Below are 55,734 nucleotides of genomic sequence, written 5' to 3' on the forward strand. Positions count from 1 at the left end.
TCCCATACGAGACATCGAGGTCGCAGGGAAAATGACACAAACGACGACAAGCGCAGCGCGCTGGCGGCGGCGGGTCGGGCTGGCCCTGCTTGCCGGTGGCTTGCTGCTGGCGGGCTGGGTGCAGGCCGCCACACCCAGCGTGCGCGACGACGCGCCGGCCCGTTATACCGTGACCCGGGGCGATACCCTGTGGGACATCGCCGGGCGTTTCCTGGACCACCCCTGGCAGTGGCCGAGCGTTTGGCGCGGCAACCCGCAGATCGACGACCCTCACTGGATCTATCCCGGCGACGTCGTCTACCTCTACCGCGAGGATGGCGAGCCACGGCTGGGCGTCGAGCGCGGCCAGGGCGGTGTCGTCCACCTCTCGCCGAAGGTCCGCGAGGTGCCGCGCCGCCAGGCGGTGCCGCCGCTGCCGTTGGGCAAGGTGCAGCGCTTCCTCGAGGCCAATCGGGTCGTCGACCCCCGGGTGCTGGAAGGGGCGCCCTACGTGATCGCCGGCGACGATCGGCGCATCATCAGCGGTGCCGGCGATCGCCTCTACGTCCGTGGCGACCTGCCCTCCGGCGAGCGTTTCGGTATCTATCGTCCCGGCGAGCGATATGTCGATCCCGACACCGGCGAGTTCCTGGGACTCGAGCTGGAGACCCTGGGCGAGGCGCGCCTGCTGAACCGCCAAGGCGATGTCGCCCGCTTCCGGGTCACGAGCTCGCGTCAGGAGATTCGTGCCGGCGACACGCTGCTGCCCATGGAATCGCTGCCGGTGACGACGGCATTCCAGCCGCACGCGCCGGGGCACCCCGTCGAGGGCCAAATCCTCTCGGTACCGGGTGGCGTGCAGTTCATCGGCCGCCTGGATGTGGTGGCACTCGATCTGGGACGTCGCGAGGGGCTGTCGCAGGGGGCGGTGCTGGCGGTCACCCAGCAGGGCGAGACAGTCACCGATCCGCAGACCGACGAGAGCGTGCAGCTCCCTGGCGAAGATGCCGGCTGGCTGATGGTCTTTCGCGTCTACGACCGGGTCAGCTATGCGTTGGTGATGCACGCCACCCGCAGCCTGGCGGTGGGCGATCGCGTGCATGCGCCGTCCTCCGACGACCTGCTGGCAGGGTCGCCAGCGCCGTGAGTCTCGGGCTTCGCGAATGGCTGGTCGTGGCCCATCTGCCGCAACTGGGCCCGCGGCGGCTCGCCGAGGTGCGGGCCCAACGGCCGGCCTGGCCACATGGCTGGCTGGCGGTGCTGCCGGCGGCGGCCCGCGATGCCCTGCGCCTGTGGCTGGAACGGCCGGCGGCCAGCCCGATCCAGGCGCGCCTCGAGCAGGCCCTGGCCTGGGAGGCGCGTGATGACGCGCATCATCTGCTGTATCCCGAGCATCCGGCCTGGCCGGCGTTGCTCGACGAGCTGCCCGATCCGCCGCCGCTGCTGTGGGCGCATGGCGACCTTGCCGCGCTGGACCCGCCGGGGCTGGCGATCGTCGGCACCCGGCGGCCGACCCGCGACGGCCTGGACAATGCCGCACGCTTCGCCGGCGAGCTGGCCGCCAGCGGCTTCTGCGTGATCAGCGGCATGGCGATGGGCATCGACGGCCGTGCCCACCAGGCCGCTCTCGACGCCGCCGGCCCCAGCATCGGCGTGCTGGGCTGCGGCATCGACGTCGTCTATCCGTCACGCCATGGCGAGCTCTATCGGGCGATGCGCGAAGGCGGCGGCTTGCTGCTCAGCGAGCACGCCCCGGGCACCCGCGCCAATCCGGTGTTCTTCCCGCGTCGCAACCGTCTGATCACCGGGCTGTCGCGCGGCGTGCTGGTGGTCGAAGCCGCCGAGAAGAGCGGCTCGCTGATCAGCGCGCGGTTGGCCACCGAACAGAATCGCGAGGTGTTCGTGCTGCCCGGCTCCCTCAACAACCCCCAGGCCAGGGGGTGCCTGAAACTGATCCGTCAGGGCGCGACAATGGTCCTCGAGCGCGACGACATCCTCGACGAGCTGGGCCCCTGGGCAAGGCCGGTCGCGTCGGCCGACGCGCCCCCCGGGGCCTCGGCCCTGGCGGCGGCATCCGCTCGGGGTCCCGCCGACCCGATCCTCGATCTGCTCAGCGACGCGCCGACGCCCCTGGATCTGGTCATCGAACTGTCGGGACGCGACTTCGCGCACTGCCAGCAGCGACTGCTCGAACTGGAACTCGAGGGGCTGGTGGCCCAGGCGCCCGGCGGTTGGGTGCGTCTGGCGGGCCGCTAGGCTTCCCCCAGGAATGGCGACGTCGCCTTGTCGCCCAACCGTCGGCCCTCTGTGGCCACCCGCCGGCCATGCTAGAATCTGTGCCTGTTTTTTCAGTGTCTCGGAGATCCCGGATGATCGCGCAAGACGTCCTCGACCATGCCGTGGCCAGCCTGCGTTCGGGCGGGGTGGTCGCCTATCCCACCGAGGCGGTCTGGGGGCTGGGTTGCGACCCGGACGACCCCGAGGCGCTGCGTACGCTGCTCGCGCTCAAGGCGCGCGATCCCGCCAAGGGACTGATCCTGATCGCCGGGGATCTCGCGCAGCTCGAACCCTGGCTCGCCGGCCTCGATGCCGCTCGGCGCGGGCCGCTCGAGGCGTCCTGGCCGGGCCCCAATACCTGGCTGGTGCCCGACAACGGCCGTTCTCACCCCTTGCTGCGCGGCGATCATGATCGTGTCGCGCTGCGCCTCAGCGCCCATCCGCCGGTGATCGAGCTGTGCGCGGCCTTCGGCGGCCCGCTGGTCTCGACCTCGGCCAACCGCGCCGGCGAGCCGCCGGCCCGCGATGCCGAGACGCTGCGGCGGTGCTTCGGCGATGCGGTGACTCTCGTCGAGGGCCCGCTGGGCGGCGAGACGCGCCCCAGTCGGATCCGCGACCTGCTCAGTGGCGCCACGTTGCGCGAATGACGGCATCCGCGCGACGCTCATCCCTTTCACCAACAGGAGTCAGCCGTGCCCCATGCCTATCTCGATGACGTGAAACGTTACCTGCTCGACCTGCAGGATCGGCTCTGCGAGACGCTCGCCGAGGAGGACGGCGGGGCGACGTTCCGCGAGGATGCCTGGGACCGACCCGAGGGCGGCGGCGGCCGGTCGCGGGTGATCGAGAACGGTGCGCTGTTCGAGAAGGGCGGCGTGAACTTTTCCCACGTGCATGGCGCCACCCTGCCGCCGTCGGCGACCGCCGCGCGGCCCGAGCTGGCGGGGCGCAGCTTTCACGCCGTGGGGGTGTCCTGGGTGCTGCACCCGCGCAACCCGCACGTGCCCACCAGCCACGGCAACGTGCGCTTCTTCATCGCCGAAAAGGCGGGCGAGGCCCCGGTATGGTGGTTCGGCGGTGGCTACGATCTGACGCCCTTCTACCCGGTCCACGAGGACGTGATCCACTGGCACCGGGTCGCCCGGGACGCCTGCGCGCCGTTCGGCGACGACGTCTATGCGCACTACAAGCGCTGGTGCGACGAGTACTTCTATCTCAAGCATCGCGACGAGACCCGTGGCGTCGGCGGGCTGTTCTTCGACGACCTCAACGCCTGGGACTTCGCCACCTGCTTCGACTTCCAGCGCGCGGTGGGCGACAGTTTCCTCGATGCCTATCTACCGATCGCCCGCCGTCGCCGCGATGAGGCCTACGGCGAGCGCGAGCGTGCCTTCCAGCTCTACCGGCGCGGACGCTACGTGGAGTTCAACCTGGTCTGGGATCGCGGCACGCTGTTCGGCCTGCAGAGCGGCGGGCGCACCGAGTCGATCCTGATGTCGATGCCGCCGGTGGTGGAGTGGCACTACGGCTGGACGCCCGAACCCGGCAGCGCCGAGGAGATCCTCTACCGGGATTACCTGCGTCCGCGAGAGTGGCTCGAGGAAGCACGAGGAGACGCCGATGAGTGATCGCTACTGCGTGTTCGGCCATCCGGTCGGCCATTCCCGGTCGCCGCAGATCCATGCCGCCTTCGCCGAGCAGACCGGCGAAGACATCGTCTACGAAGCGATCGAGGCGCCCCGGGACGACTTCGCGGGGGCCTGGCGGGCGTTCGCCGAGGCCGGCGGGCGTGGTGCCAATGTCACGGTGCCCTTCAAGGAGGATGCCTTCCGGCTGGCCGACGTGCTGAGCCAGCGGGCGCGGCGTGCCGAGGCGGTCAACACCCTGGTGCTCGGCAAGGATGGCCGACTCTACGGCGACACCAGCGACGGCGTGGGGCTGCTGCGCGATCTCGAGGCCCATGCCGCGCCGCTCGAGGGCGCACGGGTGCTGGTGCTGGGCGCGGGGGGCGCGGTACGCGGCATTCTCGAGCCGCTGCTGGCGGCCGGGCCGGCGTCGCTGACCCTCGCCAATCGCACCGCCGGTAAGGCCGCGGCGCTGGCGGCGGACTTCGGCGACCTCGGCGAGACCCACGGCGGCGGTTTCGAGACCCTGGCAGGGCCCTTCGACCTGGTGATCAACGGCACCAGCGCCAGCCTGGCGGGGGATCTGCCGCCGCTGCCCGACGACCTGTTCGCCGCCGGTGCCCTGGCCTACGACATGATGTACGGCGCCGAGCCCACGGTGTTCCTCGAGTGGTCCGCCGCGCGCGGCGCCCGGACCGTCGATGGCCTGGGCATGCTGGTCGAGCAGGCGGCGGAATCGTTCTTCGTGTGGCGCCACCGGCGCCCGGAGACGGCGCCGGTGCGGGAGTGGCTGCGCCGCTCGCTGTGAGCGTCGGTGGCGTCGCGCCTCAGCCCGGCCGCTGGCAGTTGGGCGTGCGCCCCGCCGCGCGGGCCTGCTGGTAGAGTTCCAGCGCCTGGTTCATCTGCGCATCGAGCCCGTCGATGCGCTGGCCGTGACTGGGGTGGGTGGACATCCACGCCGGCGGCTGGCCCTGGCTGGCGGCCGACATGTTCTGCCACAGCTCGATGCTCTCGCGCGGGTCGAAGCCGGCGCGGGCCATCAGATCCAGCCCCAGGGTGTCGGCCTCGCTCTCCTGCTTGCGCGAGAAGGGCATCAGCACGCCGTACTTGGCGCCCATGCCGAGCAGCCCCATCACCTGCTGCCCGCCCTGGCTGTCCAGGCCGGCGGCCGATTGCAGTACCGACAGGCCGGTCTGGGTCGCCGCCTGGGTGGAGACACGCTCGTTGGCATGGTGGGCCAGCACGTGGGAGACCTCGTGGCCCAGCACCGTGGCCAACTGGTCCTGATTCTTGGCCACCGCCAGGATGCCGGTGTTGACGCCGATGTGCCCGCCGGGCAAGGCAAAGGCGTTGGCCGAGTCGTCCTTGAAGACCTTCACCTCCCAGTTCTCGCCGTTGTCGACCTGAGCGGTGATCGCGTTGGCCACGCACTGCACATAGTCGGCCGTCTGACCGCCCACGGTGGGCAGCTCCTGCTGGTACTGGGTGAAGCTCTGGTCGCCCATCCGATCGATCTCCTCGTTGGAGAACAGGGTCAGTTGCGAGCGCCCGGTGGGCGTCTGGCTGCAGGCGCCCAGGGTGAGCGCCAGCGCGACGATGGCGCCCAGCGATTTCCGTGTCATCGAATCTTTCTCCCTGAAGCTGACGAAGGGGCCCCGACTGGACAAGCCGGGCGCGTTCCGTAATGGTGTTCGGCTCCAAGATACCCCGTCGCCGGGCGGGGTCAACCAGACGAGAGGAGAACGTCGGCATGGACGAGCAATTGGCGCAGCGCCTGCACCGACTGCTGGATCGCGTCGAGGCCTGGCTGCCGCCGGAGCCCCCGGCGGTCGACTGGTCGCGGGACGTCGCCGCGCTGTGGCAGCGCCACCCCCTGGGGGGCCAGTTGATTCCGGTCAGCGCACGCGACAGCGTGCGGCTCGACGAGCTGGTCGGCGTCGCCCGCCAGCGCGAGGCGCTGCTGGCCAATACCCGCGCGTTTCTCGCCGGGCGCCCGGCCAACCACGCGCTGCTGTGGGGGGCGCGCGGCAGCGGCAAGTCGTCGATGGTCCGCGCGCTGCTCAACACCCTGGGGCCGGAGGGGCTGCGCCTGATCCAGGTGGATCGCCACGACCTGGCCGGCCTGCCGGCGCTGGTCCAGCAACTGCGTGACGTCGAGCATCGCTTCATCGTCTACTGCGACGATCTTTCCTTCGAGGGGCACGATGACGCCTACAAGGCGCTCAAGAGCGTGCTCGACGGCACCCTGACCGGACCGCCTGAGAATGTCCTGCTCTACGCCACCTCGAACCGCCGTCATCTGCTCCCCGAGTCGCTCGCCGACAACGAGGCGACACAACTGGTCGGCGACGAGCTGCATCATGGCGATGCCGTCGAGGAGAAGATCTCGTTGTCGGATCGCTTCGGTCTGTGGCTGGCCTTTCACCCCTTCAACCAGGATTCGTACCTCGAGGCCTGCCGCCACTGGGTGGCCCATCTCGGCGGCGACGCCGCCTGGCACGACGAGGCGCGGGCCGAGGCCATCCGCTACGCTACCTTGCGCGGGGTGCGCAGCGGCCGGGCCGCCTGGCAGTTCGCCTGCCATTGGGTGGGCAGCCGGACGCCCGCCGGCTGAGACAAGTAATGCCCCTGGCCTGAAAGCCGTGCCATCATGAGGCCGAGACCACTCGCCGTAGAAGGATGACTCGATGCCGAGATTCGGCGATCGTCTGCCCACGCTGCTGGTCTGGCTGGGCTCGCTGCTGCTGGCAGGGGGCTTCGGCGCGATGGCCTGGCTGGCCATGGGCAGCGATACCCAAGGGCTGAGTCACGATTTCGCCCATGTCGCCACCGAGCAGGCGACCACCGTTCGCGCCACCGAGACCGGCCTGATGCGCGAGGCCAGGACGCTGGCGGCGGCGCTGGCCGCCGATCCCTTGCTGGGTCGCGAGGCCGATGCGGCCGGTGCCTCGCACGAGGACGCCCGGCGCGATCTGCGACGGCGCCTGGAACACTACCTGGACGGCCTGGTCGATCAGGGCGTGGCGCGCATCGCCATCTATTCCGATCACGCGACGCAACCACTGGCCAGTGTGGTCAATACTGCCCTGGCGACGCGCTTGCCGGGCGCCGGAGGGAACGACGAACGCGGAACGCACCTGGTGGTCGGCGACGCCGGGGTCTTCGTGCGGGCGCTGGCACCGCTCGGCGAGGCCAGCCGCGTGGTGATCGACACCGTTCTGAGTCGTGAACTCAGGGCGCTCGACGCCCGGATCGGTGGTGGTGTGGCGCTATTGGCGCGGCCGCCGGGATCGGCGACGTCCTGGAAACTGATCCGACGCACCCGCCCGGAGATCACCGCCTGGCTGAACGACGCCGAATTGCCGTCTTCCGGCGACGAGGAGCGCCATACGGTCGTCGACATCCATGGCCGGCATTTTCTGCTCACCGTGATACCGCTGAGTTTCCGGATCGCTGGCGCGATGGCGCCGGTATCCTCGGGACGTGCCGCGGTTGCGGTCTGGCAGGACGTCACCGACGAACTGGCCGCCTATCATGCCGACCGCTTAGGAACGTTGCTGCGCTGGGGCGGCGCCTGGGTGCTGGCGCAGCTGTGTCTGCTGGGGCTGCTGCTGGGTACCCGCCGCGCGACTCGCCGGCAGGTGGTCGCGAGCCAGCGGCGGCTGCAGAAGATCGCCTCGCAGACCCCGGGCATGATCTATCAGTTCCGGCGCAGCCCGTCGGGACACTACAGCTTCCCCTATGCCAGCGAGGCGATCCGTACGCTCTACGAGATCAGCCCCGAGCAGGCCCGGCAGAACGTCGACTCGGTCTTCGCCATGATCGACCCGCGTGACCTGCCCGAGGTCCAGCGCACCATCGAGGTCTCGGCGGCGAACCTGACGCCCTGGCAGGGGGAATATCGCGTCCATTATCGCGACGGTCGCATGGCCTGGATGGCGGGGCAGTCGATTCCCGAGCGCGACGACGAAGGTGGGGTGCTCTGGCACGGGTTCATCCATGACATCAGCGAACGCAAGCGTATCGAGGAGATGAAGAACGGTTTCGTCTCGACGGTCAGTCACGAGCTGCGCACGCCGCTGACGTCCATCAGTGGCTCGTTGAAGCTGTTGAACGGCGGGGCCCTGGGCGCGTTGCCCGAGAGTGCCCGGCCGATGCTGAAGATCGCGGAGCACAACGCCGAGCGTCTGACCCACCTGATCAACGATCTGCTGGACATGGACAAGTTGGTGGCCGGCCAGATGGCCTTCGACATGCAGATACGGTCGCTGATGCCGCTGATCGACGAAGCCATCGAGAGCAACCAGGGCTTTGCCTCGCAGCACGAGGTCGTGGTGGTGCTGGCGGCACGGGTGCCGGAGGTGCACGTGCGCGTCGATGCCATGCGCTTTCAGCAGGTGATGGCCAACCTGCTCTCCAATGCCATCAAGTTCTCGCCGCCGCAGGGGCGGGTCGAGATACACGTGGGCCTGGTCGGCGCGAAGGTGCGCATCGCGGTGAGCGATCGGGGGCCGGGGATTCCAGCCGACTTCCAGCCGAAGATCTTCGAGAAGTTCGCCCAGGCGGACGCCACGACCACACGCCAGAAGGGGGGCACGGGGTTGGGCCTGGCCATCACCCGGGATCTGGTGATGGGCATGAAAGGCGAGATCGGCTTCGAGACCGAGCCGGGGGAAGGCACGACCTTTCACGTCGATCTGCCGATCCCCGAGGATAGCGCCGCCGCCGGGTCGCTCGAGGCCGACGAGGCACCCTCACCGGGGGAATCGCGCGGCAACATCCTGATCGTCGAGGACGAGGCCGACGTGGCGTCGCTGATGCGCTCGATGCTGCACTACCGGGGCTATCGCGCCCAGGTCGCGCGGGACGCGGCGAGTGCCCGCAGTCTGCTGACCCGAGAGGCCTTCGATGCGGTGACCCTGGATCTGCGGCTCCCCGACGAGCATGGCCTGGCCCTGCTGCGCTGGTTGCGCGATACGCCGGCGACCGAAGGGTTGCCGGTGATCGTGGTCTCGGCGACGTCCGACGACGGCCTGCTGCCGCTGGACGGCTCCCTGGCCGTGCAGGACTGGCTCGTCAAGCCGATCGACGATGCCCGCCTGGCCCGTGCGCTGCGCAAGGCGCTCGGCGTCGGTCGTTCGCTGCCCCGGGTGCTGTATGTCGAGGACGATCCGGATCTGGGCGACGTGATCGCCGCCTTGACCCGGGAGCGGTTCGACATGGAGATTGCCGGGAGTCTGGCGGCGGCACGGCAGTGCCTGGCCCGCGATGAGTACGCCCTGGTGATGCTCGATCTGCAACTGAGCGATGGCTCGGGGTGGGAACTGCTGCCGACGATCGCCGGCCTTCACCCGCGACCGGCGGTAGTGGTGGTCTCCGGCAGGGACCTGAGCGAGGCGGAGCTGGCCCGGGTCGACGGTGCCATCGCCAAGTCCATGATCACCCAGCAGGCGTCCCTGAAGACCCTGCTGGCAACCTCCCGCGCGGGCGGCTAGCGCCGGCTGCGACGCGCCTCGCGGGTGCGTGCCAGCTGGCGGGCGCGGGCCTTTTCGCGGTCGTTGGCCCCGGCGTTGGGGTCGTAGGGGTTGCTGCCCGAGCGGAACTCGAAGCGGATCGGGGTGCCGCGCACCTTGAGCACCTTGCGGAAGGTGTTGGTCAGGTAGCGCTTGTAGGCTTCGGGGAGCGCCTGCGTCTGGTTGCCGTGAACGACGATGATCGGCGGATTGCTGCCGCCCTGGTGGGCCATGCGCAGCTTGATGCGCCGGCCGTTGACCAGCGGTGGCTGATGCTCGCTGATCGCGTCCTGGAGGATGGTGGTCAGGCGGTTGGTCGACCAGTGGGCGGTGGCGGCCTTGAAGGCGCGCTCGATCGACGGGTAGAGATCGCCCACGGCGGTGCCGTGCAGCGCCGAGATGAAGTGCAGGTCGGCGTAGTCGGCGAAGCCCAGGCGGCGCTTGATCTCGCTGCGCATCTTGTCGCGCTGCTCGCTCTCCAGGCCGTCCCACTTGTTGACCGCCAGCACCAGCGCCCGCCCCGAAGAGAGCACATAGTCGAGCAGGTGCAGGTCCTGTTCGACCAGCCCGCTGCGGGCGTCGAGCACCATGATCGAGACATGGCACTCCTTGATCGCCTCGAGCGTCTTGATGATCGAGAACTTCTCGGCCACCAGGCTGACGTTCTTGCGCCGGCGCACGCCGGCGGTGTCGACCAGCACGTAGGGCCGGCCGCGGCGCTCGAAGGGAATCTCGATGGCATCGCGGGTGGTGCCGGCCTCGTCGAAGACCACCACCCGGTCCTCGCCGAGCAGGCGGTTGACCAGCGTCGACTTGCCGACATTGGGTCGGCCGATCACGCCGATGCGGATGCCCTGGTCGGTGTCGGGCGGCGCCGGGTGCTCCTCGCGTTCGGGGAAGGGCGCGAGCACCTCGTCGATCAGCGCGGTCACGTTGCGCCCGTGGCTGGCGGCGATGGGCCGCGGATCGCCGAGCCCCAGCCCCCAGAACTCGGCCATCGCCGAGTGCTCCTCGAGACCATCGGTCTTGTTGACCACCAGCCAGGTCTTCTTCTGGTTGACCCGCAGGTGATTGGCGATCGCCTCGTCGGCGGGAATCAGCCCGCTGCGCGCATCGACCAGGAACAGCACGATATCGGCCTCGTCGATCGCCAGCAGCGACTGCTCGGCCATGGCGGCGTCGATGCCCTGCTCGTCGCCGCTGATGCCGCCGGTGTCGATGACGGTGTATTCCTTGCCGCCGAGCTGGCCGTTGCCGTACTTGCGGTCGCGGGTCAGCCCCGGGAAGTCGGCCACCAGGGCATCGCGAGACCGGGTCAGGCGATTGAAGAGCGTCGATTTGCCGACATTGGGTCGGCCGACGAGGGCGATCACGGGATTCATGGAGTCAAGGAGCCGGAGTCAGGAGCGGGATTTCGCGCCGCCCAGGACGGGCGCGCGGTCAAGGACGCGATTCTAGCATTACCCGGGCGGGGCGCCCAATGCTTGCGCGACGGTGATGCCGACGGGCCGGGCGGCCCGTCGGCGCGGGGGTCATTCGCCGCCGCGATCGCTGACCCGGTAGGCGGCGAGGTCGCCGTCGTTGTTCATCACGAAGAGCTGCTTGCCGTCGGCGAGCGGCGTCAGGCTGATGCCGTCGCCCAGGTCGGTGCGGCCCACCAGTTCGCCGCTCTCGGCGTCGAGCAGGTGGATGTAGCCCTGGTAGTCGCCGACGGCGATGCGCCCGTCGATGAAGGTCGGCGCGGTCAGGCTGCGTCCCTCCAGGGCATCGGATTCCCACATCACCCGGCCCGACTTGGCGTCGATGGCCATCACGTGGCTGTTCGCGGTGACCGTGAACAGAAAGTCGCCGACCAGAGCCGGGCTCAGATAGCTCGAGGCCTCGCGCTCCCAGAGGATCTCGCCGCTGGTCGCCTGCAGGGCCAGCAGCCGGCCGTTGTAGCTGGTCACGTAGAGGCGGCCGTCACGGGTCAGTAGCGGCTGGCCGTCGAGATCGACCAGCCGGTCGACCTCGGTGCGGCCTTGCGGCACGGCGACGCGCATGTCCCACAGCGGCTGGCCGTTGCGGTTGTCGAGGGTGACCAGGCGGCCGTTGGCGAAGCCGGCGAAGCTGACCTGGTTGATCACCCGCGGCGTGCCGGTGCCGCGCAGGGTCAGGGCCGGCTCGTTGCTGGTGTAGACCCAGCGCTCTTCGCCGGTGGCACGATCCAGGGCGGTCACCGCGCCGTCGACGCTCTGCACGACGAGCAGCTCGCTGTTGGCCTGGGGCGGTGCCAGCACCTCGCTGGAGACCCGCGAGCGCCACACGATGCTGCCGTCGTCCTGATCGAGAGCCAGGACCTCGCCGTTGCGGGTGCCCAGGTAGACCTGGCCGGCCACCGCACTGAGGCCGCTGGAGACCGGCGTGTCGAGCTCGATCTGCCAGAGCCGCTCGCCGCTGTCGGCATCGATGGCGCGCAGCAGGCCCGACTGGTCGGCGGCGAACAGCCGGCCGTCGTCGAGTGCCGGCGTGATCGGATAGCGGGCGATACCCAGGCCGTCGCCGATCTGCTGGCTCCACTGTTCGTGGATGTCGACCTGACGGTCGATGTCGGTGAGCGGCTTGGGCGGATATTCCGGCTCGACGTTGCCCGAGCAGCCCGCCAGCAGCGAGATCAGCAGGGCCGGGGCGAGCAGTTGGGTAAGCTTCATAGGGTGGCGTCCTCCGCACCGAGATTGTCGAGCTTGAGCTGGGCGCCGAACACCGGCTGACCGGCCTCGCGGGACAGGTCGAGCGCCTGCTGGTAGGCCTGGCGAGCCGCGTCGCGGCGATCCAGCGCGAGCAGGGTGTCGCCGCGGGTCACGGCGCGCTGGGCACCGAGAGTGTCGGGCACGCCGGCGTCGAGGGTGTCGAGCGCGGCCTGGGCCTCGTCGTCGGCGATCTGGATGCGCGCCAGGCGCAGTCGGGCGAGCCCCTGAAGATAGCTGTCGCCGCTGTCGTCGATCACCGCCTGCAGGGCCTTGCGGGCACCGGCGTGATCGTCGTCGGCGATCTCCAGGCGCGCCTGGATCAGCGTGGCGAGACTGGCGTAGAGCGTGCCGCCGTGCTCGTTGCGCAGGGTGTCGATCAGGTCGTCGGCCTGGCTGATCGCCTTGTCGTCGAGGTCGTCGCGACTGGCCAGCGCGAGCAATTGCTGATAGCGCGCCGAAGCGGCCTCGGCCTGGCCGTCCTGGTAGCGTTCCCAGGCCTTCCAGCCGACCACCGCGGCCACCGCGACGACGACGCCGAGGAGCAGCGCCTTGCCGTTTTCGTTCCACCAGCGCTTGATCGCATCAAGCTGTTCTTCTTCGCTCCTAAGCTCGGCCACCGATGGCCCCTCCTATGCCGTGAGGTTCCGTGCCGGCGGCACGGAACTGGGTCTCAGTCGAGTCGTTCGCCCAGCCGGGCGATCGCCGCCGCCTGGTCCAGGGTTTCCTGCTCGCGCTCCTCGCGCAGGTACTTGACGGTGAGCTGCCCCTGGGCGAGTTCGTCCTCGCCGAGGATCAGCGCCAGCCGGGCACCGCTGCGGTCGGCCTTCTTGATCTGGCTCTTGAAACCGCCGCCGCCGCAGTGCACCTGCAGAGCCAGACCGGGCAGGGCGTCGCGCAGCCGCTCGCCGAGCAGCAGTGCCTCGGCCTCGGCGCCTTCACCCATCGCCAGCAGGTAGGCGTCGGGGCCGCGCTGCGTCTCGGCGGGCACCAGCTCGAGGGTCTCGAGCAGCAGGATCAGGCGTTCGACGCCCATGGCGAAGCCCACCGCCGGCGTCGGCTTGCCGCCGAGCTGCTCGACCAGGCCGTCGTAGCGGCCGCCGGCGCAGACGGTCCCCTGGCTGCCCAGCGCCGTGGTGGTCCACTCGAACACGGTCCGCGAGTAGTAGTCCAGCCCGCGTACCAGCCGCGGGTTGATGCGATAGCCGATGCCGGCCGCATCGAGCCGCGCGGTGAGCGCGGCGAAGTGCTCGCGCGAGGCGTCGTCGAGGTGGTCGAGCAGCTGCGGTGCGCCGGCCAGCATCTCGGCCATGTCGGGATTCTTGGAATCGAGGATGCGCAGCGGGTTGCTGGTCAGGCGACGCCGGGAATCCTCGTCGAGCACGTCGCGGTGCTGCTCGAAGTAGGCGACCAGGGTGTCGCGGTAGGCGGCACGCGCCTCGGGCGAACCCAGTGAGTTGAGTTCCAGGGTGACGTGTTCGAAGAGACCGAGCTGCTTCCACAGCCGCGCCGAGAGCAGGATCACTTCGACATCGATGTCCGGCCCCTCGAGGCCGTAGGCCTCGATGCCCACCTGGTGGAACTGCCGGTAGCGGCCCTTCTGGGGGCGCTCGTGGCGGAACATCGGTCCCTGGTACCACAGCCGCTGGGTCTGGTTGTGCAGCAGGCCGTGCTCCATGGCGGCGCGCACGCAGGCGGCGGTGCCTTCGGGCCGCAGCGTCAGGCTGTCGCCGTTACGGTCGTCGAAGGTGTACATCTCCTTCTCGACGATGTCGGTCACCTCGCCGATCGAGCGGGCGAACAGCGCGGTCTGCTCGACGATCGGGGTGCGGATCTCGCGATAGCCGTAGCGCTGCATCAGCGTGCGGACCTGTCCCTCGAAGTACTGCCACAGCGGCGATTCATCGGGCAACAGGTCGTTCATGCCACGAATGGCCTGGATCTTCTTGCTCAACGGGGTTGTTCTCCTGACGACCGACGACGGACCCGAAGGCCCGTCGCCGGCAAACGCGAAACTCAGCCCTCGCGGGCGATGGTGTTCTGCTCGGCCTGTTCCTTTTCGCGAACCTTGTCGCGGATCAGCCGCTCGAGGTCGTCGACCAGGTGATCGTTGCGCAGCTTGGAGGCCGGCTTGCCGTCGATGTAGACGAGGTTGGCGGGGCTGCCGCCGGTCAGGCCGATGTCGCTCTCCTTGGCCTCGCCGGGGCCGTTGACCACGCAGCCGATCACCGAGACGTCGAGCGGCGTCATGATGTCGTCGAGACGTTCCTCGAGGGCGTTCATGGTGCCGATCACGTCGAAGTTCTGACGCGAGCAGCTGGGGCAGGCGACGAAGTTGATGCCCTTGGAGCGCAGACGCAGGCTCTTGAGCATGTCGTAGCCGACCTTGACCTCCTCGACCGGGTCGGCGGCCAGCGACACGCGGATGGTGTCGCCGATGCCGTCCATCAGCAGCATGCCCAGTCCGATGGACGACTTGACGGTGCCCGAGCGCAGGCCGCCGGCCTCGGTGATCCCCAGGTGCAGCGGCTGTTCGATGCGCGTGGCCAGATCGCGATAGGCGGCGACTGCCATGAACACGTCGGAGGCCTTGACGCTGACCTTGAAGTCGGGGAAATCGAGCCGGTCGAGGTGGTCAATGTGGCGCATCGCCGATTCCACCAGCGCGGCGGGGGTGGGCTCGCCATACTTGCGCTGCAGGCTCTTCTCGAGCGAACCGGCGTTGACGCCGATACGGATCGGGATGCCGTTGTCGCGGGCGGCGCTGACCACCGCCTGCACCCGATCCTCGCGGCCGATGTTGCCGGGGTTGATGCGCAGGCAGTCGACGCCCAGTTCGGCGACACGCAGGGCGATCTTGTAGTCGAAATGGATGTCGGCGACCAGGGGCACCGGCGAGCGGGCCTTGATCCGGCCGAACGCCTCGGCGGCATCCATGGTCGGTACCGAGACGCGCACGATGTCGGCGCCGGCCATGGCCAGGCGGTTGATCTGCTCGACGGTGGCATCGACGTCGAGGGTGTCTGTGTTGGTCATGCTCTGCACGGAGATGGGCGCATCGCCGCCCACCGCCACGGAGCCGACGTGAATCTGGCGCGACTTGCGCCGCTGGATCGGAGACTGAGCGTGCATTGCGAATTACTCTCCCAGGGACTCGCCCAGCGTGAAACGGGCGACATTGTTGCCGCCGGTGTGAGCGCCGAGGTCGACGGGCTTGCCGCGATAGCTCAGCTCGACGCCGCTGGCATTGCCGATGGTCAGGCGAAACGGGGGTTCGCCCTCGGCGGTTGCCTGGGTACCGGCGGACTGCAGACCGACCAGGATGCGTCGGTCGTTGGCGTCGAAGATCTCGGTCCACGACTGTTCGTTGAAGGTGAATGACAGTCGACGGGCGTTGTCCGCCGCCGCACTGGTCGACTCGGCCGCCGCCGTGGTTTGATCGTCGTCGGCACCGGTCGCGTCACCGGTGTTGCCGGCGGCGGGTGTGTCGCCGGCACTGGCGGTGCCACCCGTGGTACTGGCGGCGTCGGTTGTCGGCGTGGCGGTGGCATTCGCCTGTTCGCTGGCCGGGTCGCCGTCGGCCGGAGTGGCGGTGGCGTCTTCGCCGCCCTGGGCCGGTGCGTCGTTGTCGTCGACCAGGCCGAGCTGGCTTTCCTTCTCGGGCAGCGGCGGGAGGTTCTCGTCGTCGGTGCCGGTCGAGGTGGTGATATCGCCGTTCGTCGACTCGCTCGCCGGCGCGTCGCTGACGCTCTGGGTGGCGGTTTCCTCGCTGTCGCCGAGGCCCAGCAGATCGTTACCGTTGCGGCTCTGCCACCACACCAGGGTCAGGCCGATCAGACCGGCGATCACCAGCAGCGTGAACAGCTTGATGACCCAGGCGCCGACCCGCGACGGTGGCCGGGACACCTGAACCGGTGTGATGCGTCGGTCGATGTCGCTCTTGGTGTCGCCGTAGAGGCGGTTGTAGGCCCCCACGACCTCGCTTTCCTCGAGGCCCATCAGGCGGGCATAGGCGCGCAGGTAGCCGCGCCGATAGGCGGCGATGGGGATCTCGCTGTACTGGTCGCTTTCGAGTCCGGTGACCACCGCCGGACGCAGGTTGAGCTGCACCGCCACTTCCTCGAGGGACAGCCCCTGACGCTCGCGCTCGCGCCTGAGCAGCTCGCCCGGCGAGTCGTTCCGGGCGTTGACGTCGGGGTCGAGACTGGCTTCGTGTCGTTGTGGTGTGTCGCTCATGACTGAGCAGTCCTCTTGAAATCGTGGTCAGGGGGCTTGCCGGGACTCGTTCAACTGCCGGGAATAGAAAGCGGCCGTGGCACCGTCGCCGCGCGCGCTGGCGATCTGCTCGGCCAGACGCAGGCTGTCGGGCGTGGTGCCGACCAACCGGATGAAGCGTTGCAGTTGGGTCCAGGCACGATCCTCGTCGCCCCGTGCGTGGAGTGTTTCGGCGAGCGCCAGATAACTCGGCGCGTAACGTGGGTCGATCGCCTGGGCTTTCTCGAGATCCTCGATGGCCGCCTGGCGATCGCCGAGATCGCGCCGGCAGCGCCCCAGGTTGGTGAACAGCTGGGCGCGATTGTCGTAATGGATGTCCCGGGTGGCCCGCTGGAGCTGGTCGCAGGCCTCGGCCACGTCGCCCTGGGCATAGAGAAAGGCCGCATAGTTGTTGCGGGCCCGGGTGAAGTCGGGGGCGGCGTCGAGCGCACGGCGGAAGAACTGCCGCGCCAGGTCGCTCTCGCCCTGGCGTTGATAGAGCAGGGCGCTGGCCTGAAGGGCATCCGGGTCGTCGGGATCGATCGACAGCGCCTTGTCGAGCTTGTCACGAGCCCGGGGCAGGTTGCCCTGACGCATGTATTCGATACCCATCGTCACGTTGAGCTTCACCGCCTGGGCGGGGTTCGCGCCGCTCTCCAGACCGTCGGACTGCGTGGTGGCGCAGCCGGACAGCCAGAGCATGCCGAGCAGGGCGGCACACCACAGCGGGGCGAATGACGGACGTTGGCGACGAATCATGCACTCCTCTCGACAGTGACGGTCCCGGTCAGGACTCGCGTCGAATCAATACATTGCGGGGTGACGATGTCGAGTCGACCCGTGACGGCGAAGCGTACTCATAAAAGCGCCGCACCGAGTTGAAGTCAAGGACACCCCGGCGACTCAGTCGGCATCCAGCTGAATCGATTGGATATAGCGTTCGTGGCGGCGGGTGCGGTCCTTGACCCGACCGACCAGCTGACCGCAGGCGGCATCGATGTCGTCGCCGCGGGTGCTACGGATCGGCGCCGTGTAGCCGAGCTCGTAGAGCCACTGCTGAAAGCGCATGGTCTGGTTGCGCGAGGGCTTCTCGTAGCCCGAATGCGGAAACGGGTTGAACGGAATCAGGTTGATCTTGCACGGCAGTTCGTCGAGCAGCGCGGCGAGCTGTTCGGCGTGCTCGCGCTGGTCGTTGACGTCCTTGATCAGCGTGTACTCGATGGTGATCAGGCGCGTGTCGTCGCACTTGGCCAGGTAGCGCTGGCAGGCATCGAGCAGCTTGCGAATATCGTACTTGCGGTTGAGCGGCACCAGTTCGTTGCGCAGCTCGTCGTTGGCGGCGTGCAGCGAGATCGCCAGACTCACGTCGATCTCGTCGCCGAGCTTGTCGATCATCGGCACCACGCCGGAGGTCGACAGCGTCACGCGGCGCTTGGACAGCCCGTAGCCGTTGTCGTCGAGCATCAGCTTCATCGCCGACACGACGTTGTCGTAGTTGAGCAGCGGTTCGCCCATGCCCATCATCACCACGTTGGTGACCGGGCGGTTGGCGGTATCGCGACGCGGCCCCGCGCTGCGGCTGGCGACCCACACCTGACCGATGACCTCGGCGGCGGTGAGGTTGCGCTGAAAGCCCTGCTTGCCGGTGGAACAGAAGCTGCAGTCCAGCGAGCAGCCGACCTGCGACGACACGCACAGCGTGCGCCGGTTGCCGTTTTCGGAGGGGATCAGCACGGTCTCGACGTAGCTGCCGTCCTCGACCTCGAGCACCCACTTGCGCGTGCCGTCGCTCGACGTGCCCTCGTAGACCACCCCGGGGCCGCGAATCTCGGCCACTTCGGCCAGGCGCGCGCGCAGGGCCTTGGAGAGGTTGGTCATGGCCTCGAAGTCGTCGCAGCCTTCGTGATGGATCCACTTCATCACCTGGCTGGCGCGAAATTTCTTCTCGCCGATCGAGACGAAGAAGGCTTCCATCTGCTCGCGGGACAGGCCGAGCAGGTTGGTGCGAGGGGTATGGGTGGTGGCGGTCATGATGGTCAACCGATGGTCGGTGGGGCGGACGGCGAGGGGCCCGGAGCGGTCGGAGCGGGAGCCTGCGGCCCCCGCGAACCGGCTCAGCGCGGGCAGATCTCGTCGGCGCCGAAGAAGAAGGCCACTTCGCGCTCGGCGGATTCCGGCGAGTCGGAACCGTGCACGGCGTTGGCGTCGATGGACTGCGCGTAGTCGGCACGGATGGTGCCCGGCGCGGCTTCCTGCGGGTTGGTGGCGCCCATCAGGTCACGGTTCTTGGCGATGGCGTCCTCGCCTTCCAGGACCTGGACGACCACCGGGCCGGAGGTCATGAAACCGACCAGCTCACCGAAGAAGCCGCGCTCCTTGTGCTCGGCATAGAAGCCTTCGGCCTGCTCCTTGGACAGGTGCAGCATCTTGGCCGCGACGACCTTGAGGCCGGCCTTCTCGAAGCGGCTGATGATCTCGCCGATGACGTTCTTGGAAACGGCGTCGGGCTTGATGATGGACAGCGTGCGCTGGGTTGCCATGCAGGGTATCTCCGTGAACAGGGGATGGCGTGAATACGGCTGCGCGCCGCGAGGATCGCAGCGCGCAGGAGTCGGGTTCAGGTGCCGGACCGCGGGGGCCGGGCTGAAAAGCGCCTAATTATAGCGGCTCTGGCGCGGCTTGACACCCCGCGCGGCCGGCGCTCACCGGGGGCTTACAAAAACCGGGTCAGACGCTGAAGCTCTCGCCGCAACCGCACTGGTCCTTGACGTTGGGGTTGTTGAAGCGAAAGAAGCGGTTGAGCCCCTCGTTGACGTAGTCGACCTCGCTGCCGTCGAGCATCTCGAGCGCCTCGGGAGCGACGAACACCTTGGCGCCGTGCGCTTCGAAGGCCACGTCCTTGTCGATCGCCTCGTCGGCGAAGTCGAGCACATAGCTGTAGCCGGAGCAGCCGCTGGGCTTGACGCTCACGCGCAGGCCCAGGCCGTGCCCGCGTTCGTCGAGCACGCGATGGATCTGATCGGCGGCGGCGGGGGTGATCGAGAGTTGCGCCATGGTGGATCCTCCTGACTGCGAAGCGGCGATTCGTGCGAGCAAATCAGCCGCGTAAGGTGGTGATGGCATGCCGAATGTCGGCGACGGCGGTGTCGATGTCGGCCTCGTCGGTGAAACGGCCGAAGCTGAAGCGCAGCGCCGTCAGCGCCCGTACGCGGGGCACGCCGATGCCTTTCAGGACATAGGATGGCTCGACGCTCGCCGAATTGCAGGCCGAACCGGTGGAGACCGCGATCCCGCGCAGTGCCATGAGCAGCGACTCACCGTCGACGCCGTCGAACGACAGATTGACGATGTTGGGCACCGCCACGCCGACGTCGGTGTTGCGGTGCACGCCCTGGAGGTCGTCGAGTTCGGCCAGGAAACGCTGCGCCAGGGTGGCGATGCGCGCCTGATCGGCCTCGCCTTCGGCCTCGGCCAGGGCGAAGGCCTCGCCCATGCCGACGATCTGATGGGTGGGCAGGGTGCCTGAGCGCATGCCGCGCTCGTGGCCGCCGCCGTGGATCAGGGCCTCGAGGCGGATGTCGGGGCTGCGCCTGACGTAGAGCGCGCCGACCCCCTTGGGGCCGTAGACCTTGTGCCCGGACAGGGACATCAGGTCGATACCCAGGTCGACGACGTCCAGCGGAATCCGGCCCACCGCCTGGGCGGCGTCGACGTGGAACACCGCATCGCGGGCGTGGACCACCGCCGACAGCGCGGCCAGGTCGTTGATCGTGCCCAGTTCGTTGTTGACCGCCATCAGCGACACCAGCACGGTGTCGTCGCGCATCGCCGCGGCCAGGCGGGTCGGGGCGATGCGGCCGTCGTGACCGGGTTCCAGCCAGGTCACCTCGACGCCCTCGCGCTCCAGTGCCTGGGCAGTGTCGACCACCGCCTTGTGTTCGATGGTCGAGGTCACCAGATGATTGCCGCGATGGCGGTTGGCGCGCATGAAGCCGATCAGCGCCAGGTTGTCGGCCTCGGTGGCCCCCGAGGTCCAGACGATCTCGCGGGGGTCGGCACCGATCAGGTCGGCGACCTGACGGCGTGCCCCCTCCACCGCCTGTTCGGCCTGCCAGCCGGGCATGTGACTGCGCGAGGCCGGATTGGCGAAGACGCCATCCAGGGTCAGGTAGCGTGCCATGGTCTCGGCGACGCGGGGGTCGACCGGCGTGGTGGCAGCGTAATCGAGATAGATGGGTGCGTTCATGGCTCTCTGTATACGAGTCGCGGCGCGGCCGGGGCGGCGCTCAGGGTGACGAGACGGCGATGGTGCTGTCGGCGACGTGGAGGCGCTGACGCTCGGCGATGTGGCGCACTTCCTCGCGTTCGACCAGCGTGCCCAGCGTGATGCCCTCGAGAAACCCGTGAATCTCCTGCGACAGCTCGCACCACAGATGATGCGTCAGGCAGGTGCGGCCCTGCTGGCAGTCCGACAGGCCCTGACAGCGGGTGGCGTCGACCGATTCGTCGACGGCGTCGATCACCCGGGCCACCGAGACGGCGTGCGGGGCCACGGCCAGCAGGTAGCCGCCGCCCGGGCCGCGCACGCTCTTGACCAGCTTGGCGCGCCGCAGCCGGGCGAAGAGCTGCTCCAGATAGGACAGCGAAATGCCCTGGCGCTGCGAGATGTCGGCGAGGCTGATCGGCCCCTGGTCGCCATGCAGGGCCAGGTCGAGCATCGCGGTAACGGCGTAACGTCCTTTGGTGGTCAGGCGCATAGGGCGGTCGGGTTCGAGACGGCGAGCGAATGGCCGCGGGTCCTGCCGTGGCTCGTGGCGAGCCGCCGGGACCGACGGAATAGTGCGCTCATTATGAGAAAACCCAGTATGACGGTCAACTACTTGCCTGGCGGTGAACGGGCCTAGCGGCGCTCGCCGGAACGCCGGCGTTCGGTCTCGTCGCTTTCGGCGCTGGCCTCGACGGCCTCGTCAGCGGCAGTGGTCTCGCTGCCGCAGCAGCTGTCGACGTCGGCGAGAATCTCGGCGAAGTCCTCGTCGCGCAATTCCGGCAACCGGCCTTCCCGGTAGCCGGCGTCGAGCTTGCGCAGCGTCGAGCACATGCGTTCGATGCGCTGGTCGACGGCGTGCATGTGATCGAGCATCGCCTGCATCGAGCGAGCCACCGGGTCGGGCATGTCCTGGCTGACGCCATAGGCGTCGAAACCGAATTTCTGGCGGATCGCCTCGCGACGCTCGGGGTCGAAGTTGGGCACCTCCTCGGCGTCGGGATCGGCGCGCTTGACGATCTTGCCGGGAATGCCGACCACCGTGGCGCCCGCCGGCACGGCCTTGGTGATCACCGCGTTGGAGCCGATCTTGGCGCCGGCGCCGACGGTGAAGGGGCCGAGGATCTTGGCGCCGGCGCCGACGATCACGCCGTCTTCCAGCGTCGGGTGGCGCTTGCCCTTGTTCCAACTGGTGCCGCCCAGGGTGACGCCCTGATAGAGCGTGACGTCGTCGCCCACTTCGGCGGTCTCGCCGATCACCACGCCCATACCGTGGTCGATGAAGAAGCGCCGGCCGATACGCGCCCCGGGGTGGATCTCGATGCCGGTCAGCCAGCGCGCCAGGCTCGAGACGCTCTTGGCCAGCCACTTGCAATCGCGACGCCACAGCCAGTGACTCACATGGTGGGCGAGCAGGGCATGCAGACCCGGATAGTTGGTCAGCACCTCGAGGAAGTTGCGTGCCGCCGGGTCGCGGTCGAACACGCTGTTGATGTCTTCACGCAGACGGCGAAACATGAAGCGTTCCTTGTTGACGGATCGGCGGGCGCAGGCCACGGCCGCTGACGGGATGATCACCCATTATTGGGGCGCCGCGCGCGCCCTGCAAGGCACCGCTCAGCGCCCGCCGGTACGCTTCTCGATGGCGCTGAGAATGCCGCGCAGGATGTTGACCTCCAGGGTATCCGGTCGGGCGCGCAGGTAGAGGCGGCGCAGGCGGGCCATCAACTGACGGGGTTTTTCGGGATCGTGGAAGCCGATGGCGATCAGCACCCGTTCGAGGTGCGCGAAGTAGCGTTCCAGGTCGGCGTGCTCGGCCGGCGGGTTGTCCCAGTCGATGCCGAACGGCGCGGCGTCGCTGCGGGAATGCTCGGCCCCGGCCAGCCAGGCCAGGCGGCATTCGTAGGCCACGACCTGCACCGCGGCGGCGAGGTTCAGCGAGCTGAACTCGGCGTCGGTGGGAATGTGCACGTGGCGGTGGCAATGCTGCAGCTCGGCGTTGGTCAGGCCGGTATCCTCGCGACCGAAGACCAGCGCGACCCGTGCCTGTCGCCCGGCCAGCTCGGCGGGCAGCGATTCGCCGAGCTGGCGCGGGGTGATCATCGGCCAGGGCAGGGTCCGCGAGCGGGCGCTGGCACCCACCACCAGGGTGGCGTCGGCGACCGCCGCTTCCAGCGTCGTGTGCTGCACGGCCCCGGCGAGCAACGCATCGGCGCCCGAGGCCCGCGAGATCGAGTCGCTGGTCTGGACCTCGCAGCGCGGGGCGACCAGGGCCAGGTCCGACAGGCCCATGTTCTTCATCGCCCGACAGGTGGCGCCGATGTTGCCGGGGTGACTGGTACCGATCAGCACGATGCGCAGCTGATCGAGGGAGAAGGACGGGTCGGACATGGGCATCACGGGTGGCGGATTTCGGGGCGGGCATTCTAGCATGCCTGAGGGCGTCGCGATTCCCTCGCGGCGCCGGGTCTGCTAGCATGCGCGGCGTTCTTTAACAGTTACCGACCCGTCAAGGCCCGATCATGCATCCGATGGTCCAATTCGCGCTGCGCGCCGCGCGCAGCGCCGCCGAGCAATTCGTCCGTGTCCGCGAGCGCATCGAAGTTGCCCACGAAGACCGCAACCTCGATCGCCTGCTGGAGGACACCGCCCGCAACGCCGAGACCCTGATCGTCCGTCAGCTCTCGCGCGGTTATCCCCAGCACGGCGTCGCCGGCCGTTACACACCGCATCGCGACGGCGAGGGCGAAGGCCGCGACATCGTCTGGCGGATCGAACCCTTCCACGGCTACTCCAATCTCGGTACCGCGAGTGCCGGCTTTGCGCTGTCGCTGGTCTGCCTGGTCAAGGGGCGCCCCGAACACGCCGTGGTGATCTGCCCGTTCAGCGACGACGAGTACCTCGCCAGCCGCGGGCGCGGCGCCCAGCACAACGGCAAGCGTATCCGCGTCAGCAAGGCCAACGGCATCGACGGCATCCGCCTGGCCATGAGCCTGCCGGAAACCTGGCTGCGCTCGCGTCACCTGCCGACCTATCTGACGCTGGTCCAGCAACTGGGGCCGCGCGTCGACACGCTCACCGCCAGCGGTTGCGGTCTGCTCGACATTGCCGAGATGGCCGCCGGCCGCGTCGATGCGGTCTTCGTGCTGGGCCTCGAGGAGCAGGACAGCCTGGTCGGTACCCTGATGCTCAAGGAAGCCGGTGCCCTGATGGGCGGCCCCGACGGCGCACCCAGCGTGGCACCGGAGGCCAGCCTGATGGCCGCCAGTCCGCGGCTCTACAAGACGCTGGTGCAGACCCTCAAGCCGCACGTCTGAAGCCCTGCCCGCACGACTCTAAAAACCCCGCTCGCGATCTCGCGAGCGGGGTTTTTTCATGCCTGCCCGATGGCGTATGGGACGGCTAGCTCCGCGTTCCCGACGCCGGCCCGATCAGGTGCTTGACCTCCAGGTAACCGGCCAGCCCCCAGGGGCCGAGTTCGCGGCCGATGCCGCTGCGCCCGAAACCGCCCCAGCCGGCCTCGGGCAGTACCAGCTGTTCGCTGTTGAACCACACGCTGCCGGCGCGCAGGGCACGGCCGACCCGCCGGGCGCGCTCGGGGTCACCACTGATCACCGTGGCGGCGAGACCGAACTCGCTGGCGTTGGCCAGGGCGATCGCCTCGGCGTCGTCGGCCACGCTGCGTGCGCAGAGCACCGGGCCGAAGATCTCCTCGCGCCACAGCCGGCTGGTCAGCGGCACATCGCGATACAGGGTCGGGGCGACGAACTCGCCATGGGCCGGCAGCTGGCGATGGCGGGCGTCACGCACCGCGACGAGCCCCTCCTCCCGGGCGATGGCCAGATAGCCCTCGACGGCGTTGCGCTGGCGGGCGCTGGTCATCGGCCCCATGTCGGTATCGTCGGCCAGCGGGTCGCCCAGGCGGATGGCGTCGATGCGCCGGGCAAGGGCGGCGTAGAGCGCCTCGGCCAGGCTGTGATGCACCAGCAGCCGCGAGGTCGCCGAGCAGACCTGGCCGCTGTTGAAGAAGAGGCCCGCCATCACCCAGTCGGCGGCTTGGGCGACGTCGGCGTCGTCGAGCACCAGGATCGGTGACTTGCCGCCGAGTTCCAGCGACACGCCGCGGCTGCCCGTGGCGGCGGCGCGCATCACCGCTTCGCCCACCGCGTTGCTGCCGGTGAAGGAGAGCTTGTCGATGCCGGGGTGCGCGCTCAGCGGCGCGCCGATGCCCGCGCCGTCGCCGAGCAGCAGATTGAACACCCCGGCGGCCAGGCCGATTTCGACGGCGATCTCGGCTAGTGCCAGCTCCGGCAGCGGCACCACTTCGGAGGGCTTGAACACCAGTGTGCAGCCGGCGGCCAGTGCCGGGGCGATCTTCCAGGCGCTGGTCACCAGCGGGAAGTTCCAGGGCGTGATCAGCCCCACGACCCCGGCCGGGTCCTCGTAGACCCGCGCCTCGATGCCGTCCAGGGCGTGCTCGACGAGCCGGCCCTGGCGGGCGTCCAGGGCCCGCGCCTGGCCGGCGTAGTAGCGATAGCAGGCGATGGCGTCGTCCATGTCGATGGCGGTCTCGGCCAGCGTCTTGCCGTTGTTGGTGGCGGACAGGCGCATCAGCGTCTCGCGGCGGCGCTCGAGGGCGTCGGCGAAGGCCTCCAGATAGCCGGCGCGACGTTCACCGCCGAGGGCCTGCCAGGCGGGCAGCGCGCGGCGTGCCGCGGCCACCGCCGCGTCGACGTCGCCAGCATCCCCGGCGGTGATATCGGCGAGCCGCTCCTGGCGATAAGGGTCCATCACCGGCAGGCGCCGTTCGCCCGGCGAGGGCACCCAGCGGTTGTCGATGAACTGGTGGTCGAGTCGTTGCATGACGAAGGTCTCGTGTCGGGGTCAGCCGTTAGGCCAGCTGTGAGCGTCGATTTCGATCAGGCAAGGTCCGTCGTCGGCACGCGTGGCGATTGCCGCGGCCAGCGCCCTCGGCGAGTCGACCCGGCTCGCCTGGCAGCCGAAGCCGGCAGCCAGGGTCTGGAAGTCCGGCGCCCGGAGATCGACGCCGCAGCGTGGTACCTCGTGGGCATCCATGTAGCGGCGGATTTCCTCGTAGCCGGCGTTGTGCCAGAGCAGCACGACCACCGGCAGGCGTTCTTCGACGGCGGTGGCCAGCTCGCTCAGGGTGAACATCGCCCCGCCGTCGCCGACCAGCGCGACCACCGGCAGGTCGGGCCGGGCCAGGCTGGCGCCGAGTGCCGCGGGCAGGCCGTAGCCGAGGGTGCCGAAGCCGGTCGAGGCGTTGAAGTAGCGCCGCGGCTCGGGTTGGCTGACCAGGTGGTTGGCGGCGTAGACCGGGGCGGTGGAGTCGCCGACCAGCACCGCCTCCGGCAGTGCCTGGCGCAAGGTGTCGAACAGCGGCACGAAGGGCGCCAGGGCCGGATCGTCGGCCAGCGCCAGGGCCTCGAGCGTGCGTGTGGTACGGGCGACGCCGTCGCGGCTCATGGGCTCTGGCACGAACGCCAGCAACTGGCGCAACGCGCCGGCCGCATCGCCCACCAGACCCAGGCTCGTGGCCTGGTTGCGCACCAGTTGCTGGGCGTCGATGTCGATGCGGATCAGCCGGCCGTCGAGCGTGAAGCCGTCATCGAACACCACGTCGTAGTCGGTCTCGCCGAGCTCGGTGCCCACGGCGAGGATCACGTCCGCCTCGCGGGCGAGTTCGCGCACCGCCGGCAGGGCGGCATTGGCGCCGAGATCCAGCGGATGGTCGCGGCCCAGCAGACCCTTGGCGTTGATGGTGGTGACGGTCGGCGCGTCGAGACGCTCGATCAGCGTCCGCGCGGCCTCGGGGGCGTCGACGCAGCCACCACCGAGCAGCACCAGCGGGCGCTCGGCCTCGCGCAGCCAACTGGCGGCCAGCGCCAGCCCCTGCGGGTCGACCGCCGGCGGATACAGGCGCGGGCCCGTCCAGTCGCGCGGCGTGGCGGCCGGCATGGCGAACAGGTCGATGGGGATCTCGATGTGCACCGGTCCCGGGCGCGCCGAGTCGAATGTCGCGAACGCCCGGTCCAGTACCTCGGGCAGGGCGGCAGGGTCGAGCAGGGTATGGCTGAAGCGCGCCACCCCGGCGAGTGTCTGCTGCTGGCTGGGCAGTTCGTGCAGCCGTCCCTGGCCGCGACCCAGGGTGTCGCGGCGGTTGACGCTGGAGATCACCAGCATCGGCACCGAGTCGGCGAGCGCCTGGCCCATGGCGGTGGCGATGTTGGTCATGCCCGGGCCGGTGATGATCAGGCATACCCCGGGCTTGCCGCTGGCGCGGGCGTAGCCGTCCGCCATGAAGCCCGCGCCCTGCTCGTGGCGTGGGGTGACGTGGCGCAGTGGCTGGCCGTCGAGCCCGCGATAGAGCTCGACGGTGTGCACCCCGGGAATGCCGAAGACGGTGTCCACACCGTGGCGCTCGACCAGCAAGTGAATCAGCAGCTCGGCACAGGTCATGGGCGTTTCTCTCTCGTCTCTCTCGCGATTCATGGGCATCGACTCAAGCAACCAGCCAGTGGCCCATGACCACGATGATCGGCAGGGTGATGGCGGTGCGCAGCAGGAAGATGGTCACCAGTTCCCACAACTTGAGCGGGATCTTCGATTTCAGCAGCAGGGCGCCGATCTCGGACATGTAGATCAACTGGGTCAGCGACAGGCAGGCGATCACGAAGCGGGTCAGCTCGCTTTCGATGTCGCTGGCCAGTACCGCCGGCAGGAACATGTCGGCGAAGCCCACCAGGGTCGCGGGAGCGGCGGCCTCGGCCTCGGGGATCCGCATCCATTCCAGGATCGGCACCATGGGCGTGGCGAGCCAGGTGAACAGCGGTGTGAACTCGGCGAGCATCAGCGCCACCGTGCCGATGGCGATCACCAGCGGCAGCAGGCCGAGGAAGATGTCGGCGACGTTGAACAGCGCGAAGCGTGCCAGCTTGAGCGGCCCCGGAGCGGTCTCGGCGCGGGCCACGGCCATGCCCAGGCTGTAGCGCAGCAGGTTCTGGTCGCCGGTGTTCTCCTCGGCGATTCGGCAGCCCACCGGCTCGTAATAGCTGTTCGGCTTGCGCGACAGCGGCGGCAGGCGCGGCACGATCACCGCGGCCACCAGGCCGGCGACCACCACCGTCAGGTAGAAGGGTACGAAGAGGTGGTTGATGCCGATGAAACTGGTCACCAGCAGGGCGAAGGCAATCGACACGATGGAGAAGTTGGTGGCGATTGCCGAGGCCTCGCGGCAGTTGTAGAAGCCCTGTTCGTACTGCTGGGTGGTGATCAGCACGCCCACGGTGCCCGAGCCCATCCAGGAGGCGGTGGCGTCGATGGCGCTGCGTCCCGGCAGGCCGAAGATGCGGCGGAAGGGCGTGCGCACCAGGCTGCCGATGAATTCCATGAAGCCGAAGTCGACCAGCAAGGGCAGCAGGATGGCGGCGAAGAAGAAGAAGGTCAGCAGCACCGGGGCCAGGTCATTGAGCATCACGCCGCCGGTAAAGGACGCGGTGACCACCTCGGGACCGACCTGGAAGTAGGTCATCAGTGCGAAGATCGCGCCGAGGGCGCGCATGGCTACCCACAACGGGGCGACGTCGAACAGCTCGTGCAGGGCGCCTTCACGGGCCCAGCCCGGGTTGGCGAGCTTGACCACCAGCGTCAGCACGATGGACAGGCACAGCACCGCCACGGCGATGGGTGGCAGGGCCTCGCCGAGCAGCGCCTTGAGGCCGTCGGCCATCAGGCCCATGCCGATGTTGATGGTGTCGCCGGTGGAGAAGGGCACCAGGAACAGGCCGATGCCGAGCAGCGAGGGAATCAGGAATTTCAGCAGACCGGCGCGACTCAGCGGCGCGGCCTGGGTGGCGAGGGTCGTTTCGATGGAATCGGCCATGAGAGGGCTCTATTGGTCTTGTAATGGGGTTGGCCCGACCCTCGAGGAGCCGGGCGACGTTGCGAATCAGTCGCGGTGTTCCACGCCGGGCAGCACGCAAAGCATCTCGTAGAGCAGGGTGGCGCCCATCAGCGCGGTATTGCCGCTGGGGTCGTAGGGCGGCGAGACCTCCACCAGATCGCCGCCGACCACGTTGAGACCGGCCGCGCCGCGCACGATCTCCAGGCCCTGGGCGGCGGTGAGTCCCCCCATCTCGACGGTGCCGGTGCCCGGCGCCACCGAGGGGTCGAGGCCGTCGATGTCGAAGGAGATGTACACCGGGGCGTTACCCATTCTCTCGCGGACCTCGGCCATCAGCGGCGCCAGTGACTGGTACCAGCACTGTTCGGCGGTCACCACACGAAAGCCCTGGTCGCGACACCAGTCGAAGTCGTCGGCGGCGTAGCCGGTGCCGCGCAGACCGATCTGGACGACCCGCTGGCTGTCGAGCAGCCCCTCTTCCTGGGCGCGACGGAACGGACAGCCGTGGGCGACCTCCTCGCCGAACATGTGCTCGTTGACATCGGCATGGGCGTCGATGTGGATCAGTCCCACCGGGCCGTGCCTGGCGGCGATGGCGCGCAGGATCGGCCAGGTCAGGGTGTGGTCGCCGCCAAGCGTCAGCGGCACGCAGCCTTGGGCCAGCACGTCGTCGTAGAAGCGCGTGATGATGTCGAGATTCTTCGGCAGGTTGAAGGTGTTGATCGGCACGTCGCCGAGGTCCGCCACCTGCAGGCTGTCGAAGGGCGCGGCGCGGGTCGCCATGTTGTAGGGCCGCAGCATGCGCGACTCGTCGCGGATCTGGCGCGGGCCGAGGCGGGTACCCGGGCGGTTGGAGGTGCCGATGTCCATGGGGATGCCGATGAAGGCGGCATCCAGGCCGCTGGCATCGGTCTGGGTGGGCAGGCGCATCATGGTCGCCGGACCGCCGAAGCGGGGCATCTCGTTGCCGCCCAGCGGCTGGTTGAAGGATGAGTCGCTCACGCGGTCTCCTGATTCGCGAATGAGTGGATCACCTTCCCTGGAGCAGGAAGCGTGCCAATTCGTAATGAACTGTTTTCGAAGGCTTTCAGAGATCAGGGCGATGCGTTTTTGAATCAACTGATGGCGTCGGGTGATACGCTCATGAATCATTGATACGCTGTTGCATCACCCGCGATGCAGCGAGCCGCCATGACCGACATCGACCGCGCGATCCTCGATACCATCGTCGAGACCGCCCACGACCACTTCTTCATCGTCGATGCCGGCGGGGGGATCCTCGACGTCAGCCCGGGCAGTGCCGCCGTCTACGGTCTGAGCCGCGAGGAACTTCGCGCCAGTACCGTTCAGCAACTGGTCGAACGCGGCGTCCTGCGCCCTTCGGTGACCCTCGAGGTACTGCGTACCGGGCGGCCGGCGCAACTGATGCAGCAGACCGAGACCGGCCGACGGGTCGTCGCCGAAGCCTATCCGGTGTTCGTCGACGGCGAGCTGGTGCGGGTGGTCTCGCGGTCGATGGATCTTACCGACCTGCAGTTGCTGCAGGACGAGTACAGCCTGCTCCAGCAGCGCTTCAGCGATCACCTGAAGCGCGGCGCGGGCACGTCGCTGGACGATGCGCTCGACCTCGACACGCTCGAGGTGCGCAGCGCGGTGATGCGCGAGATCGCCTTGCTGCTCAAGCGCGTGGCGCCCACCGATGCCACGGTGCTGATGCTCGGCGAGTCGGGGGTGGGCAAGACCGCCTTCGCCCGACAGCTCCACCGCTGGAGTCAGCGCGGCGAGGGGCCCTTCATCGACGTCAACTGCGCGGCGATCCCCGAGGCGCTGTTCGAATCCGAGATGTTCGGCTACCAGCCCGGTGCCTTCAGCGGCGCGGCGCGTCAGGTGCAGACCAAGCTGCTCAAGGTGATCCAGGACGGCCGCCTGACGCGCCTCGGCGATGTCCAGTCACGGCGGGTCGACTTCCGCCTGGTGGTGGCCACCAACCAGGATCTGGAAGCGCGGGTGGCGAGCGGTGACTTCCGGCTCGATCTCTACTATCGGCTCAACGTCATCCCGGTGACCCTGCCGCCGCTGCGCGAGCGTCGCGAGGACATCCCGGCGCTGGTCGAGCGCTGCCTGGGCCACCTCAACCAGCGCTATGCGCGCACCAAGGTGTTGCACCCGACGGCCTGGACGACGCTGATGGACAATGAGTGGGCGGGCAACGTGCGCGAGCTGGAGAACTGGCTGGAGCGTGCCTGGCTGGCGTCGCCGGGCGACGTGATCGGCGCCCCCGGCGATCGCGAACCCGAGGCGCCGGGGGTGGCGGTGGAACCGAGCCGCGAGGTCGGGGGCGCTTGCCTGGCCGAGGGCGAAACGCTCGGGCAGGCGATGGCCACCCACGAACGGCGGATACTCGCCGCGCAGTGCGCGTCGGGCGAGAGTACCTACGCCATCGCCCGCCGCCTGGGAATCAGTCAGCCCAGCGTGGTGCGCAAGTTGCGCAAGCACGGCCTGCGCTGCGGCGGGTAGCGTGTTCGAAACGACGACACCCCGCCGAAGCGGGGTGTCGTGAGCCGGGGGGCGGTGCGAGTCGCTCAGGGCAGTTCGTCCGCCTCGGCGTTCTCCTTCTTGGCCGGGATCAGGTCCTCGCGGCGGAGCTTGAGGCCGATCAGCAGTGCCGAGGCCACGTAGACCGACGAGTAGGTGCCGATCCCCACGCCGACCATCAGCGCCAGGGCGAAGTTGTGGATCATGTCGCCGCCCAGCAGCAGCAGCGCCAGCAGCACCAGCAGGGTGGTGCCGGACGTGGCGAGCGTACGCGCCAGGGTCTGGTTGATGGCGTCGTTGAAGATCGCCGCCATGTCGTCGGTACGCGACTTGCGGATGTTCTCGCGGATGCGGTCGTAGACGATGATGGTGTCGTTGAGCGAGTAACCGATCACCGCCAGCACCGCCGCCAGCACCGTCAGGTCGAAGTCGATCTGGAACAGCGAGAACACGCCGAGCACGATGACCACGTCGTGGACCAGGGCGAGCAGGGCACCCAGCGAGAACTTGTACTGGAAGCGCAGTGCCACGTAGAGCATCACCACGCCCAGTGCCACCAGCATGCCCAGACCGCTCTGGTCGCGTAGCTGGTCGCCCACCTGGGCGCCGACGAACTCGGCGCGCACCAGGCTGACGTTGCCGCCGGCCTGGGCGAGCACGCTGGTGACCTGATTGCCGACGCCGGGGTCGAAGGCCTGCTGCAGGCGCACCAGCACGTCTGTGGGGGCGCCGAACGTCTGCACCGAGACGTTGCTGAAGCCGGCGCTCTCCAGTGTCTGACGCACCGCCTCGAGGGCCGGGGCCGTGGCGTAGCGCACCTCGACCAGGGTGCCGCCGGTGAAGTCGAGCCCCAGGTTGAGCTGCTGGAACAGCAGCGAGACGATCGAGATCAGCAGCAGCGCTCCGGAGAAGTAGAACGCCAGATGGCGCTTACCCATGAAGTCGAGCTGTCGATTGACGAGAGATTTCATGGCCACCTCTTATATCCAGAGTTTCTTCACTGGCTTGCCGCCAATGGTGAGATTGACGATCGCACGCGAGACCATGATGGCCGTGAACATCGAGGTCAGGATGCCCAGCGAGAGCGTCACGGCGAAGCCCTTGACCGGCCCGGTACCGATCGAGAACAGGATCACCGCCACCAGCAAGGTGGTGATGTTGCCATCGAAGATCGACGTGAAGGCGCGTTCGTAACCGGCGTGGATGGCCTGCTGGACCGGCATCTTGGCGCGTATTTCCTCGCGTATTCGCTCGTAGATCAGCACGTTGGCATCGACCGCCATGCCCAGCGTGAGGACGATACCGGCGATGCCGGGCAGCGTGAGCGTGGCGCCCAGCAGTGACAGCGCGGCGACCAGCAGCACCAGGTTGGTGGCCAGCGCGACGTTGGCGATCAGACCGAAGGCCTTGTAGCGGATCAGCATGAAGGCCACCACCAGCAGCATGCCGATCTCCACCGAGAGGATGCCCTGCTCGATGTTCGACTTGCCCAGGCTCGGGCCGATGGTGCGTTCGGCGACGAAGTAGATCGGCGCGGCCAGCGAACCGGAGCGCAGCAGCAGGGCGAGCTCCTTGGCCTCGGTGGGCGAGTCCAGCCCGGTGATGCGGAAGCGGTTGCCCAGTGCGCTCTGGATGGTCGCCAGGCTGATGATGCCGCGCTCGGTGTAGTTCTCGCGCTTGTCGACCGCCTTGCCATCTTCCATCACCGTGCGGGTGCGGGTCTTGTTGTCGATGTAGACCACCGCCATCGAGCGGCCGATGTTGGAGCGCGTGGCGCGGTTCATCAGCGTGCCGCCGGTGCCGTCGAGGTTGATGTTGACCTGCGGGCGGCCGTTCTGGTCGAAGCTGACGCTGGCGCTGGAGACGTTCTCGCCGGTGATGATCACGTCCTTCATCAGTTCGGCGGTGCGCTGCGGGTCGTTGCGGAAGGGCAGCGTATCGGTCTCCGAGGCCGGGCTGTCCGGGCGCGCGGCGAGGCGGAACTCGAGGTTGGCGGTGGCGCCGATCACGCGCTTGGCGGCGGCGGTGTCCTGCACGCCGGGCAGTTCGACGACGATGCGGTTGGGGCCCTGGCGCTGCACCAGCGGCTCGGCCACGCCGAGTTCGTTGACGCGGTTGCGCAGCGTGGTGAGGTTCTGTTCGACCGCGTAGTCCTGGATCTCCTGGATCTTCTGCGGGCTCAGGGTCATCGCCAGGGTGGCGCCGTTGCCGGCGTCGCGATCCTCGTACTGGAAGTCCGGGAACTGGCCGCGAATGATGTCGCGAGCCTGGCTGCGATCGTCGGCGTTGGCGAAGGTCAGGGTCAGGGTACGACCGTCGATCCGGGTATCGCGATAGCGGATGCGCTCGTCGCGCAGGGCGCTGCGGATGGCGCTGGCGTTGACCTGCAGACGCTGCTGGATCGCCGCGTCCATGTCGACCTCGAGGGCGAAGTGCACGCCGCCGCGCAGGTCGAGACCCAAGTTCATCGGCGAGGCGCCCAGGCTCGCGAGCCAGTCCGGCGTGGCCTCGGCGAGGTTCAGCGCCACGGTGTAGTCGTCGTTGAGCAGGCCGCTGATGACCTGGCGTGCCTCGAGCTGGTCGCCGCCGTCTTCGAGGCGTACCAGGGCGCCGTTGGGCTGGGTATCGATGCGCTCGACGGCGATGTCGGCCTTGTCGAGCGCACTACGGATTCGCTGGAGTTGACTGTCGTCGAGGGAGACACCACCACGCGCGCTGCTGATCTGGACCGCGGGATCTTCGGGAAAGAGGTTGGGGAGGGCGTAGATCAACCCGACGACGAGCACGATGAGTATCAGCAGATACTTCCACAGGGGGTAACGGTTGAGCATGGAAGCCCTGTCCTTGTTGCTGACGCGGAAAGAACGCTGCCGGCTGGGGCCGGCAGCGTGAGGGGAATCAGAGAGACTTCAGGGTGCCCTTGGGCAGCACGGCCGCCACGGCGTTCTTCTGCACGTTGACCTCGGTGCCCTCGGCGATCTCCAGCGTGAGGAATTCCTCGTTCACCTTGGTGACACGCCCCACCAGGCCGCCGCCGATGACGATCTCGTCCCCCTTGGCCAGGTTGCTGATCAGCTTCTTGTGCTCCTTGGCGCGCTTGGACTGCGGACGCCACAGCAGGAAGTAGAAGATCAGCACGAAGCCGACCAGCATGACGATCTGCGCGATGCCGCCACCCGCGGCGCCACCGCCACCCGCGGCCTGAGCCTGGGCCTGGGGGATGAGGAAATCCAGCATGGGTTGTTGTCTCCCGGAAGGTTACAGAGGTTGCAAATGCCGGGCCGAGGTTGGCCCTCGGCCGCAGAAAGGGGGTCTCGTGGCCGGCTCTAGAGCGGTGCCTCGGGAACCGGCAGGCCCCGTCGCGCATAGAACGTATTCACGAAGTCCGCCAATGTACCCGCTTCGATAGCACCGCGCAAACCGGCCATCACACGCTGATAATGGCGCAGATTGTGGATGGTATTGAGCATCGAACCGAGCATTTCGCCGCAGCGATCCAGGTGGTGCAGATAGCTCCGCGAGAAGTGCCGGCAGGTGTAGCAGTCACAGCCCTCCTCGAGCGGCCGGGTATCGTGGCGGTGCTTGGCGTTGCGGATCTTGACCGTGCCCTCGGCCGTGAACAGATGGCCGTTGCGGGCATTGCGGGTGGGCATCACGCAGTCGAACATGTCGACACCGCGGCGCACGCCCTCGACCAGATCCTCCGGCTTTCCCACGCCCATCAGGTAGCGCGGCTTGTCATCGGGCATCCAGGTGGGCAGATAGTTCAACACCTCGAGCATCTCGTGCTTGGGCTCGCCGACCGACAGCCCGCCGATCGCCAGGCCGTCGAAGCCGATCTTCGCGAGCCCCTCGAGCGAGCGCTCGCGAAGGTCCGGATACATGCCGCCCTGGATGATCCCGAACAGCGCCGAGGGCGAATCGCCGTGGGCGCTGCGCGAGCGCTCGGCCCAGCGCAGCGAGCGCTCCATCGAGTGGCGCGCCTCGTCGTGCGTCGCCGGGTAGGGCGTGCACTCGTCGAAGATCATCACGATGTCCGAGCCCAGCGAGCGCTGCACGGCCATCGACTCCTCGGGGCCCATGAACACCTTGGCGCCGTCCACCGGCGAGCGGAAGTGCACACCTTCCTCGGTGATCTTGCGTGTCGCCCCCAGCGAGAACACCTGAAAGCCGCCGGAGTCGGTGAGGATCGGCTTGTCCCACTGGGCGAAGTCGTGCAGGTCGCCGTGGGCCTCGATCACCTCCATGCCGGGGCGCAGCCACAGGTGGAAGGTGTTGCCGAGGATGATCTCGGCGCCGATCTCCTTGACGCTCTGCGGCGTCATGCCCTTCACGGTGCCGTAGGTACCCACCGGCATGAACGCCGGGGTCTCGACGCTGCCGCGGGGGAAGGTCAGCCGGCCGCGGCGGGCGCGCCCGTCGCTGGCCAGGCGCTCGAAACTCATGAAGCAGTCGTTACGCATTGATACTCTCGATACGGGATCAAGCCGCGCCGAAACGGCTCGGCTTGCGGGTCAGGGCTGGCGTGTCAAAAACATGGCGTCGCCGTAGCTGAAGAAGCGGTAGCGCGTCGCGACCGCCTCGCGATAGGCGTGCATCACCGTGTCGTGGCCGGCGAACGACGCCACCAGCATTACCAGCGTCGATTCCGGCAGGTGGAAGTTGGTCACCAGGGCATCGACGCAGCGCCATGGATAGCCCGGGTAGATGAAGATGTCGGTCTCGCCGCGAAACGGCGCGATCGTGCCGTCGTCGCTCGCCGCGCTGGCGCTCTCCAGGCAGCGCACGCTGGTGGTGCCCACCGCCACCACCCGGTTGCCGCGGGCATGGGCGGCGCGTACCTGCGCGCAGACCGTCTCGTCGACCTCGATCCATTCGCTGTGCATGACGTGCTCGCGGATGTCGTCGACGCGCACCGGCTGAAAGGTCCCGGCCCCCACGTGCAGCGTGACGAAGGCCGACTCGATGCCTTTGTCGCGCATCGCCTCGAGCAGCGGCTCATCGAAGTGCAGCCCGGCGGTGGGCGCGGCGACCGCGCCGTCGCGGCGGGCGTAGACGGTCTGGTAGCGCTCGCGGTCGGCCAGTTCGTCCTCGCGGGTGATGTAGGGCGGCAGCGGCATGTGGCCATGACGCTCGAGCAGCTCGATGAGCGGCGTCTCGCCGAGAAAGCGCAGCTCGAACAGCGCCTCCTGACGGCCCTCGACGACCGCGCGCACGTCGCCCTCGAAGATCAGTTCGGTGCCGGGCTTGGGCGACTTGCTGGCGCGGATGTGGGCCAGCCCGCGATGGGCGTCCAGCGGGCGCTCGAGCAGCATCTCGACGCGCCCGCCGCTGGCCTTCTGGCCATGCAGGCGGGCCGGAATCACCCGGGTGTCGTTGAACACCACCAGATCGCCCGGATCGAGCAGTGTCAGCAGGTCGGGAAAGCGCCGATGGGCCAGCTCGCCGCTCGCCCCGTCGACGCACAGCAGCCGGCAATCGCTGCGCTGCTCGCTGGGATACCGCGCGATCAAATCCTCGGGAAGCTCGTAATGAAAGTCGGCACGCTGCATGGATCAAGAACCGCCAGGCCAGTGGATATCGAATCGGGGGTCAACGGATGCTCGGGTGGACCGTTTGGACAGGGCGCCCATGATAGCCGAGGCGGGCCTCGAAGTCAGGAGCGCCATTGACGCGCTGACGAAGCCCCGTATAATGCGATCCCGCTGCCGGCGTGGCGGAATTGGTAGACGCAGCGGATTCAAAATCCGCCGCTGGAGACAGTGTGTCGGTTCGAGTCCGACCGCCGGCACCACGAAATCAAGCACTTAGCGGTTCCTTCCTTGGCTTGATTATTCGACCTTACCCCTCAGTGTCCACAAAGTGTCCACGGCACTTTCCGATCCTCGGTGCGTACTTGATCGCGTCCGCGAGATGGTCGGGGGACAGGTGCGCGTAGCGCATGGTCATCGTAATGGGTCTGATGCCCCAGTATCTTTTGCAGCGTGAGCACGTCACCGCCGTTCATCATGTGTAAGCTCGCGCTGTATTCGGCACAGCCTCGCGGCAACTTTGGCACCGGGAACCATCGTAAGCGGTCCACGAACCCACACCTTTTGCGGCCTGAGTTAGACCGCCAACGATTTCAAAGTGAAGTGCGCGTTGGAACTCGATGCCCCGAGTCATGAAAGGCCCGATCGTATGAAGCGAGATTGCATCTTGAACCAAGCCTGCGAGGTGGCAGGCGTTCGTCTAGAGCGGATGAAGATCAATTACGCCGAGAAGCGCATCGAGATCATCCGGTGAACTCGACCTCGACGTGACCGGGCTTGGAGCGAGGTCGCGAGGGGCCAACGACGATACGAACCTCGCGGCCCAGACGAGCGAGGCAGTCGAGCATCTTGGCTTCGCTGATACCGCGGAATTGACCACGCAGCAGGCCGGAAAGCTTGGGCTGGGGGATGCCGACGATCTCGGCGGCCTTGGCCTGGGTAAGACGACGACGCTTGATGATCTCGGCGATCTTGGTGGCCAATTGGGCCTTGATCAGCATCTCGTCGGCGTCATTGCGACCGAGGTCGGCATAGACGTTGGTGCTGCCTTGTTCGATATCGATCATGACGAGGAACCTCTCAGGTGCTGTTCGACGGCCTTGAGCCGATCGCGGATCTTGTCCAGGTCAGGCTTGGGAGTGGCTATCCCGCTGCTGGACTTCTTCTGAAAGCAGTGAAGGACGTAGACGGCACCCTGGAACTTAACCGTGTAAACGGCGCGATAGGTGTCGCCCTGATAGTCTTCGACTACTTCGAGGACGCCAGCAGAACCGAAACCCTTGAGGGGCTTGGTCTGGCTGTGCTTTTTGCCGATTTGCGCCTGGTGGAGCGCGTAGCCGAAGACATCCTGAACGTCTTCAGGCATGGTCAGCAGATCTTTCTTGCTGCTGGCGACCCAGTAGAGCGGTTTGATGGCGTCCTCCAAATCCATGGTGGTATTTTATACCTAAAGAGGTATAAAGGCAATGCAGGGGGGACGTGGCCATATTGTGTCCACGCCCAAGCCCGACAAAGGCGCTTGAAGGCGAAGTTAAACGCTATAAGTCGCTGATTTTTCAAAGTATAGATTGGCAAAGGCTGGTTCGGATACCCTGCAAAATCCGCCGCTGGAGACAGTGTGTCGGTTCGAGTCCGACCGCCGGCACCACTTGGAAAACAGTCGCTTACGGGCGGCTGTTGGTGTTTTTACCCTTCCTTCTTCGGCATTGGGTCGCAGAAAGCGACAGAATAGGTCCGACAGTCGGCCATCGGTGCGTCGTGTAATGGCGTGATCGGGCGCCCCGGTCGTACCTCTCCGCAAAATCCGCAAGACTGTTCATCAAGCTGTCACCTCGCCTTGTCAGGATGTGCCCGCCACACCCAGGCAGGAGGCCACTTTTCATGTTGAACCGTTCGAGACGTGTCGATTGCCCTGCATGCCAGGGCAGCAATTTCTGGAAGGGCGACCCCGGCCCCGCGGATGTCTTGCACTGCCGCCATTGCCGGGCTTTCATCACCACCTACGACGACTATATTCACGATCGCATCCGTCGGGAGGCGGCGGCCACGCTGGCGGCGTTCGTCGGGGCGCGTACCGACGACGAACTGGCCCGGGTCGAAGCGCTGCTGCCCCGCTCGGGGGCGCGGCGGCAGACGCGGGCGGCTTGAGGCCCAGGAGGGTGTCTCGGGCAATGATAGGTCACGTTAATTAATCATAAGTTATGTAATAGCTTTAATTTGATAAAAAACTGTACTAAGTTAACTGTGACCTCGCCGATCAGGGAGTGATCGCGCAGGCAAGGAGGCTCGGGCCAGGACGGCCCACGGTGGGCAAGGAAGGCAGCTTTCGACAGGATGTCGTGATTCGCCAGGGAGCCCGCAAGACCGACATGTTAGTGCCTCGAGCGCCCCATCCTGCCGGATGGGGCGCTTTGTCGTTGGGGCCTCCCGAATGACAGCAATGTCTCTCCCGCTGGTGCCGGCAAGTGTGGCTGCCCAATGGCGGGCGGTCTGTCCTCTTGAACCCGGGTCTTCCGAGCGATACCCCTCGCCCTGAGGCATAGCTATTGCCTTGTTTTTACGGGTAAATGCTCGGAAGCATCTCGAACGGCGTTCTACATGAATAAACTCGAATAAATGTCATCAGTTCGCCGGATTGCCGCTGGCTGCGAGGCGTAGAATGGCTCTCGCTGCATCCCAGCATCCCTGTTTGACCGGCGCTTCCAGCGCCGGTTTTTTTACGTATGGCGCCTGGTTTCCCGACCTTGCCCGATCGGGGGCTGGGTTCGTACTCTGCCGCCTTCGCCGGTCATCGCACGATCCACACCGAAAACTCGCCTTTGGTCCAATCCCGCTCTGCTGACTCAGCGGGTGGTGAGGCTTATCATCGTTTCTACGACAACGAGGCCTTCTCGAGCCGGCGGTAGCCGGCCTCGCCCCATCGCCCCCTACAAGGAGAGAATCATGCCCCTCACGCTTTGGCTTTCGCTGGCCGCAGTTTGCGCGATGGGGGCCATGTCGCCGGGACCGAGCCTGGCGATGGTCCTGCGCCACACCCTGGGGGGTGGCCGCGCGCCCGGGGTGGTCGCCGGGGTCAGCCATGCGCTGGGGGTGGGGCTCTACGCCCTGCTCACCGTCTGGGGGTTGGGCGCGGTGATCGCCCACCAGCCGACGTTGTTCCGGTTGATCAGTTGGGTGGGGGCGGCCTATCTGGCCTGGCTGGGCATCAAGGCGCTGCAGGCCGGGCGCGGCGGTGCGCTGGAGGCGCGCGGCGTGGCCACCGACCCCGCCCAGGCGGCCCGCGACGGTGTGCTGGTGGCACTGGGCAATCCCAAGCTGATCCTGTTCTTCGTCGCGCTGCTCAGCCAGTTCGTGAGCGACGACATGGGCTGGGGCGCCAAGGCGCTGATCGTGGCCACGGCGACGCTGATCGACGGCGTGTGGTACGTGCTGGTGGCGGTGGCGCTGTCACATTCCGCCGTGCTGCCCTGGTTGCAGGCACGGGCGCACTGGATCAATCGTATCACCGGCTGCCTGTTGCTGGCCCTGGCGCTGCGAGTGGCGATTGGCTTTCATTGAGCCCGCGAGCGTGCTGAGTTCGCCGTGCTCTGGGCTCAGGGCTCGATACGGGCAAGGATGGCGTCGAGCGGAGCGTCCAGCGGCAGCACGCCGTAGACCGGGCTCACACCGTCGCCCAGCCGGCTGCGGCAGAAGGTCTCGGCGATCGCGTTGGGGGCGTGTCGCAGCAGCAACGAGGCCTGCAGGCACTGGGCCATGCGCTGGGTCAGCCAGCGGGCGTTGGCCTCGAGCGCGTCCTGGGGCTCGCCCAGCGCCCGCTCGAGCTGGTCGACGGCACGATCGTAGTCGCTCGACACGCCGCGAGCGGCCGCGTATTCCTCGCGTAGCACGTCGACGCATTCCGGATGGCGACCCATCGCCCGCAGCACATCCAGGCAGATCACATTGCCGGAGCCTTCCCAGATCGAGTTGACCGGCGCTTCGCGATACAGCCGCGCCAGCGGCGACTCCTCGACATAGCCGATGCCGCCGAGGCACTCCATGGCCTCGGCCATGAAACCGGGGCCGCGCTTGTTGTGCCAGTACTTGCCGAGCGCCGGCACCAGGCGGGCGAGCAACTGCTCGCGTTCGTCGGTGGCGGCGTCGAAGGCGCGTGCGGCGCGCATCACCAGCGCCAGGCTGGCTTCGGTCTCGAGCGCCAGGTCGGCGATCACGCGCCGCATCAGCGGTTGCTCGCCGAGCGGCTTGTCGAAGGCGTGGCGCTGGCGGACGTGGCTCCAGGCCTCGAGCAGTGCCTGGCGCATCATGCCGGCGGGGGCGGTGGCGGCATCGAGCCGGGTCTGCTGAACCATGCCGAGGATCGTCGCCACGCCGCGGTCGGGCTCGCCGATCGGCTCGGCCCAGGCGCCGCGGTATTCGATCTCGGCCGAGGCGTTGGCGCGGTTGCCGCATTTGTCCTTGAGACGCTGGATCTCGATGGCGTTGCGCTCGCCGTCGGGGGTGAAGCGCGGCACCAGAAAGCAGCCCAGCCCCTCGTCGGTCTGGGCCAGGGTGAGGAAGGCATCCGACATCGGTGCACTGCAGAACCACTTGTGGCCGGTCAGGCGATAGCCGTCGCCGTCGTTTTCGGCACGCGTCGAATTGGCGCGGACGTCGCTGCCGCCCTGTTTCTCGGTCATCGCCATGCCCAGCGTCACGGCGGGTTTCTCCCAGGCGGGGACGGCGCGTTCGTCGTAGTCCCAGGCCATCAGCCGGGCGTGCCATTCGTCGTAGATACGCGGCTCGCGGCGCAGCGCCGGGACGGCCGCATGGGTCATGGTCACCGGGCAACAGAAGCCGGGTTCGGCCTGGGTCAGCAGATAGAGGCCGGCGGTGTGTGCCTGCTGGCCGCCGTGGTGTTCTTCCTCCCAGGCCACGGCGTGCCAACCGTTGTCGAAGGCCAGATGCATCAGCTGGTGGTAGGCGGGGTGGTAGGCCACCTCGTCGAGACGACGGCCGTGACGGTCGAACAGCTTGAGTTCCGGCGGGTGGCGGTTGGCCGTCTCGCCCAGCGCCTGGACCTGGCGGCTGCCCACCGCCGCGCCCAGCGGGGCCAGACGCCGTGCCACCCAGTCCGGCGCTTCGCGGGCCAGCGCTTCCCGCAGCGGCTGGTCGAGGGCGAGCAGGTCACGATCGCCGGGCGGGGCGGGCTGGTTGTCTACCCGGTGGGTGGCGAGCTGGCGGCGAGGGGCGCGATCGGACATGGCAGAGGGCTCCGCAGTCGAGCAAGGGAAGGCCTTTGCATCGAGCATGGGCCGCGCGCGGACGGGGGTCAATCTCGCCGTCGGGGGCTCGCCGGGACTGGGAGGGTCGCGGCGCCTCTGGCATGCTGGGCGTTTCACCGCGACCGCGAGGCCAGCATGCCGCAAGCAGCGCCCTCCATCGACCTGGCCAACGTCAAGGCCGAGCGGGTCCAGCTCGTCGATGCCCGCAACCGCCCCTGCGGAAGCGCCCCGCGGCGGACGATGCGCCGGCTTTCATGCTGGCATCGCGCCACCTACGTGTTCGTGCGCGATTCCCGCGGGGCGCTCTGTGTCCAGCAGCGCACGCCGACCAAGGAGGTCTACCCCGGCTATCACGACCTGGCTGCCGGCGGGGTGGTGGGCGCCGGCGAGGCGGTCCACGTCTCGGCGCGGCGCGAACTGGCCGAGGAACTGGGCGTCGAGGGGGCCCGGCTGCGCTGGTGCCTGGATTTCGTCTTTCGGGACGCCGCCAACCGGGTTCATGGCAGTGTCTTCCTGACCGACTACGATGGGCCGCTGCGGCTGCAGGCCGAGGAAGTGGCCGGTGCCGAGTGGCTGGCCCCCGATGCGGCCCTGGCCCTGGAAACCTCCACCCCCGACAGCCGCCGGGCGCTGGAACTGCTGCGCCAGCGCGGTTTTCTGTGAAAGCCGGCACGGCGGGACGGCGATGGCCGGGGCAACTATCCTTGAAGATGGCCTCGACGGATCGTGAGCCGCGCATTGCTGGCAGGCCATGGCCAGACATGGCATCTTCTCCGTTCAGCGAAGCGAATGGCGGGCTATGCAGATCTACACGCAAGATTGTCGGACCCAGAGCGGCGAGCCCTTCAACCTGCGCGCCCTGCGCGGTCAGGTGCTGCTGATGGTCAACGTCGCCAGTCGCTGTGGCTACACCCCCCAACTGGCCGAACTCGAACGGCTCTATCGCCGTTATCGCGACAGGGGGTTCACGATACTGGCCTTTCCCTGCAATCAGTTCGCCCGCCAGTCGCCGGAGTCGGCGCGCCTGTTCGGGGATTTCTGCGAGCGCGAGTACGGGGTGACCTTTCCGGTCATGGAGAAGGTGCGCGTCAACGGTAGCGATGCCCATCCACTGTTCGTGCTGCTGCGCCGCCAGGCGCCCGGCGTGCTGGGCAGCACCCCGATCAAGTGGAACTTCACCAAGTTCCTGGTGGGACGCGACGGTCAGGTGATCCGCCGCTTCTCGCCGCGCACGCGAACGGCGCGCATCGTCCCGGAGCTCGAAAAGGCCCTGGACACGCCTTTCTCGGCCTGAGCCGTCAGCGCGGCGGCGTCTCGCCGCGGGCTACCATCAGGCGTGTCATCAGGGTGTTCCAGCGCGGCCGGGTGACCATCGTCGTCAGCCCCGAGAACAGCGTCCAGAATCCCTTGCGCCAGCCACGGAGGCGGCGGTTGTGGGCGACCAGCTGACGCATCAGCCGGTAATCGTTGAAATCCCGCCAGTTGTCGGCCACCGACATCTGGTAGCGGGTCAGCACCGGGGCCAGTTCCAGGCGAAAGACCCATTCCAGTTGCTCGAGACTCAGTTCGTGGCGCTCGATCACCGCGACCATGCGGGCGTAGTCGGTCTCGCGGGGCTCGCGTTCCAGCCACAACGGCGCCAGGGCGAGCCACAGATCGCCGCGTTCGTCGACCAGGGTCTGGGCGTCCTTCACAGTCACTCTCCTCGGCTCGGCGGGGTGTCGGCGATTGTCGCACAGCCTCCCGTTCGGCGCAGAGCGGACAGTCCCGCATCTAACCGCTAGAATAGCCGCATCAGTCGCCCCGCTCGTAGCGCGTGGCGCCCAAGGCAAGGAAAGTCTCAGGAAAGTCGAGGTCTGACGTGATCATCAAACCCAAGGTTCGCGGTTTCATCTGCACCACCACCCATCCCACCGGCTGCGCGATGAACGTGCTCGAGCAGATCAATGCGACCCGCCAGGCGATCGGCGAGCGCGATGCTGGCGACAGTGGGCCGAAGAAGGTGCTGGTGATCGGCGCCTCCAGCGGTTACGGCCTGGCCGCGCGGATCACCGCCGCCTTCGGTTATGGCGCGAGCACCCTGGGGGTGTTCTTCGAGAAGCCGGGGACCGAGAAGAAACCGGGCACCGCCGGCTGGTACAACGCCGCGGCCTTCGATCGCTACGCCAAGGAGGAAGGGCTCTACAGCAAGGCGATCAACGGTGATGCCTTCGCCCACGAAACCCGCCAACAGGCGATCGAGACGATCAAGCAGGACCTCGGCGAGGTCGACCTGGTGATCTACTCGCTGGCCTCGCCGGTGCGCAAGCTGCCCGACAGCGGCGACATCAAGCGTTCCGCGCTCAAGCCGATCGGCGAGACCTACCGTGCCACCGCCATCGACACCAACAAGGACGCGATCATCGAGGCCGAGGTCGAACCGGCGACCCAGCAGGAGATCGACGACACCATCCAGGTGATGGGGGGCGAGGACTGGGAACTGTGGATCGACGCCCTCGACGAGGCGGGTGTGCTGGCCGACGGCGCGCGCAGCGTGGCCTTCAGCTACATCGGTACCGAGATCACCTGGCCGATCTACTGGCACGGGGCGCTGGGCAAGGCCAAGGAGGATCTCGACCGCGCCGCCGGCGAGATCGACGCGCGCCTGGCCGAGAAGGGCGGCAGCGCCAATGTCGCGGTGCTCAAGTCGGTGGTCACCCAGGCCAGTGCGGCGATCCCGGTGATGCCGCTGTACATCGCCATGGTCTACAAGGTGATGAAGGAGCAGGGCCTGCACGAGGGCACCATCGATCAGCTCAACCGGCTGTTCCGCGATCGGCTCTACGCGGGCGAGGCGCCCGAGACCGACGACGCCGGGCGTCTGCGTCTCGACGACTGGGAGTTGCGCGACGACGTCCAGCAGGCCTGCAAGGACCTGTGGCCGACCGTGACCACCGAGAACCTGTTCGAGGTCACCGACTACGCCGGCTACAAGCACGAGTTCCTCAAGCTGTTCGGCTTCGGCCGCGATGACGTCGATTACGACGCCGAGGTCGACCCGGTCGTCGCGTTCGACGTCATCCAGCTCTGAGGCGCCGCGATGTTCCGGTGCCGCACACGGCGGCCGGCTCGGGGGTGGCTGGCCGGCGGCTTGCTGGCCCTGCTCGCCGGCTGCTCGAGCCTGTATTACGACACCCTCGAGAACATGGGTGTCGACAAGCGCGAGCTGCTGGCCGAGCGGGTCGATGATGCCCGCAACGCCCAGCACGCGGCCGCCGAGCGTTTCGACTCGGCGCTCGAGACGTTTCGCGAGGTGGTGCGTGTCCCCGACAGCGAGCTGTCGCGCAGCTATGCCCGGCTCGATGCCGAATACCGGGCGAGTGCCGAGGCCGCCGACCGGGTCGACGCCCGCATCGACGACATCGAGAGCGTCGCCGAGGCGCTGTTCGACGAGTGGCACGACGAGCTCGATCTCTACCAGCGGGACGACTACCGCCAGCGCTCGGCGCGCCGGCTCGAGGCGACCCGCGCGCACTACGCGCAGATGATCGGCGCGATGCATGACGCCGCCGAGAGCATGCAGCCGGTGCTGGCGACGCTGCACGACAACGTGCTGCTGCTCAAGCACAACCTCAACGCCCGGGCGATCGACGCCCTGCAGGGTGAGGTCGACCGCCTGGAAACCCGCGTCGCCGATCTGCGCCGGCGCATGCGCGCGGCCATCGCGCGCTCCGACGCTTTCATCGCCGATCTCGATAGCGTCGATGCCCGCCGATAGTCGTCACCCCGCCACGCCCCGGCAGATCGGTTTCGTGCTGCTGCCGGGGTTCTCGCTGCTTGCCCAGGCCTGTGCCCTGGAGCCCTTGCACGTCGCCAATCGGCTGGCCGGCGAGCGGCTCTACACCTCGATCACCTTCGGCCTCGACGGCCGCGCGGTGACAAGCGCCGCCGAGCTGTCGCTGTCGCCGCAGAGCGTGGCCGGCAGTGACGCGGGCTCGCTGGACATGCTGTTCGTCTGTGCCCCCAGCCAGTCGCCGGGCGAGGCCCCCGCGCTGGAAGCCTGGCTGTCGCGGCTGGCGGGGCGCGGCGTGGCACTCGGTGGCATTGCCGGGGGCACCGAGGTGCTGGCGCGCGCGGGCGTGCTCGACGGCTACCGGGCCACGCTGCCCTGGCAGAGCGCCGAGGCCTTCGCGCGTGCGCATCCGGCGGTGCGGGTCAGCCATCACTTGTTCGAGATCGATCGCGACCGTCTGTCCTGTGGCGGCGGGACCGCGGCGATGGACATGATGATGACGCTGATCGCCCAGCACCACGGCCAGCGTCTCGCCGAGCGGGTCTCCGAGCATTTCGTCTGCGAGCGAATCCGCATGGGCGACGAGCCGCAGCACGTGCCGCTGCGCTCCCGGCTCGGCCACGCCCCGCAGAGCCTGATCGATGCGCTGGCGCTGATGGAGACCAACATCGAGGAGCCGCTGACCACCCACGAACTCGCCGAGCATCTGGGGATCTCGCGGCGTCAGCTGGAGCGGCTGTTCAAGAAATATCTGCAGGCGGTCCCCAGCCGCTACTACCTCGACCTGCGCCTGCAGCGGGCCCGCAAGCTGCTGCGCGAGACCGACCAGGCGGTGGGCGACATCGCCCTGCAGACCGGTTTCTCGTCCGGCGCCCACTTCTCCACCGCCTATCGCAACCACTTCGGCATGACCCCGCGCGAGGAGCGCATGAGCTGATGTCGATGTTTGGCCGATAATGTCCGCCATCGGGCCATGAGGGGACTGGGTGGATGGCATGCCAGGGCTTACGCTGACGGTTCATCCCTGATCGTGAAGACATCATCATGAAAACTGCGCTCCTGCTCATCGATGTACAGGCATCCTTTCCGGCCCGAGAATACTGGGATGACAATCTCACGAGGACTTGGCGGGGCAGGCAGCGAGCCCTGCTGGACGGCGCACGCTCGGCCGGCATTCCCGTGATTCGCATTCTGCACCAGGCACCGGGCAGTCGAGGCCCCTTCGATCCCGACAATGGCCTGGTTCGTCCGCTGGCGGGGTTCGAGGACGCGGCGGCTGCCGTTTTTCACAAGACCGCTCACAATGCCTTTACCGATACCGGGCTGGCACGTTGGCTGATGACCCGGGATATCCGTCGTCTGGTCATCAGCGGCATCCGCACCGAGCAGTGTTGCGAAACCACGGCGCGTGTCGCATCCGACCTGGGCTTCGATGTCGACTTCGTCGGCGATGCGACACTGACCTTTCCCATGACTCGGGCGGGGCGGACTTACACGGCCGAAGAGATCCAGGCGCGCACCGAACTCGTCCTGGCCGAACGCTTCGCGCGAATCGTCGGAACCGCAACCTTGCTCGACGAATGGCGAGGCCATGCGGCCTGAGTCGCGAGCGGCCCAAACCCGGGTCGGTGTATTGATGCTGCCTGGCCAGGTGCCGCTGGATCTGGTCGGGCCCCTGCAGGTGCTTTGCAGTGCTGTGCGTCTCGACGCCGGGATCGCGGTCGATTACTTCGGGCCGGTCGAGTGTCTGGCGTGGTTGGGCCCCCTGACTCTGTCGGGGATCGCCCCGCTGCCCGAAAGCCTCGACGGCTATGACCTGCTGCTGGTTCCCGGCCAATATCGCGATGCTACGGATCCCGTCGTGCAGCAGCGCTGCGCCGACTGGTTGGGCGAACGAGCCGATCGGGTTGGCTGCATCATGAGCGTCTGTTCAGGCACTTTGCTGCTGGCGGCGGCGGGGCTGTTGGAAGGAAGGCGCTGCACCACGCACCATACCCTGCTGGAGCGCTTGCGCGAACTGGCCCCGCTTGCCCGCGTGCAGGGCGACTGCATCTTCGCCGAGGACGGCCCCTTTCTGACCAGTGCCGGTATTTCCACGGGCATCGATACCATGCTGCATTGGCTGATGCGCGAGAAAGGCCACGACCTGACGCTGGCAGTAGCTCGGGACATGGTGCTCTACCTGCGTCGCAGTGGCCGCGAGCCGCAACTGGGTATCTGGCTGGAAGGGCGCAATCATGTCGATGTCCGCGTCCACCGCTTGCAGGATACCCTGGCTGCAAGGCCTGCTCGCTCCTGGAAGCTCGCGGAGATGGCCGCCGAGGCTGCGATGAGCGAGCGCCATCTGCGTCGACGCTTTACGTCATTGACCGGCATGACGCCGGGGGATTATCTCACCCGCGTGAGACTGCAGTTTGCACGCCAACTGATGGTCGAGACCGACTGGTCGCTGTCTCGAATCGCCGAAGCGGTCGGGCTCGGCGAGGATCGTCAGCTACGCCGTGCCTGGCGGCGTTTCTCGACCGACTCGCCGAGTGCCTGGCGTCGCCGGGTGGAAAGTGGCTGAGACGCGCTGCTCGGCGCATCACGCCTTGCGTGCCAGCAGGGCGCGGAACAGCGAGCCCATCATCACCGGCTCGTCGCGTTCGACGACGAAGCCCGCCGCGGCGAGCAGCGGCCCGGCCTGGCGGGTGATGTCGGTGGCGATGGCGCGGGTGATCAGGTTGAGCGCGCGCCTGCCGAGTCCGGCGGGCCGGTCGTCGGCCTGGAACTTGTCCATCACGCACAACTGCCCGTCAGGGGCGAGCACCCGGTGTGCCTCGGCGAGCCCGCGGACAGGGTCGGGCATCACCGCCAGGATCAGGTGCATCACCACCACGTCGAAATGCCCGTCGGGATAGTCCAGTGCCGCCGCATCCATCACCCGCGCCTGGGCGTCGAAGCCCAGGGTATCGGCCCGGCCGCGAAAGCGCCGGACCATCGCCGGGGTCAGATCGCAGCCGTGCAGTTCGATGCCGCGGGGCAGATAGGGGAGGTCGAGTCCGGTGCCGCAGCCCACGATCAGCACGCGCTGACCGCCGGCCCAGTCCACCGCCTGGAGGGCCCGCTCGCGGGCCTCGCGGAAGGCCCGGTCGGCGACCCAGTCGTAGACCGGGGCGTAACACGCGTAGCGCCAGCGGTTCCAGACAGTGGGGTCGAGCATGCGGCGGTCTCCGAGGCGCGCGGGGTATCGGTCGTATCATGCGCCGCTACCGTGACCTTGAGAAGACATCGCCGCCCTGGATATTGCCGTGCGCCCGGCGGCGTCAGGCCATGGTGTCGACGATGCCGCCCTCGACACGCAGTGCCGCCCCGGTGGTGGCGCTGGCTTGCTGGGAGGCCGCATAGACGCTCATGTGGGCGACCTCCTCGGGGGTGGCCAGGCGCTGGATGATCGACGACGGACGGTTTTCCCGAACGAAGCGGGCTTCCATCTCTTCCGGGGAGACGCCCTGTTCCTCGGCGGCCTGCTTGATCATGTTGAGCACGCCCTCTGAGCGGGTCGGCCCCGGCAGAATGGCGTTGACGGTGACATTGGTGCCGCTGAGTACCTTGGCCAGCCCGCGCGAGATCGACTGCACGGCGGTCTTGGTCATGCCGTAGTGGACCATCTCGCTGGGGATGTTGAGCGCCGACTCGCTGGAGATGAACTGGACGCGCCCCCAGTCGCGCTGTTTCATGCCTTGCGCGTAATGGCGCGACAGGCGCACCGCGCTCATCACGTTGACGTCGAAGAACTGCTGCCAGGTGGCGTCGTCGACCTCGAAGAAGTCCTGCGGGCCGAAGATACCCACGTTGTTGATCAGGATGTCGGTCTCCGGGCGGGCGTCGATCAGCGCCTGGCAGCCCTCGGCGGTACCCAGGTCGGCAGCTACACCTGAGACGGCGGCGTTGGGCACGGCTTGCTCGATCGCACCGATCGCCGCGTCGACGCGGTCCTGGGTACGACCGGTGACGGTGACCTCGGCGCCGGATTCGGCGAGTCCCTGGGCGATGGCGAAGCCGATGCCGGCGGTGGAGCCGGTGATGATGGCGTTCTTGCCGGTAAGATCGATACGCATTGACGGTCTCCTTGTCGAAAGCGGGCCGCGAGCGGGCGCCCGCAGGATTGCTGGCCTGCCAACAGCATGGGGCGAATATCGAATTCTTCAAGGCCCGCGCCGCCGCTGGCGTCGTCGGTAGTCGCCGCTTTTCATAATTCGTCGTCCCATCCCTGTAAGCCGTGGGTTGCCGCGCTCCTTATACTCGAAGGACTGCACATGCCCTTCGGATGGAGACCGACATGGATTACACCCCGACCCGCGACGACTTCGATCGCTACATGGTGCCCAATTACGCCCCGCAGCGGGTGATCCCCGTGCGTGGCGAGGGTAGCCGCCTGTGGGATCAGCAGGGGCGCGAGTACATCGATTTCGCCGGCGGCATCGCCGTCAACTCGCTGGGTCACTGCCATCCGGTGCTGGTGGGCGCGCTCAAGGCGCAGGCCGACAAGCTCTGGCACCTGTCCAACGTCTACACCAACGAGCCGGCCCTCAAGCTGGCCAGGGCGCTGACCGAGCGCACCTTTGCCGACAAGGCCTATCTGTGCTCCTCGGGTGGCGAGGCCAACGAAGCTGCGCTCAAGCTGGCGCGGCGCTGGGCGCACGACACCCACGGCGAGCGCAAGCACAAGATCGTCTCGTTCCGCCAGTCGTTCCACGGCCGCACCTTCTTCACCGTCAGCGTCGGCGGCCAGCCCAAGTACTCGCAGGGCTTCGGCCCGGTGCCCGGCGGCATCGTCCACGGCGAGTTCAACGACCTCGACAGCGTGCGCGAGCTGATCGACGCCGACACCTGTGCGGTGATCGTCGAGCCGATGCAGGGCGAGGGCGGCATCGTGCCGGCCACCCAGGACTTCCTCGAGGGGCTGCGCGCGCTGTGCGACGAACACCAGGCGCTGCTGATCTTCGACGAGGTCCAGTCGGGCATGGGCCGCCCGGGTACGCTGTTCGCCTACATGCGCTATGACGTGACCCCGGACATCCTGACCAGCGCCAAGTCGCTGGGCGGCGGCTTCCCGATCGGCGCCATGCTCACCACCGAGCGCATCGCCAAGGTCTTCACGCCGGGCACCCACGGTTCCACCTACGGGGGCAACGCCCTGGCCTCCGCCGTGGCGCTGGCCGCGCTCGAACACATCGATACCCGCGAGGTGCTCGACGGCGTGCAGCGCCGGCATGCGCGTTTCCGCGAGCATCTCGAGGCGCTCAACGCCAAGTATGGCGTGTTCGGCGAGGTCCGGGGTATGGGGCTGCTGATCGGCGCGCCGATGGCCCCGGCCTACGAGGGCCGTGCCAAGGACATCCTGCCGCTGGCGATCGAGGAAGGGCTGATGGCGCTGATCGCCGGACCCAACGTGCTGCGCATGGCGCCGTCGCTGGTGATCCCCGAGGCCGACATCGACGAGGGCATGGCACGTCTCGACCGTGCCCTGGCGCGCTTCGTCGAATCCGCATGAGCCGCCATTCGCCATCGACGGGAGGAAACGCCATGCTGGTCGTGCGTCCCGCCAAGCCGGCCGACCTGCCGGGCCTCGAACGCCTGGCGGGAACGGCCACGCCTGCGCTGACCAACCTGCCGGCGCACCGCGATCGTCTCGAGGAGCGCATCACCCGCTCGCAGCGCTCGCTATCCCGCGACATCGAGTTTCCCGGCGACGAGAGCTACACCTTCGTGCTCGAGGATCTCGAGCGCGGCGAGATCGCCGGTACCGCCACCATCCGCGCCCAGGCCGGCGCCCATGAGGCGTATTACACCTATCGCCAGGAGACCCTGATCCACGCCTCTCAGCAGCTCAACGTGCGCCGCGAGGTGCAGACGCTGTCGCTGTCCCACGAGGTCTCCGAGGCGACGCTGTTGTGCGCGCTGTCGCTCGATCCGCGCTACAAGGGCTCCAGCGCCGAGAGCCTGCTGCGCCGCTCGCGGCTGATGTTCATCGCCCAGTACCCGGAGCGCTTCGCCGAGATCCTGGCGATGGCCTTTCCCGGTTACCTGGACGCCGACGAGGAATCGCCGTTCTGGAACAGCGTCGGGCGGCACTTCTTCGTGCGCGGCTACCAGGAGATGAACCACCTCGCCGGCGTGCGCTCGAAGAGCTTCATCGCCGAGGTGATGCCGCAGTTCCCGCTCTACCTGCCGCTGCTGACCCCGGCGGCCCGGGCGGCGATCGGCCGCGAGCACCCGGCCCACGAGTCGGCGCTCGACGAGATGCTCGCCGAGGGTTTCGCCCGCTCGCGCCACGTCGACATCTTCGATGCCGGCCCGGTGATCAAGGCCGAGCGTGACCGGCTGGAGACCTTCCAGCACAGCACCTGGCACCCGGTTCGCGTGCGCCCGGCGGCGTCGCTGCCCGACGCCGAACCGGCGATGATCGCCAACCAGAAGCTCGACGGCTTTCGCTGTGTGGTGGCGCGCTACGCCCTGTCGCCCACCGGCCAGTTGATGCTCTCGCCCGAGCATGCCGCGGTGCTCGGCGTGGAGGAGGGGCGTGCGGTGCTCGCCGCGCCGCTGAGCCTGCCCGCTGCGGAAGACGCCTTCGACGAGGGGGAACTGTAATGCGCATTCGTCCCATCGCCCGCGGCGATCTCGACGGCCTCCAGCAGATCGCCCGGGAAACCGGGGTCGGCTTCACCTCGCTGCCCGACAACCGTGACTTCCTGGCCGGCAAGATCGCCTCGGCCGAGCGCGCCTTCGCCCAGCGTACCCCGGTCGACGACCGGCTCTACTTCTTCGTCCTCGAGGACGAGGAGAGCGGCGAGCTGGCCGGCTGCTGCGCGATCGAGGCCCAGGTGGGCCGCGAGGTACCCTTCTATCACTACCGGCTGGGCACCCTCGCTCACTCCTCGGTGCAGCTCGATCTGCACCGCACCATCGACACGCTGTTCCTGAGTTCGGACCACACCGGCGACGCCGAGGTGGCTTCGCTCTACCTGCGCCCGGAATACCGCGGCGTGGGCCGGCACGCCCGCAACGGCGCGCTGCTCTCCAAGGCGCGCTGGCTGTTCATGGCGCAGTTCCGCGACAGCTTCCCCGACAAGGTGCTCGCCGAGATGCGCGGCAAGTTCGACGCCGACGGCGTCAGCCCGTTCTGGGAATGCCTGGGCAGCCACTTCTTCCCTATGAACTTCAATGAAGCGGACAGACTGACTGGGTTAGGCCAAAAGAGCTTTATCGGCGAGCTGATGCCCAAGTTCCCGATCTATACCACCTTTCTCACCGAGCAGGCGCGGGCCTGCATCGGCGAGGTCCACGACGATACCCGCCCGGCGCTGGAGATGCTCAAGAAGGAGGGGCTGCGCTGGGAGGGCTACATCGACATCTTCGACGGCGGCCCCACCGTCGAGGCCTACATCGACGACGTGCGCGCGGTGCGCCAGTCGCGGCTGTGCCCCGTGGAAGTCGCCGGCAGCCTGCCGGAGAGCACCGAGCGCCCCCGTTGGCTGGTCGCCACCACCGACATGGCCGACTTCCGCGCCGCCTGGGTCGGCCGTGGCCCGGATGACGACGGCACCCTGACCCTCGGCGAGGCGGAAGCCCGACGCCTCGGCGTCACCACCGGCGACAGCCTGCGCGTTCTGGAAACCTAGGAGCCTCCCATGCAAGCTCAGCAGAAACTCTTCATCGGCGGCGCCTGGCTCGCTGGCGATGCCGGCGAGCTGACCAAGCACGATCCGATCGACGACGCCGTGCTCTGGCAGGGCGCCACCGCCAGCGAGCGTCAGGTCCGCGAGGCCGTGGCCGCGGCCCGTGCGGCCTTTCCCGGTTGGGCGCGGCGCGGTTTCGACGAGCGCCTGGCCATCGTCGAGCGCTTTCGCGACCAGCTCGAGGCCAACCGCGAGGCCCTGGCCACGAGCATCGCCCACGAGACCGGCAAGCCGCTGTGGGAGGCGCGTACCGAGGTCGGCGCGATGATCGGCAAGGTGGCGATTTCGGTGACCGCCTACCGGGAGCGTACCGGCGAGCGCAGCCGCGACGTCGCCGGCGCCAGGGCCGTGCTGCGGCATCGCCCCCACGGCGTGCTGGCGGTGTTCGGCCCCTACAACTTCCCCGGCCACCTGCCCAACGGGCACATGGTCCCGGCGCTGCTGGCCGGCAATAGCGTGGTCTTCAAGCCCAGCGAGCTGACGCCGTTGACCGCCGATTTGACCCTGCAGTGCTGGCAGGCCGCCGGGTTGCCCGACGGCGTGATCAACCTGGTGCAGGGCGGCGCGCCGGTCGGTCAGGCGCTGGCCGGGGCCGACGACATCGACGGCCTGCTGTTCACCGGCAGTGCGCGCACCGGCAAGCTGCTGCACAAGCAGTTCGCCGGTCAGGTCGACAAGATCCTCGCCCTGGAGCTGGGCGGCAACAACCCGCTGGTGGTCAAGGACGTGCCGGACGAGGCCGCCGCGGTGCTGACTATCCTGCAGTCGGCGTTTCTCTCCGGCGGCCAGCGCTGCACCTGCGCGCGGCGGCTGATGGTGCCCGAAGGCGAGGTCGGCGACCGCCTGATCGAGGCTCTGGTCGCGGCCATCGCCGAGCTTCGCGTCGCCGCGCCGTTCAGCGAGCCGGCGCCGTTCTACGGCGGGCTGGCGAGTGTCTCCGCGGCCGATGGCCTGCTCGCCGCCCAGGACGACCTCGAGGCGCGCGGCGGCACGGTGCTGGCGCGGATGCGCCGTCTGGTCGACGGCACCAGCCTGCTCACGCCGGCGCTGATCGACGTCACCGGCTGCGAGGTGCCCGACGAGGAGCACTTCGGGCCGCTGCTCAAGGTGCACCGCTACCGCGACTGGGACGAGGCGATCAAGCTCGCCAACGATACCCGCTACGGGCTCTCCGCCGGGCTGATCGGCGGTGATCAGGCCGACTGGGACGACTTCCTGCTGCGCATCCGCGCCGGCATCGTCAACTGGAACCGCCAGACCACCGGCGCCTCCAGCGACGCGCCGTTCGGCGGCATCGGCGACAGCGGCAATCATCGTCCCAGCGCCTACTATGCGGCGGACTACTGCGCCTACCCCATCGCCTCGATGGAGTCCGAGTCGCTGGCGCTGCCCGGCGAACTGCCGCCCGGGGTGAGTTTATGAGCGACGCGATGAACGACGTGCGCGAGGTCAACTTCGACGGTCTGGTCGGGCCGACCCACAATTACGCCGGCCTGGCCCACGGCAACGTGGCGTCGATGCGCCATGGCGGGCTCGCCTCCAACCCGAAGGAAGCGGCACTCCAGGGGCTGGCCAAGATGAAGGCGCTGATGGACGCCGGTTACGCCCAGGGCGTACTGCCGCCGCAGCAGCGCCCCGATCTCGGCGCGCTGCGCGATCTGGGTTTTTCCGGCAGCAACGCCGAGGTGCTGGCCCGGGCCGCCCGCGAGGCGCCACAGATCCTGCGCGCGGTGTGCTCGGCGTCGAGCATGTGGACGGCCAATGCCGCCACGGTGACGCCGAGTATCGATGCACCGGACGGCCGGGTGCATTTCACCCCGGCCAATCTGCAGTCGAGCTTTCACCGCTATCTCGAGCCGGAGACCACCGCCCGCGTGCTGGCGGCGATCTTCCGCGACGAGGCACGTTTCGCCCATCATCCGGCGTTGCCGGCGACCCCGGCGTTCTCCGACGAAGGCGCGGCCAACCACACCCGGCTTTGCGGCGATCACGGCGAGTCGGGCGTGCACCTCTACGTCTACGGGCGCCAGGCGTTCGGCGGCGAGCGCGGTCCTCAGCGTTACCCCGCCCGCCAGACCCTCGAGGCCAGCCAGGCGGTGGCGCGCCAGCATGGCCTCGCTGACGCGCAGACGGTGTTCGCCCAGCAGCATCCCGAGGCGATCGACGCCGGGGTGTTCCACAACGACGTGATCGCGGTGGGCAACGGCCCGGTGCTGCTCTATCACGAGATGGCGTTCCTCGAGGAGGAGCAGACCCTGGAGGCGCTGCGCAGCCGGATGGCCACGCCGCTGATCCCGGTGCGCGTTCCCGGCGAGGCGATCAGTCTGGAGGCGGCGGTCTCGACCTATCTGT

Annotated in this window: 54 protein-coding genes and 1 tRNA gene (1 of these 55 only partly in view); 25 read left to right on the plus strand and 30 right to left on the minus strand. The window is 68.1% G+C overall.

Going from position 1 to position 55,734, the window contains the following annotated elements:
- Positions 1-31: 31 nt before the first annotated feature.
- The 5 genes from D0901_RS05255 to aroE all read left to right on the plus strand — a co-directional run bounded on the left by D0901_RS05255 (position 32) and on the right by aroE (position 4,689).
- A complete protein-coding gene (locus D0901_RS05255) occupies positions 32-1,126 on the plus strand; it encodes a LysM peptidoglycan-binding domain-containing protein (protein WP_129139249.1) in 1,095 nt (364 codons plus the stop codon).
- Positions 1,123-2,235: a DNA-processing protein DprA gene (gene dprA, locus D0901_RS05260; protein ID WP_129139250.1), complete on the plus strand. Its 1,113-nt coding sequence runs from the start codon at positions 1,123-1,125 to the stop codon at positions 2,233-2,235. The genes D0901_RS05255 and dprA overlap by 4 nt, the downstream gene beginning before the upstream one ends.
- A 113-nt stretch (positions 2,236-2,348) precedes the next feature.
- Positions 2,349-2,903 carry an L-threonylcarbamoyladenylate synthase type 1 TsaC gene (gene tsaC, locus D0901_RS05265; RefSeq protein WP_129139251.1) on the plus strand — a complete coding sequence of 185 codons (555 nt, stop codon included), beginning with the start codon at positions 2,349-2,351 and terminating at the stop codon, positions 2,901-2,903.
- Positions 2,904-2,948: 45 nt separating this feature from the next.
- Positions 2,949-3,884: an oxygen-dependent coproporphyrinogen oxidase gene (gene hemF, locus D0901_RS05270; RefSeq protein WP_129139252.1), complete on the plus strand. Its 936-nt coding sequence runs from the start codon at positions 2,949-2,951 to the stop codon at positions 3,882-3,884.
- Positions 3,877-4,689, plus strand: coding sequence for a shikimate dehydrogenase (aroE, locus tag D0901_RS05275; protein ID WP_129139253.1), 813 nt, complete (start codon positions 3,877-3,879; stop codon positions 4,687-4,689). Before hemF ends, aroE begins: the two co-directional genes overlap by 8 nt.
- A 19-nt stretch (positions 4,690-4,708) precedes the next feature.
- Here the strand turns inward: aroE and D0901_RS05280 are convergent, their stop codons facing one another.
- The gene (locus D0901_RS05280) at positions 4,709-5,503 is read right to left on the minus strand and encodes a M48 family metallopeptidase (protein ID WP_129139254.1); all 795 of its coding nucleotides are present in this window, start codon (positions 5,501-5,503) and stop codon (positions 4,709-4,711) included.
- 128 nt (positions 5,504-5,631) lie between these two features.
- Between D0901_RS05280 and D0901_RS05285 the strand changes: the two genes are divergently transcribed.
- On the plus strand, positions 5,632-6,495 hold the full coding sequence (locus tag D0901_RS05285) for an ATP-binding protein (RefSeq protein ID WP_129139255.1): 864 nt from the start codon (positions 5,632-5,634) through the stop codon (positions 6,493-6,495).
- Between the two features lie 73 nt (positions 6,496-6,568).
- Positions 6,569-9,376, plus strand: a complete 2,808-nt coding sequence (locus D0901_RS05290; RefSeq protein WP_129139256.1) for a response regulator — start codon at positions 6,569-6,571, stop codon at positions 9,374-9,376.
- Here the strand turns inward: D0901_RS05290 and der are convergent.
- The 14 genes from der to D0901_RS05360 all read right to left on the minus strand — a co-directional run bounded on the left by der (position 9,373) and on the right by D0901_RS05360 (position 23,029).
- Complete coding sequence (der, locus tag D0901_RS05295) at positions 9,373-10,776, minus strand: ribosome biogenesis GTPase Der (RefSeq protein WP_129139257.1); 1,404 nt, start codon at positions 10,774-10,776, stop codon at positions 9,373-9,375. The two genes, D0901_RS05290 and der, sit on opposite strands and share 4 nt — an antisense overlap.
- 150 nt (positions 10,777-10,926) lie before the next feature.
- Entirely contained in the window at positions 10,927-12,084 is a 1,158-nt protein-coding gene (bamB, locus tag D0901_RS05300) for an outer membrane protein assembly factor BamB (protein WP_129139258.1), read from the minus strand.
- Positions 12,081-12,740 carry a YfgM family protein gene (locus D0901_RS05305; RefSeq protein ID WP_129139259.1) on the minus strand — a complete coding sequence of 220 codons (660 nt, stop codon included), beginning with the start codon at positions 12,738-12,740 and terminating at the stop codon, positions 12,081-12,083. Before D0901_RS05305 ends, bamB begins: the two co-directional genes overlap by 4 nt.
- Before the next feature lie 53 nt (positions 12,741-12,793).
- Positions 12,794-14,074 (minus strand): histidine--tRNA ligase, encoded by a 1,281-nt coding sequence (hisS, locus tag D0901_RS05310; RefSeq protein ID WP_129139260.1) that lies wholly within the window; start codon positions 14,072-14,074, stop codon positions 12,794-12,796.
- A 62-nt stretch (positions 14,075-14,136) separates the two neighbouring features.
- Complete coding sequence (gene ispG, locus D0901_RS05315) at positions 14,137-15,252, minus strand: flavodoxin-dependent (E)-4-hydroxy-3-methylbut-2-enyl-diphosphate synthase (RefSeq protein WP_129139261.1); 1,116 nt, start codon at positions 15,250-15,252, stop codon at positions 14,137-14,139.
- Between the two features lie 6 nt (positions 15,253-15,258).
- Positions 15,259-16,356: a RodZ domain-containing protein gene (locus D0901_RS05320; RefSeq protein WP_129139262.1), complete on the minus strand. Its 1,098-nt coding sequence runs from the start codon at positions 16,354-16,356 to the stop codon at positions 15,259-15,261.
- Between the two features lie 27 nt (positions 16,357-16,383).
- Positions 16,384-17,133: a type IV pilus biogenesis/stability protein PilW gene (gene pilW, locus D0901_RS05325; RefSeq protein ID WP_129139263.1), complete on the minus strand. Its 750-nt coding sequence runs from the start codon at positions 17,131-17,133 to the stop codon at positions 16,384-16,386.
- Positions 17,134-17,277: 144 nt separating this feature from the next.
- The gene (gene rlmN / locus D0901_RS05330) at positions 17,278-18,405 is read right to left on the minus strand and encodes a dual-specificity RNA methyltransferase RlmN (RefSeq protein WP_129139264.1); all 1,128 of its coding nucleotides are present in this window, start codon (positions 18,403-18,405) and stop codon (positions 17,278-17,280) included.
- Between the two features lie 83 nt (positions 18,406-18,488).
- Positions 18,489-18,914 (minus strand): nucleoside-diphosphate kinase, encoded by a 426-nt coding sequence (gene ndk, locus D0901_RS05335; protein WP_129139265.1) that lies wholly within the window; start codon positions 18,912-18,914, stop codon positions 18,489-18,491.
- Positions 18,915-19,101: 187 nt separating this feature from the next.
- On the minus strand, positions 19,102-19,428 hold the full coding sequence (locus tag D0901_RS05340; RefSeq protein ID WP_129139266.1) for a HesB/IscA family protein: 327 nt from the start codon (positions 19,426-19,428) through the stop codon (positions 19,102-19,104).
- A 43-nt stretch (positions 19,429-19,471) separates the two neighbouring features.
- Entirely contained in the window at positions 19,472-20,620 is a 1,149-nt protein-coding gene (locus D0901_RS05345) for an aminotransferase class V-fold PLP-dependent enzyme (protein ID WP_129139267.1), read from the minus strand.
- 40 nt (positions 20,621-20,660) lie between these two features.
- Entirely contained in the window at positions 20,661-21,131 is a 471-nt protein-coding gene (gene iscR / locus D0901_RS05350) for a Fe-S cluster assembly transcriptional regulator IscR (protein ID WP_129139268.1), read from the minus strand.
- 143 nt (positions 21,132-21,274) lie between these two features.
- Positions 21,275-22,156, minus strand: a complete 882-nt coding sequence (gene cysE, locus D0901_RS05355; protein ID WP_233440363.1) for a serine O-acetyltransferase — start codon at positions 22,154-22,156, stop codon at positions 21,275-21,277.
- A gap of 99 nt (positions 22,157-22,255) precedes the next feature.
- Positions 22,256-23,029, minus strand: a complete 774-nt coding sequence (locus D0901_RS05360) for an RNA methyltransferase (RefSeq protein ID WP_425256167.1) — start codon at positions 23,027-23,029, stop codon at positions 22,256-22,258.
- A 131-nt stretch (positions 23,030-23,160) separates the two neighbouring features.
- On the opposite strand from D0901_RS05360, the gene D0901_RS05365 reads away from it, so the two are divergent.
- On the plus strand, positions 23,161-23,955 hold the full coding sequence (locus tag D0901_RS05365) for an inositol monophosphatase family protein (RefSeq protein WP_129139269.1): 795 nt from the start codon (positions 23,161-23,163) through the stop codon (positions 23,953-23,955).
- Between the two features lie 85 nt (positions 23,956-24,040).
- Here D0901_RS05365 and D0901_RS05370 read toward each other — a convergent pair whose 3' ends face one another.
- The 4 genes from D0901_RS05370 to speB all read right to left on the minus strand — a co-directional run bounded on the left by D0901_RS05370 (position 24,041) and on the right by speB (position 29,522).
- Complete coding sequence (locus tag D0901_RS05370) at positions 24,041-25,501, minus strand: aldehyde dehydrogenase family protein (RefSeq protein WP_129139270.1); 1,461 nt, start codon at positions 25,499-25,501, stop codon at positions 24,041-24,043.
- Between the two features lie 21 nt (positions 25,502-25,522).
- The gene (locus D0901_RS05375) at positions 25,523-27,118 is read right to left on the minus strand and encodes a 5-guanidino-2-oxopentanoate decarboxylase (RefSeq protein ID WP_129139271.1); all 1,596 of its coding nucleotides are present in this window, start codon (positions 27,116-27,118) and stop codon (positions 25,523-25,525) included.
- A 43-nt stretch (positions 27,119-27,161) separates the two neighbouring features.
- A complete protein-coding gene (locus D0901_RS05380; RefSeq protein ID WP_129139272.1) occupies positions 27,162-28,541 on the minus strand; it encodes a YjiH family protein in 1,380 nt (459 codons plus the stop codon).
- 66 nt (positions 28,542-28,607) lie between these two features.
- The gene (gene speB / locus D0901_RS05385) at positions 28,608-29,522 is read right to left on the minus strand and encodes an agmatinase (RefSeq protein WP_129139404.1); all 915 of its coding nucleotides are present in this window, start codon (positions 29,520-29,522) and stop codon (positions 28,608-28,610) included.
- Between the two features lie 231 nt (positions 29,523-29,753).
- Here speB and D0901_RS05390 point away from each other — a divergent pair, with 231 nt between their 5' ends.
- Positions 29,754-31,079 (plus strand): sigma-54 interaction domain-containing protein, encoded by a 1,326-nt coding sequence (locus tag D0901_RS05390; RefSeq protein WP_129139273.1) that lies wholly within the window; start codon positions 29,754-29,756, stop codon positions 31,077-31,079.
- A gap of 65 nt (positions 31,080-31,144) precedes the next feature.
- On the opposite strand, the gene secF is transcribed toward D0901_RS05390, so the two are convergent.
- The 5 genes from secF to queA form a co-directional block, all read right to left on the minus strand.
- The gene (gene secF, locus D0901_RS05395) at positions 31,145-32,068 is read right to left on the minus strand and encodes a protein translocase subunit SecF (RefSeq protein WP_129139274.1); all 924 of its coding nucleotides are present in this window, start codon (positions 32,066-32,068) and stop codon (positions 31,145-31,147) included.
- Positions 32,069-32,077: 9 nt separating this feature from the next.
- A complete protein-coding gene (gene secD, locus D0901_RS05400; protein ID WP_129139275.1) occupies positions 32,078-33,928 on the minus strand; it encodes a protein translocase subunit SecD in 1,851 nt (616 codons plus the stop codon).
- A gap of 67 nt (positions 33,929-33,995) precedes the next feature.
- Positions 33,996-34,334, minus strand: coding sequence for a preprotein translocase subunit YajC (gene yajC, locus D0901_RS05405; protein ID WP_129139276.1), 339 nt, complete (start codon positions 34,332-34,334; stop codon positions 33,996-33,998).
- Between the two features lie 89 nt (positions 34,335-34,423).
- The gene (gene tgt, locus D0901_RS05410) at positions 34,424-35,542 is read right to left on the minus strand and encodes a tRNA guanosine(34) transglycosylase Tgt (protein WP_203234798.1); all 1,119 of its coding nucleotides are present in this window, start codon (positions 35,540-35,542) and stop codon (positions 34,424-34,426) included.
- Between the two features lie 69 nt (positions 35,543-35,611).
- On the minus strand, positions 35,612-36,649 hold the full coding sequence (queA, locus tag D0901_RS05415) for a tRNA preQ1(34) S-adenosylmethionine ribosyltransferase-isomerase QueA (protein ID WP_129139278.1): 1,038 nt from the start codon (positions 36,647-36,649) through the stop codon (positions 35,612-35,614).
- A gap of 155 nt (positions 36,650-36,804) precedes the next feature.
- Here queA and D0901_RS05420 point away from each other — a divergent pair.
- Positions 36,805-36,891: transfer RNA gene (locus D0901_RS05420), tRNA-Leu, on the plus strand.
- Positions 36,892-37,226: 335 nt separating this feature from the next.
- Positions 37,227-37,382 carry a DUF2726 domain-containing protein gene (locus D0901_RS21425; protein ID WP_129139279.1) on the plus strand — a complete coding sequence of 52 codons (156 nt, stop codon included), beginning with the start codon at positions 37,227-37,229 and terminating at the stop codon, positions 37,380-37,382.
- Here the strand turns inward: D0901_RS21425 and D0901_RS05435 are convergent.
- Both D0901_RS05435 and D0901_RS05440 read right to left on the minus strand, forming a co-directional pair.
- A complete protein-coding gene (locus D0901_RS05435; RefSeq protein WP_129139280.1) occupies positions 37,372-37,695 on the minus strand; it encodes a helix-turn-helix domain-containing protein in 324 nt (107 codons plus the stop codon). The genes D0901_RS21425 and D0901_RS05435 overlap by 11 nt on opposite strands.
- Positions 37,692-38,060 carry a type II toxin-antitoxin system RelE/ParE family toxin gene (locus D0901_RS05440; RefSeq protein ID WP_203234799.1) on the minus strand — a complete coding sequence of 123 codons (369 nt, stop codon included), beginning with the start codon at positions 38,058-38,060 and terminating at the stop codon, positions 37,692-37,694. Before D0901_RS05440 ends, D0901_RS05435 begins: the two co-directional genes overlap by 4 nt.
- A 449-nt stretch (positions 38,061-38,509) precedes the next feature.
- On the opposite strand from D0901_RS05440, the gene D0901_RS05445 reads away from it, so the two are divergent.
- Together D0901_RS05445 and D0901_RS05450 are read left to right on the plus strand one after the other, a co-directional pair.
- Positions 38,510-38,776 (plus strand): hypothetical protein, encoded by a 267-nt coding sequence (locus D0901_RS05445; RefSeq protein WP_129139281.1) that lies wholly within the window; start codon positions 38,510-38,512, stop codon positions 38,774-38,776.
- A gap of 795 nt (positions 38,777-39,571) precedes the next feature.
- The gene (locus D0901_RS05450) at positions 39,572-40,186 is read left to right on the plus strand and encodes a LysE family translocator (RefSeq protein WP_129139282.1); all 615 of its coding nucleotides are present in this window, start codon (positions 39,572-39,574) and stop codon (positions 40,184-40,186) included.
- 35 nt (positions 40,187-40,221) lie between these two features.
- Here D0901_RS05450 and D0901_RS05455 read toward each other — a convergent pair whose 3' ends face one another.
- On the minus strand, positions 40,222-41,868 hold the full coding sequence (locus D0901_RS05455; protein WP_129139283.1) for an acyl-CoA dehydrogenase family protein: 1,647 nt from the start codon (positions 41,866-41,868) through the stop codon (positions 40,222-40,224).
- A gap of 156 nt (positions 41,869-42,024) precedes the next feature.
- Here D0901_RS05455 and D0901_RS05460 point away from each other — a divergent pair, with 156 nt between their 5' ends.
- Together D0901_RS05460 and D0901_RS05465 are read left to right on the plus strand one after the other, a co-directional pair.
- Positions 42,025-42,552: an NUDIX hydrolase gene (locus D0901_RS05460; RefSeq protein ID WP_129139284.1), complete on the plus strand. Its 528-nt coding sequence runs from the start codon at positions 42,025-42,027 to the stop codon at positions 42,550-42,552.
- 136 nt (positions 42,553-42,688) lie between these two features.
- Positions 42,689-43,183: a glutathione peroxidase gene (locus tag D0901_RS05465; protein ID WP_129139285.1), complete on the plus strand. Its 495-nt coding sequence runs from the start codon at positions 42,689-42,691 to the stop codon at positions 43,181-43,183.
- A 4-nt stretch (positions 43,184-43,187) separates the two neighbouring features.
- Here the strand turns inward: D0901_RS05465 and D0901_RS05470 are convergent, their stop codons facing one another.
- Entirely contained in the window at positions 43,188-43,583 is a 396-nt protein-coding gene (locus tag D0901_RS05470) for a DUF7079 family protein (protein WP_129139286.1), read from the minus strand.
- A 167-nt stretch (positions 43,584-43,750) separates the two neighbouring features.
- Here D0901_RS05470 and fabV point away from each other — a divergent pair, with 167 nt between their 5' ends.
- The 5 genes from fabV to D0901_RS05495 all read left to right on the plus strand — a co-directional run bounded on the left by fabV (position 43,751) and on the right by D0901_RS05495 (position 48,227).
- Positions 43,751-44,959, plus strand: a complete 1,209-nt coding sequence (gene fabV / locus D0901_RS05475) for an enoyl-ACP reductase FabV (protein ID WP_129139287.1) — start codon at positions 43,751-43,753, stop codon at positions 44,957-44,959.
- 9 nt (positions 44,960-44,968) lie between these two features.
- A complete protein-coding gene (locus D0901_RS05480) occupies positions 44,969-45,646 on the plus strand; it encodes a DUF2959 family protein (RefSeq protein WP_129139288.1) in 678 nt (225 codons plus the stop codon).
- Positions 45,633-46,598 (plus strand): GlxA family transcriptional regulator, encoded by a 966-nt coding sequence (locus D0901_RS05485; RefSeq protein ID WP_203234800.1) that lies wholly within the window; start codon positions 45,633-45,635, stop codon positions 46,596-46,598. Before D0901_RS05480 ends, D0901_RS05485 begins: the two co-directional genes overlap by 14 nt.
- Positions 46,599-46,705: 107 nt before the next feature.
- Complete coding sequence (locus tag D0901_RS05490) at positions 46,706-47,263, plus strand: isochorismatase family protein (protein WP_129139289.1); 558 nt, start codon at positions 46,706-46,708, stop codon at positions 47,261-47,263.
- A gap of 34 nt (positions 47,264-47,297) precedes the next feature.
- A complete protein-coding gene (locus tag D0901_RS05495; protein ID WP_233440364.1) occupies positions 47,298-48,227 on the plus strand; it encodes a GlxA family transcriptional regulator in 930 nt (309 codons plus the stop codon).
- An 18-nt stretch (positions 48,228-48,245) separates the two neighbouring features.
- Here the strand turns inward: D0901_RS05495 and D0901_RS05500 are convergent, their stop codons facing one another.
- The gene (locus tag D0901_RS05500) at positions 48,246-48,863 is read right to left on the minus strand and encodes a class I SAM-dependent methyltransferase (RefSeq protein ID WP_129139291.1); all 618 of its coding nucleotides are present in this window, start codon (positions 48,861-48,863) and stop codon (positions 48,246-48,248) included.
- 103 nt (positions 48,864-48,966) lie between these two features.
- Positions 48,967-49,761 carry an SDR family NAD(P)-dependent oxidoreductase gene (locus D0901_RS05505; RefSeq protein WP_129139292.1) on the minus strand — a complete coding sequence of 265 codons (795 nt, stop codon included), beginning with the start codon at positions 49,759-49,761 and terminating at the stop codon, positions 48,967-48,969.
- Between the two features lie 221 nt (positions 49,762-49,982).
- Between D0901_RS05505 and D0901_RS05510 the strand changes: the two genes are divergently transcribed.
- The 5 genes in view from D0901_RS05510 to astB are tightly spaced (at most 32 nt apart) and all read left to right on the plus strand, a layout consistent with a single transcriptional unit that may run on beyond the window.
- Positions 49,983-51,197 (plus strand): aspartate aminotransferase family protein, encoded by a 1,215-nt coding sequence (locus D0901_RS05510; RefSeq protein WP_129139293.1) that lies wholly within the window; start codon positions 49,983-49,985, stop codon positions 51,195-51,197.
- Between the two features lie 32 nt (positions 51,198-51,229).
- Positions 51,230-52,294: an arginine N-succinyltransferase gene (locus tag D0901_RS05515; RefSeq protein ID WP_129139294.1), complete on the plus strand. Its 1,065-nt coding sequence runs from the start codon at positions 51,230-51,232 to the stop codon at positions 52,292-52,294.
- Positions 52,294-53,325 (plus strand): arginine N-succinyltransferase, encoded by a 1,032-nt coding sequence (astA, locus tag D0901_RS05520; protein ID WP_129139295.1) that lies wholly within the window; start codon positions 52,294-52,296, stop codon positions 53,323-53,325. Before D0901_RS05515 ends, astA begins: the two co-directional genes overlap by 1 nt.
- Before the next feature lie 9 nt (positions 53,326-53,334).
- Positions 53,335-54,804: a succinylglutamate-semialdehyde dehydrogenase gene (astD, locus tag D0901_RS05525; protein ID WP_129139296.1), complete on the plus strand. Its 1,470-nt coding sequence runs from the start codon at positions 53,335-53,337 to the stop codon at positions 54,802-54,804.
- Positions 54,801-55,734, plus strand: the 5' portion of a protein-coding gene (gene astB / locus D0901_RS05530; RefSeq protein ID WP_129139297.1) for an N-succinylarginine dihydrolase. The gene runs 419 nt beyond the window's last position; 934 of the gene's 1,353 nt are visible here — the first part of the coding sequence; its start codon is at positions 54,801-54,803; its stop codon lies beyond the right edge, outside the window. The genes astD and astB overlap by 4 nt, the downstream gene beginning before the upstream one ends.

Origin of the sequence: Modicisalibacter coralii (assembly GCF_004117855.1) — a bacterium.
Lineage (GTDB): Bacteria > Pseudomonadota > Gammaproteobacteria > Pseudomonadales > Halomonadaceae > Modicisalibacter > Modicisalibacter coralii.

Coding starts and splice junctions, on each gene's coding strand:
- D0901_RS05460 (WP_129139284.1), top strand. CDS start 42,025: ATGCCGCAAGCAGCGCCCTCCATCGACCTGGCCAACGTCAAGGCCGAG.
- yajC (WP_129139276.1), bottom strand. CDS start 34,334: ATGCTGGATTTCCTCATCCCCCAGGCCCAGGCTCAGGCCGCGGGTGGC.
- D0901_RS05370 (WP_129139270.1), bottom strand. CDS start 25,501: ATGCAACGACTCGACCACCAGTTCATCGACAACCGCTGGGTGCCCTCG.
- D0901_RS05340 (WP_129139266.1), bottom strand. CDS start 19,428: ATGGCGCAACTCTCGATCACCCCCGCCGCCGCCGATCAGATCCATCGC.
- D0901_RS05375 (WP_129139271.1), bottom strand. CDS start 27,118: ATGACCTGTGCCGAGCTGCTGATTCACTTGCTGGTCGAGCGCCACGGT.
- aroE (WP_129139253.1), top strand. CDS start 3,877: ATGAGTGATCGCTACTGCGTGTTCGGCCATCCGGTCGGCCATTCCCGG.
- rlmN (WP_129139264.1), bottom strand. CDS start 18,405: ATGACCGCCACCACCCATACCCCTCGCACCAACCTGCTCGGCCTGTCC.
- D0901_RS05380 (WP_129139272.1), bottom strand. CDS start 28,541: ATGGCCGATTCCATCGAAACGACCCTCGCCACCCAGGCCGCGCCGCTG.
- astD (WP_129139296.1), top strand. CDS start 53,335: ATGCAAGCTCAGCAGAAACTCTTCATCGGCGGCGCCTGGCTCGCTGGC.
- D0901_RS05485 (WP_203234800.1), top strand. CDS start 45,633: ATGCCCGCCGATAGTCGTCACCCCGCCACGCCCCGGCAGATCGGTTTC.
- pilW (WP_129139263.1), bottom strand. CDS start 17,133: ATGATTCGTCGCCAACGTCCGTCATTCGCCCCGCTGTGGTGTGCCGCC.
- D0901_RS05255 (WP_129139249.1), top strand. CDS start 32: ATGACACAAACGACGACAAGCGCAGCGCGCTGGCGGCGGCGGGTCGGG.
- D0901_RS05285 (WP_129139255.1), top strand. CDS start 5,632: ATGGACGAGCAATTGGCGCAGCGCCTGCACCGACTGCTGGATCGCGTC.
- cysE (WP_233440363.1), bottom strand. CDS start 22,156: ATGTTTCGCCGTCTGCGTGAAGACATCAACAGCGTGTTCGACCGCGAC.
- D0901_RS05390 (WP_129139273.1), top strand. CDS start 29,754: ATGACCGACATCGACCGCGCGATCCTCGATACCATCGTCGAGACCGCC.
- D0901_RS05465 (WP_129139285.1), top strand. CDS start 42,689: ATGCAGATCTACACGCAAGATTGTCGGACCCAGAGCGGCGAGCCCTTC.
- D0901_RS05480 (WP_129139288.1), top strand. CDS start 44,969: ATGTTCCGGTGCCGCACACGGCGGCCGGCTCGGGGGTGGCTGGCCGGC.
- D0901_RS05290 (WP_129139256.1), top strand. CDS start 6,569: ATGCCGAGATTCGGCGATCGTCTGCCCACGCTGCTGGTCTGGCTGGGC.
- D0901_RS05440 (WP_203234799.1), bottom strand. CDS start 38,060: ATGGATTTGGAGGACGCCATCAAACCGCTCTACTGGGTCGCCAGCAGC.
- D0901_RS05320 (WP_129139262.1), bottom strand. CDS start 16,356: ATGAGCGACACACCACAACGACACGAAGCCAGTCTCGACCCCGACGTC.
- D0901_RS05445 (WP_129139281.1), top strand. CDS start 38,510: ATGTTGAACCGTTCGAGACGTGTCGATTGCCCTGCATGCCAGGGCAGC.
- speB (WP_129139404.1), bottom strand. CDS start 29,522: ATGCCCCGCTTCGGCGGTCCGGCGACCATGATGCGCCTGCCCACCCAG.
- D0901_RS05280 (WP_129139254.1), bottom strand. CDS start 5,503: ATGACACGGAAATCGCTGGGCGCCATCGTCGCGCTGGCGCTCACCCTG.
- D0901_RS05505 (WP_129139292.1), bottom strand. CDS start 49,761: ATGCGTATCGATCTTACCGGCAAGAACGCCATCATCACCGGCTCCACC.
- D0901_RS05515 (WP_129139294.1), top strand. CDS start 51,230: ATGCTGGTCGTGCGTCCCGCCAAGCCGGCCGACCTGCCGGGCCTCGAA.
- D0901_RS05455 (WP_129139283.1), bottom strand. CDS start 41,868: ATGTCCGATCGCGCCCCTCGCCGCCAGCTCGCCACCCACCGGGTAGAC.
- D0901_RS05500 (WP_129139291.1), bottom strand. CDS start 48,863: ATGCTCGACCCCACTGTCTGGAACCGCTGGCGCTACGCGTGTTACGCC.
- iscR (WP_129139268.1), bottom strand. CDS start 21,131: ATGCGCCTGACCACCAAAGGACGTTACGCCGTTACCGCGATGCTCGAC.
- D0901_RS05510 (WP_129139293.1), top strand. CDS start 49,983: ATGGATTACACCCCGACCCGCGACGACTTCGATCGCTACATGGTGCCC.
- D0901_RS05435 (WP_129139280.1), bottom strand. CDS start 37,695: ATGATCGATATCGAACAAGGCAGCACCAACGTCTATGCCGACCTCGGT.
- tsaC (WP_129139251.1), top strand. CDS start 2,349: ATGATCGCGCAAGACGTCCTCGACCATGCCGTGGCCAGCCTGCGTTCG.
- D0901_RS05450 (WP_129139282.1), top strand. CDS start 39,572: ATGCCCCTCACGCTTTGGCTTTCGCTGGCCGCAGTTTGCGCGATGGGG.
- tgt (WP_203234798.1), bottom strand. CDS start 35,542: ATGAGTTTCGAGCGCCTGGCCAGCGACGGGCGCGCCCGCCGCGGCCGG.
- D0901_RS05495 (WP_233440364.1), top strand. CDS start 47,298: ATGCTGCCTGGCCAGGTGCCGCTGGATCTGGTCGGGCCCCTGCAGGTG.
- D0901_RS05360 (WP_425256167.1), bottom strand. CDS start 23,029: ATGTCCGACCCGTCCTTCTCCCTCGATCAGCTGCGCATCGTGCTGATC.
- D0901_RS05365 (WP_129139269.1), top strand. CDS start 23,161: ATGCATCCGATGGTCCAATTCGCGCTGCGCGCCGCGCGCAGCGCCGCC.
- astA (WP_129139295.1), top strand. CDS start 52,294: ATGCGCATTCGTCCCATCGCCCGCGGCGATCTCGACGGCCTCCAGCAG.
- secF (WP_129139274.1), bottom strand. CDS start 32,068: ATGAAATCTCTCGTCAATCGACAGCTCGACTTCATGGGTAAGCGCCAT.
- D0901_RS05345 (WP_129139267.1), bottom strand. CDS start 20,620: ATGAACGCACCCATCTATCTCGATTACGCTGCCACCACGCCGGTCGAC.
- secD (WP_129139275.1), bottom strand. CDS start 33,928: ATGCTCAACCGTTACCCCCTGTGGAAGTATCTGCTGATACTCATCGTG.
- bamB (WP_129139258.1), bottom strand. CDS start 12,084: ATGAAGCTTACCCAACTGCTCGCCCCGGCCCTGCTGATCTCGCTGCTG.
- queA (WP_129139278.1), bottom strand. CDS start 36,649: ATGCAGCGTGCCGACTTTCATTACGAGCTTCCCGAGGATTTGATCGCG.
- ispG (WP_129139261.1), bottom strand. CDS start 15,252: ATGCACGCTCAGTCTCCGATCCAGCGGCGCAAGTCGCGCCAGATTCAC.
- D0901_RS05490 (WP_129139289.1), top strand. CDS start 46,706: ATGAAAACTGCGCTCCTGCTCATCGATGTACAGGCATCCTTTCCGGCC.
- der (WP_129139257.1), bottom strand. CDS start 10,776: ATGAATCCCGTGATCGCCCTCGTCGGCCGACCCAATGTCGGCAAATCG.
- ndk (WP_129139265.1), bottom strand. CDS start 18,914: ATGGCAACCCAGCGCACGCTGTCCATCATCAAGCCCGACGCCGTTTCC.